The following is a 55,315-nucleotide window of genomic DNA, read 5'->3' as shown; positions in this document are numbered from 1 at the left end:
CGGAACGGCTCCAACGCTTCGGCCGTCACCACCCATGGCGAAATACTGGTGATGAAACTCTTGGACAGGAACGGCCCCAGCGGCTGGTATTCCCAAGCCTGGATGTCCCGCGCCGACCAGTCGTTGAGCAGGCAGAAACCGGCAATGTGATTGGCGGCGTCACCGATGGCGATGGAATCGCCCATCTCATTGCCCTGACCGATCCAGATACCCAGTTCCAATTCGTAGTCCAGTCGTGCGCACGGACCAAACGTCGGCTCGGTCTGGCCGGCCGGCAGGGTCTGGCCTTTCGGACGGCGAACGTCAGTGCCGGACGGGCGAATAGTCGAGGCACGGCCGTGGTAACCAATCGGCACGTACTTGTAGTTCGGCAGCAACGGGTTGTCCGGGCGGAACAGTTTGCCGACATTCTGCGCGTGCTCGATGCCGACGTAGAAGTCGGTGTAGTCGTTGATCTTCGCCGGCAGGTGCATTTCGCAATCCGCCGCCAGCGGCAGCAGTTTCGCGCCTTGAGCCTCGATCTTGCCGTGCAGGGTGCTGCCTTCGGCAAACAGTTCCAGCAGACGTTCGCGCAAAGCGATACGAGCCTCGCGGCCCAATTCGAAGAACGCATTCAACTGGCCGCCACGGGTGGCTTCGACTGCTTTCTTCGCAATGCCATCGAACAGGCCGGCATCCAGTGCCGCTTCCAGATCAAAAATTTGATCGCCGATCGCCACGCCACTGCGCGGCGCGGAGCCCTTCACGCTGAACACGCCCAACGGCAGGTTTTGCAGCGGAAAATCCGCGTGGCCGTTGGCAGAGGCAACCCAGCTACGAGTGATGGAAGTCTGAGTCATGGGTTATCTCCGGGTCGGGTCGAAAGTGGCGGGCAGCGTGGCCCAGCAGGCGTCGTAATTGTTTTGCAGTTGCGGGCAATCCAGGGCGAATCGGCTCGGGCGCAACACCTGGCTGGTCTCGAACATGAAGGCCATGGTGTTATCGATTTTAGTCGGCGCCAGTTCAGCGTTGATCGCCTTGGTGCAGGTTTCGCCGTCAGGGCCGTGAGCGCTCATGCAGCTATGCAACGAGGCGCCGCCAGGCACGAAACCTTCGGCCTTGGCATCGTATTCGCCCTGGATCAGGCCCATGAATTCGTTCATCAGGTTGCGATGGAACCACGGTGGACGGAAGGTTTTCTCGGCGACCATCCAGCGTGGCGGGAAGATCACGAAGTCGAGGTTGGCCAGACCGTGCACGCTGGTTGGCGAGGTCAGGACGGTGAAAATCGATGGATCCGGATGATCGAAACTGACCGTGCCAATGGTGTTGAAACGGCGCAGGTCATATTTGTACGGCACGTTGTTGCCGTGCCAGGCGACCACGTTCAGCGGCGAATGATCAAGCTCACAACCCCACAACTGACCGAGGAATTTCTGCACCAGGGTGGTCGGTTGCTTGAGGTTTTCGTAATGGGCCACCGGCGTCAGGAAGTCTCGCGGGTTAGCCAAGCCGTTGCTGCCGATCGGCCCCAGATCCGGCAGGCGCAGAGGGGCGCCATGGTTTTCCGCGATGTAGCCGCGGGCTTGCGGATCGAGCAGTTCGACGCGGAATTTCAGCCCGCGCGGCAGAACGGCGATTTCCAGTGGTTCCAGCTCCAGCACGCCCAGTTCGGTGGCGATGCGCAGGCGGCCAAGTTCCGGCACCAGCAACAGTTCGCCGTCGGCGTTGAAGAACACGCGCTCCATGGAACGGTTGGCGCTGTAGTTATAGATGCTGATCCCGGCCGGTTTTTCCGCGCCCGAGTTGGCTGCCATGCTCACCAGCCCGTCGATGAAATCGGTCGGTTCGGTCGGAATGTCCAACGGATTCCAGCGCAGGCGATTGGGGGTTACTTCACCCAATGGGCCACCGGCCAGTTGACGATCCAGTTTGACGAATGCCGGGTGGTTGGCCGACGGCTGAATGCGGTACATCCAGGTCCGTCGTGCTTCGCTGCGAGCCATGGTAAAGGCCGTGCCGGAGAACAGTTCGGTGTACAGGCCGTAAGGGGCTTTTTGCGGGGAGTTCTGGCCGACGGGCAGTGCACCCGGCAACGCTTCACTGCTGAATTCGTTGCCGAAACCTGACTGATAAGCCAGCGCTGGCGCCGTTGAATCGAGGTTCATGGAGCCTCCTGAACGGGAGTAGGCAATGGCCTGTCACTCTGTTGAAGAGGGCTTGGCACGCCTGGGTTATTTTTGTCGTAATTCGATTACGCATAACGTAATTTGATTGGTATTGACCGTCAAGCTATAAAGACGCCCATTCGTCCCGGGATCACACCGCCTCATGACCAGCGAAAGCAACGGTAAACAGAAAGTCCGCTCGGCCGAAGTCGGTACCGACATCCTCAAGGCGCTTGCCGAGCTGTCGCCGTCGACCTCGCTGTCGCGCCTGGCCGAACACGTGCAGATGCCGGCGAGCAAGGTTCACCGCTATTTGCAGGCGCTGATCGCCAGCGGCTTTGCCGAGCAGAACCCCGCCACCAACCATTACGGCCTCGGCCGTGAAGCGCTTCGAGTCGGTCTGGCTGCTTTGAACAGTATGGATGTGCTGAAAGTCGCCGCCCTGCCGTTGGCCGAGTTGCGTGATGAGCTGAACGAAACCTGCTTTATAGCGGTGTGGGGTAATCAGGGCGCGACGGTGGTGCACATCGAACCGGCGGTGCGCGCGGTGACAGTGGTCACGCAATTAGGCTCGGTTTTACCGTTGCTCAGTTCGTCGACAGGGCTGGTGTTCAGTGCCTATTTGCCCCACCGCGAAACAGATGAATTGCGCGAGCAGGAAATCGCCGTCGATGCCCATCCGCTGGCGGACGAAAAGGTTTATGCGAGCTTATGCAAACAGATCCGCGAACGCGGCCTGCACCATGTTCACGGCTTGCTGATGCCCGGCGTGGATGCGTTGTCGGCGCCGGTGTTCAATGCGGTCGGACAGGTGGCGGCGGTGATGACCATCGTCGGCCCGACCTCATTGTTTCACGCCGATGAAAACGGCCCGGCGGCGCAGCGTTTGCTGGCGGCGACCCGGGCCGTGAGTTGGCGGATGGGGTTTGAGCCCGCCAGCAGCACTTGACGGGTTAATACACCCCACAATTTCCAACCCTTCAACAGAGCTTCAATGATTTGGCCTTGGCCACTGCCTGCGTTCTACGCTCAACACCTAACTTCCCATGAATACGACGCGCATGGGTTTTTACCGTATGAACGGATATATAAAGTTGCTCGGCAATCTGTTGATTGGAATTTCCCTGCGCAATCAGGGTGAGTACTTCAAGTTCCCGTCGACTCAGAGGGCCATCCACAACCACCGCCTCAGCCTTTTCCCCGGGATCGACCAGCCCCACACAACTGTACAAATCGGGCTGACGCAAACTCAATTCACGCAGCGCAAACTGTAAATGACCGCGCTCCGCCAACTCCTGGCCCCGCTGCAGCGCACTTTGCGCACGCGCACTATCGCCGGTGAGCCAGGCCACTTGAGCGATCATCAGCTGCAGTTCTGTTTCCAGGTTCAACATGCCGCGTTCGTGCGCAACGACCAGTGCCCCGTGAAGCTGCACCAAAGGTTCGATCGCCAAGTGCAATTGGGTATCGGCCAGGACCAGCAAGTATTCGATTCGCGCAATGAGCTCCAGGGTCGCCGGCGGCGCCTGCCGGGCATTCGGCCCGCGATAGTGGCGCAGCACACGGGTCAGGGCCTCGTGCGCCAGTTCCGGGCGGCCTTGTTGCAACCAGAGCTGGCTGCTGACTTGCAGCAGAACGCCGCGGTAGACGGTGTCTGGAATATGCCGTTGCTGCATCAGACGCTCAGCGTCGCGCAACCGGACAAACGCCTGGGCGTAATCCCCCTCCTTCGCAGCCAATTGGGCCTGACCCAGAAACCCATACAACACGCGCTTGTCGTGGTTGCGCAAGCAATCGTCCAGGCCTGCCTGAAAGAACTCGGCAGCGCGCTCGTCTGCACCCAGGCACAGAGCCAACCGCCCACGACGCAACGCAATTCGCCCAAGCAAGGGTGCAGGTCGATCCGAACGCTGGCGGAGCAATTCATCAATGTCGCAAAGCAGACTTTCGGCCCGCACCGCTGCGCCCCGTTGCTCCAGCAATTGCGCGTGATCGAGTTCCATCAAACCTTCGAACACCAGCGAACCTTGCGCCCGCGCCAGGCACAGCGCCTCGCGGTTATGAGCTTGGGCCACGTCAAGTTCGCCCCTTAGCAATGCCTGTTGCGTCAGACCGGACAAACACATCAGGCGAGCCGTCCAGCATTCGGGATCGAGCGCGCTCAACGCGTCAAGAAAGTGCGCACGCGAAGTTTCCATTCGCCCTTGCAAATGGAGTAACCAACCCTGCAGCGACTGCCAGCGCGCAATCAATTGACGCTGAAGCAGCGCCGAGGGTTGAGGCGTGAAATTCGCTAAATGAGCGATGCACAGGGTCGCTTGTTCAAAGCGGCCGGCGAACAGCAGAGCAGCGGTCACCAACCCGACCAGCTGCGGACTGCCCAACGTCAGTTCCTCGCCTTGCTGCTCATGCAAACGCAACAACAGCACCACCGTCTGCTCCTCGAACAAATGCTCGAAACTGAAATGCTGCAACAGGCTGACCGCCACTTCGTATTCCTCGGCGAGCAATGCCTGTTCGAAGGCCGACTTCCAGTCCTGTTCGGCACAGAACCATTGGCAGGCACGCCGATGCCAGGAGCGTCCAGCCGGCCATTGCTCATCACGCAACAACTGGGTGAACGGGGTGAAAATCTGCAGCCAGTCGGTGGAGTCCCGCCAAAGCTCGATAAAACAGCCCAGCGTTTGCAAGGTCCGCAAGTACTGAGCGCCCTCCCCGGCCCCAAACAGGTGATCGCACAGTCGGGCATTGAAGCGCGGCAAGTGGGCCAACACGCGCCAGACCTCGCTTAACTCTGGCGTCAGCGAGCTGAACAACTCGTGTTCCAGGTAATCGAGCAAGGTGTCCGCCCGTCCCAGGGGTTTGTCCTGACGCGACCATTCGCACTTTTGCAGCAATGCAATCCGCACACCGGCACACCAGCCGCCGGTGCGCTGGACGATTCGACTGGCCACCTTGCTGGCCTGCTCAGGTACCCAGGGCTGTAATATCTGCTCGACCTCACTTGACGTGAACGCCAGCGAAGCGTTTTCGCACTCGTACAACTCGTCATCGAGCAGCAATCGTGGCCAGTTGCAGGGCGGCCGCCGACGGGCGCCCAGCCACCACGTCAGCATCGGACTGCTGATCGCCAGCATGCGATCCAGCAGCGAGTCCAGCTCCGGGTTTGGCAGGCGGCAATAGTCATCGAGAAACAGCCAGGTCGGCGTTTGCAATCGCGCCAGATCGCCCAGCAACCCGTTTTCATCCGATGAGGCCAGCCCCAACGTCTCTGCCAGACGATGACGAAAATCTGCAGCGCTCGACGCCACGCCGGACATTGGCAACCAATGCACCCGACACTGGGTTGGCGCCTGCAACAGGCATTCGGTGAGCAGCGCGCTCTTGCCACTGCCGGCGGGTGCGCAGAGCAATTTCACCCGGGCCGTAGAAGCCAATAACGGCTCGCTCAAACGAGTCCGCGACAGGTGATGAGAAGACAGGCGGGGAAGGAATCCAGAACGGTCCAGACACGGAGTCATGGCGGTCATTGCGGCGTGCCTTTTTATAATTGTCCGGCCACCCTAGCCCTCTCCAACCCGCTTGTTGAGAAGTATTCAGGACGCTGATTGGCGCCCATAAAAAAGGCGACCCGCAGGTCGCCTCTCGTGATGCCAATATATCAAAACCCTTACCGAACACCCTCGGCGCGCAGGGCTGACGGGGTGTAGTCGGCAGCCTTGGCGTTGAAGCCGAATTCAAAGCTGTGCTTCTCTTCGTTCTTCATTCCCAAGGCAATGTATCGGCCGGCAATGATGTCGTAGAGGGCCTCCAGGGTGTAGGCCGGCGTCTGGTGATCGTAGTAATACTGGGCGTGACCTTCGGCCACTCGCCACAGTTGACCACGACCGTCATAGTGATCCACCAGCGCCACTTGCCAGCTGTCTTCGTCAAGATACATGTGGCGCTTGGCGTAGATGTGCCGCTCGCTCGACTTGACCGTGCCGGCCACTTCCCAGACCCGGTGCAGCTCATAACGGGTCAGGTCCTGGTTGATGTGCCCGGCTTTCACCACGTCATCGTACTTGAGGCTCGGCGAGTCGAGTTTGTAGCTGTTGTAGGGGATGTACATTTCCTTTTTGCCGATCAGTTTCCAGTCGTAGCGATCCGGCGCTCCGGAGAACATGTCGAAGTTATCCGAGGTGCGCAGACCATCGGCGGCGGTGCCCGGCCCGTCGTAAGCCACTTGCGGTGCGCGTCGTACTCGACGTTGACCGGCGTTGTAGATCCACGCCAGACGCGGCTCTTTCACCTGGTCGAGGGTTTCATGCACCAACAATACGTTACCCGCCAAGCGTGCCGGCGCAGTTACCGATTGTTTGAAGAAGGTCAGTACGTTGGCGCCTTTTTCCGGGTCCAGATCCTTCATCAATTGCGGTACGGCGATCTCTTCCTCAAAACGAATCGGCGTGTAGCTGCCGTTGGTCTGTGGGGTCACCTGGGTGATGATGCGTCGAAGGTTGCCGCCGTGATAACGGGTGATGTGGTTCCACAGCACCTCGACGCCGTTCTTCGGAATCGGGAACGCGTAATAGCGATTGCCGGTGAAATTGGCCAGGCCGTTACCGTCGTTGATGCTGTTCACATTCAGCGCGCTGCGCTTGGCCGACTCATAGATTTCCGGCGGCAGGCCCACGGTGCGATGGGTCGGGTAGACCGGGATTCTGTAGGTTTCCGGGTAGCGCTTGAACATCGCCACCTGGCCATCCGAAAGCTTGTCCTTGTACTTTTCGACCGTTGCGGCGGTGATGGTGAACAGCGGTTTTTCACTGGCGAACGGGTCAGCCAGGAAGCCTTTGCTGTCGACCGCGCCAGCGTTTTTCGGGATGCCACCGGTCCAGGCCGGGATCGACCCGTCGGCGTTGCCGGCCTTCTCGGCGCCCAGCGGCGTGAGCGTGGTGCCGAGCTTGTTGGCTTCTTCCGGCGAGACCGCCGCCATCACGTTGGCGGCCAGCAGGCTCAGGGCCAGGGCGCCGCATTGCAGAATCATCTTGCGCATTTAAATCATCCTTCTCAGCCAGATCAGAAGTTCACACCGAAGCTCAGCGCCAGGAAGTCACGGTCTTCCAGGACGTTGTAGTCACCGCCGAAGAAATCGGTGTAACTGAGGCTCGCGGTATAGGTGTTGCGGTAATCGGCATCGACACCGACGCTGACTGCCTTGGCGCCTTCATTGAACAGCCCGTTGGGGCCGTAACCGGCGACGTCATGGGACCAGGACAGGTTGGGTTTGAGGTTGATCCCGCCAATCACGTTGGCGTAATCGAGGATCGCCCGGGCGCGGTAGCCCCAGGAAGTGGAGGTGACGAAGCCGTCGGTATCGCCGCCGAAACCGTACTGGCCGTAGACCGAATCACGGCCATAACGCAGCTTGCTCCGCGACTCCAGACCACCGACTCGTACCACCGCCGCTTCACCGACCAGGGTCAGGCGTTGGGCGCCCAGCACTTGGTCGAAGAAGTGCGTCAGGGTGCTTTGGACCTGGGTGATTTCTTTGCGGCGATAACCAGTGTTGTCGGCCCCTGGCCGTGTCGCGACAGGCGATGCGGCGCCGCCGGCGATCGGGTTAAGCAACGCTAGGGTCAAGTCGTTGGTGTTGACCTGCACAGGAGCGTTGGGCCGGTAGCTGATTTCGCCGGTCCAGGCAGTGCCGGTGGGCAAAGTGGTGGAGAAGCTCGCGCCGTACAGACGAATATCTTCCGGGTATTCGAGGTAATACTGGCCGCGCCCGAGCATCACGCTTTGCGCCAGGCCCGAGCCGCTGCCCGGGGCCAGACGGTTGGCAGTGCTGACCATGCCCGGCAGGCTGGCCAGTGTCGACAGCCCGGCGGTGCTGGTGCCGACGGTTGGTGTACGGCTGTGGTAGTTCATGAAGTAGAGGCCGTATTCGGTGTCGTCACCGAGCCAGCGCAAGGCTGTGCCCCACTGCCCTGAATCCCGGGCATCGCGGTCGCCGCCACGGGGCACGATCACACCTTCACGGCTGACTTGGATAGGTTGGCCAAAGGCTGCCGCGAGCGGCGCCAGCGGCGCAATCGCCGGGCTGCCGACGGTGTAACCGTTGTTGCAGCCGTCCGCCGCCACGTCGACGCCAAAGAAGGTACCGCAGTTGTCGAGAACGGTCTGATCCCACTCCAGTTGGTAGAAGCCTTCCACCGTGAGCTGATCGGTCAGGCCCTGGGAGGCGAACAGCATGTTCACCGGAATCAGTCCTTCCTTGATCTCAGCACCAGGACGACGGAACGCTGAAACGTCGACCGGGTTGATGCTGTTGATCGAGTTGCCAATGAAGGTACTTTCACCCCAGCTGACCACCTGCTTACCGGCTCGCACGGTGCCTGGCAGATCGGCAATGGAGTAATTGTGATAGACGAACGCATCAAGGATCTGCGCGCCCGAAGACTTGGCGCCCTCTTTGCGACCGCTGTCGCTGATCTGCTTGAACTCGCGGTCTTCGTCCTTCAACTCGAAGTCGTACCAGTACTTGCCACGGACGAACACACCCGTGTCGCCGTACTTCAATTCGAGGTCGTGGATACCTTTGAAGATCTTGGAGAAGGTCTCGCCTTTCTTGAAGTTCAGACGTCCGTCATCACCGGTCGAAGACTGGCCGGTACCGCCGTTGACGGTGCCCACCAGCGACTTGTCGGCATCGCGCATGCCCCAGCTCGCGCCGACCGACAACGAGGAATCGAACTGTCCCTCGATTTCGCCGATGTTGAATGAAACAGCCTGCGCCTGGGCACAGCAGCCCAAGGCCACCGCAGCGGCCAGCGCTTGCGGTTTGAAGATGGCGCGCATTGTTGTTTTTGTCATGCGTCTTCCCCGGTGAGTGACAGAAGGCCCCACCCTACTGCCGCACGCCGGGAGCGATAAGCGCACCAAGGAGGTATTCGCGCTGTACCTCCAAAGGATGAATGCCCGCATGGGACGCGGGTTTGCGCGGGGTATGGATGGGCTGGATGGAGGGTTATCAGCGCAACGCATGGGACGCGGGTTGAATCGGGCATGTGGCAGATGCCGAAGGCTGCTACAGGGTTCAGCCAAAGACTGTTGCTCAGACTGCAACAGTGCATGTCTGGAATCGCTATTTTTCCTTTGCGCTCAAGCCCTTATTCTTACCGGGCTTTCACGGCAAACGGCCTGTAAAGCACGAAGCGACGGGGATGATAGACCCACCCCGTTGGCGACAGATTCCAGATGATTTGAAGCGTATTTTTTCGACTCGTCGTCCCCTGTTCACTGACGTTGATTTGTTGCTCCTTGATCCAACGTCTTACTTTGGCCGCTGCGTTTGCAGCGGCCTTTTTTATGTGGGTTTATTTCCGAGATAAAACTTCTTGTTTCCTACATCACTGTCGGAAACGCTCACCTGCCCGGCTATTACGTTGGAATATAGTCTTTCTCGGCGCCCTGGATGGCGCTGATACACAGGACCATGAACGGCCGTCATCATTGGATGCCGGCATGGCAATTCCAGTATTGGAATCGAAAGGAATTCGATATGCCGCAAGAAAAAAACATCCTTGTTAATAGAGGTATACCTCGTAAGCCTTCGTCGTCTTCTGGTTTCGGATTTGGCGCCGGGGGCGTGTCAAACCCCGACCACTCCGATCGTGCATATGACTTAATGGATTCCGCCACTGATTGGCTGATTGACAACAATGCTTATACCGAAGAACTCTTCAACGAAAACATCAAGAACATCATTCACATAACCGATGCTGAACTTGCAAAAACAAGAGCGGCCGTTGCTGCTGTGGTACCTGGAGCCGACGCTCTTGATATTGAGTTACGGACGCTTAAGCTGCAACTTTCCAAAGCCAGGACAGATCATCAAAAACAAATAGAAACAGCCAATCTTTATTATGGCCATGACCCACTGACCCACAAAGGTGAAAATCCTGACTACAAGGGTTTCGATGTACCCCCGGGTCGTCGCGGAGGGCAAAGGGGCTATTACAGAGCAGTAGAAAAATGGAATGTCTCTTACGCCGCGGCTTACGAGGCGAAGTTCCTGGCTGAGCAGATAAAGCTGTTGGACGCCCGCTTAGCCACACAGAACAACGCCATTGCCGAGGCCAATGCAGAAGCGGCGGCAGCGGCTCAGGCAAGAGCCCAGGCTGAAGCCAAACGCGTGGCTGAGGAACAGGCGCGTAAGGCAGCTGAAGCCGAAGCCCGACGCGTAGCCGAGGAACGTGCACGGCTTGCTCGGATTGCAGCGACGGTCGCCGCCGAACAGGCCCGCAAGGAAGCCGAAGCCCTACGGGAGGCCGAAAGGCGGGCATGGATTGCAGCAGAGGATGCGGCTGAGACCCAACGTCAGGCAGAAGTGCAAAAGGCACGTAAACCAGCCTTGGCTACACGCACATTTCCCGTATCGGGCTCCGCTGCAGCCGCCGGCCCGGTGTTTACCATTGCAGGAGGAACCCTCGCCCCCAATCGGGGGACCGCCTTGGCAATCACGGCAACGCTACGCGTCGCGGTCTCGGCGATCACCGAAACAATTGCTGCAACAGCGATACCCGCTGTCGCAGGGGTTGCGGCACTGATTTATCCATCGGAACTAGGCAACGGTGAACGTTATGCCCTGAGTGTCCCGCTGTCGGAACTTGCACCGGCCAACCCCGATGACTTGCTGGCTGTCGCAGCATCGGGAGGAGAAATCGATCTCCCGGTTGTTTTGGGCTCCATGACCACTGACGACGAAATGGAGTTCGTCGTAGCGAGCACCGACGGAATGTTGGTGCCCTCCAACGTGCCGATCCGGCTTGCCACGCTTGATCCGCATAGTAACGTCTACAGATCCTACAGTCCGGATGCTTCCTCCATCGGGATGACCTGGACACCTATCGTAAAACCGGGTGACGCGTCCACGGCGCTACCGGCGAGCGTGCCAAACATTGTCCTCTACAACGGCGGGAGCCCGTGGGGCCAAACCCCATGGATCGATACGCATCCGGAGCTGGAACTCTACGATTTTGGTGGTGGATTCATCACAGTGTTCCCGATTGAGTCGGGTATTCCGCCGATCTATACCGTCTTCAACAACCCTTATGAGGGCGCGACTACCGAAGGTGAGCACAGTGGGCGTGACTTCAATCCAGAACAAATAGGCGGGCCTACTTTGGACTTGAAATGGACGCCTGCAGTTGCTTCACAAGAAGGAGTCAATATCGTGGAACTGCATACCTCTAAATTTCCTCCATCCGATGCCAACAAAGTGATGATTGATCGACTGCACAGAATTCTCCGTGGAGAACTCGAGATGACCGATACCGATAAACGTTTCTACACTCATGAGATCAGGGAGTTTGAAAGATTTAAAGCTTTGGGATATGGCGATACAGAAATGCCGGATGCAGGCTCTTCCGTGTGGAACAATGTGCATACTGCGACGCTGGAAGACTTCAAGCTGAAAGATGATCCCTCCTTGCTTTACACGCCAGAAGCGTTGGCCGCCGCAGCTGAACAGGACGAGCGCGAGTACAAACAATTTCTGAAGGAGATGTGGTAATGAACACCATAGAGCAAATCGTTAAAAATGAATCTCTGGATGATATCGTCGCCGTATTTGCACTGCTCAAACCAACCCCGCATCTGGACATGATGATCAGACGCTATAACCGTGAAATTCTCAAAGAATATGGCGCGCTTGAAAGCGCCTATACACGGCTCTTTGCCGCGGGTGTATTGGCCAACGGAGATAAAGGGCTGGCAATAAAAGGTCCAAACTGGAAAGCGCCCCAGTTCGTCATAGAAAAAAGATACGTTTGAAATCCGAAAACCACCAAGCCGCCCATTTGCGGCTTGGTGGCCCCACATCCTTAAATCGAATACTTCTGCAAGTTCTCCATCATTTCCTTCAACGCCTCAATATTGTCCGTCGGGTGCGCCGCACCCTCAAAATCACAAATCTGCTCCCAATGCGCCGCCACATCTACCGGTGAAAACCCCACCCGCGGATCAAACCCGGCGCCCAGGCTGCGCTCCCAGCGCACCTTGCCCATCCAGCCGCCACCCACTTCGAATAACCCCGAAGTTTCCTGGCAATGTTCGCTGGCCAGATACACCACCAGCGGGCTGACCAGTTCCGGTTTGAGTTGTTCGAACACTTGTGGCGGGATCAGGCCTTCGGTCATGCGGGTGCCGCCGGTCGGGGCGATGGCGTTGACCAGGATGTTGTTCTTGCGGCCTTCGATGGCCAATGTGCGGGTCAGGCCATAGAGGCCGAGTTTGGCCATGCCATAGTTGGACTGACCGAAGTTGCCATAGATGCCAGAAGTCGACGCGGTGAAGATCACGCGGCCATAGTTTTGCTCGCGCATGTGTGGCCAGGCAGCACGGGTGACCTTGTAAGCGCCTTCGACATGGACGCGGTAAACCAGGTCCCAGTCGCTGTCGTCCATTTTGTGAAAGGTCTTGTCTCGCAGGATGCCGGCGTTGTTCACCACGACATCGACACGGCCGAATGTATCGAGGGCATTCTGGACAATTTTGTCACCGTCGGTGACGGAATCGTGGTTGGCCTCGGCGGTTCCGCCCGCTTCGCGAATTTCCGCGACCACACGATCGGCTGCCGATGCATTGGCGCCTTCGCCTTGAGCCGAACCGCCGAGATCATTGACCAGCACTTTGGCGCCCTGTTTTGCGAACAGCAGCGCGTGCGCCCGCCCCAAGCCACCGCCCGCACCGGTGACGATCACCACTTTATCTTCGAAGCGCACAGACTCATTCATGGGGAACTCCAGCAGGCCAGGGGACAATGAGTGCGAGTGTCAGCCACGAGGCTGCCGGTCACAATGAACACGGGGGCGGCTGAATGGTGCGCAATAAGGCATCGGGATAGTCAGGAACACGCCACTTTGCGCGGCGGTGAAACCAGTCGATCGCGAAATTCCAGGTAGTGCTTGAGCACCTGCGCCGGCGCTTCGATCTGCGGGTAATGGCCGATCTCAGGCAGCAGGACCGTGTCCGGGTCGGGAATCAGTTGCCGATAACGCGCCACCATGTGTGCGCCGGAAACCGGATCGACCTCGCCATCTATGACCCGTAGCGGCACCTCGCCACGCTGCATGGCGCTGACCCAACGTTCACGCTGGACACGGCGCTGCGGGATGTAACTGATCAATTTGTGCATGATCCGTTGCCCGTGATTGCTGTCGACCAGGCTCCAGAAATCATCCAGTTCGCTTTCGGTGGGTCGGGTCTGCGGACCGAAGATCTGCTGGAAACTCTTTACCAGCGCATCACGGGAAAAGGCTCGCCCGATCATCCAGCCAAAGGGGCTGAGCAGGAGTTTTTGCATCAACACCGGACGATGGGTTTCGGGAAACAGCCCGCCATTGAGAAACACGCAACTGGCGATATCAGCGCGCGTTTCATAGTGCCGGGCCAGCAGTTCCTGGGCCACGCTGTCGCCATAATCGTGTGCCAACACGTGAACGGGTTGTTCAACGTTCAGATGCGCCAGTAAGGCCTGTTGCAGATCGGCCTGTTCCAGCAGACTGTAGTCGTGGTTCACCGGTTTGGCCGAATCGCCGAAGCCGAGCATGTCGCAGGCAATCACCCGATAGCGCTGCGCCAGCGGCTGCCACAGGTAATGCCAGTCCCAACTGGCGGTGGGGAAGCCATGGATCAGCAACAGCGGCTCGCCCTGCCCAGCGGTCCAATAGCGCAGGGTTTGACCGCGGAACATGAACGTCTGGCTGCGCTTGCGCCAGACACACAGTGGAATCTCGGCGAGGGCCATTTAGAGTTTATAACCCGGGTCTTGTTTATCGAGTTTGCGCAGCAGCGCCGGCCAGGCCAGCGCGCCGCCCATCCCTTGAGCACTTTTGGTGACACCGGCGATCATCGCCTTGGCGCCCGCCAGAATCTGCGGTTCGATGGCGATCAGCTCCGCACCACCGTTCTGTGCCAGCACCTGAATTTCGCAGGCGCGTTGAAAGGTAAACATCATCAGGAACGTGTCGGCGATGGTGCCGCCACAGGTCAGCAGACCGTGGTTGTGCAGCATCAGGAAATTGTTTTCGCCAAGGTCGGCTTGCAGTCGCGCCTTTTCTTCATGGTTCAACGCAACGCCTTCGTAGGCGTGATAAGCCAGGCTGGAAAGGACGAACAAGGACTGCTGACTGATCGGCAAGATGCCCTGCTTCTGTGCCGATACCGCCACCCCCGCCGCGGTGTGGGTGTGCAGTACACACGCGACGTCATGACGGACTTCATGCACGGCGCTGTGGATGGTGTATCCCGCCGGGTTGATCTCGTAAGGGCTGTCCATCAACTTGTTGCCGGCCTGATCGACTTTGACCAGGCTCGACGCGGTCAGTTCATGGAACATCAGGCCGAACGGGTTGATCAGGAAGTCTTCAGTGCCCGGCACCTTGGCGGAGATATGCGTGAAAATCAGGTCATCCCAGCCATGCAGGGCGACCAGACGATAACAGGCAGCCAGATCGATGCGGGTCTGCCACTCGGCGGCACTGACTTTGTCTTTGATGCTGTGTGGCGATTGGACGGGGGCTACGCTCACGGCAAGAATTCCCTTTTTTATTTTTCTGGTTTTTATTATTTTTTGCTGCGTTACAGCAGTCTAGTCAGCCCCCGGACTTCGTGTAGTTGCATTGGCAGCCAGCTTGATGGCCGAACGAGTCAGTGCGCGGGTGAGTCTGGATCCATGTCAAAGCACTGCCGCCAATAAAGGCTCGCTCCCACAAGTCAGCCCCGCAAAACGTTGACCAGTTCCGCCAACCAAGGCTCGGCGTCGGTTTCCGGCGTCACGGTTTCGCTGGCGTCCAGACGCAGCATCGGCAGGACTTCACGCACACCCAGTTCGCCGAACAATTCACGCATTTGCTCACCGCCACCGCAGAACGTATCGCCATAACTGGCGTCGCCCAAACCGATCACCGCGCCCGGCAAGCCACGCCAGGCGGCGGGCAATTGATCACGGATGGCGAAATACAGCGGTTGCAGATTGTCCGGCAACTCGCCCATGCCGGTGGTCGAGGTCACCGCCAGAAACGCTTCGGGACCAAAGGCCTGAACATCGGCGAGTGTCGCGCGGGGGTTGTGCCAGGTTTCAAAACCGGCGGCGTTCAAAATGCTTGCAGCGTGACGGGCGACTTCTTCAGCCGTGCCGTACACCGAGCCGGAAAGGATGGCGACTTTCATCAATCTGATCCTGAATCTAAATAAAAGTACGAGATATTAACAGCACGGCCTTCATTGATCTTTTAGAATGCAGCGTATCAATCCATACGCAAAGGACTCTGCGATGATCAACGCCTCTCTGCTACAAATGGTGATCGACGCTTCCAACGACGGCATCGTGATTGCTGAAAAGGAAGGTGAGCAGGACAACATCCTGATTTACGTAAATCCGGCATTCGAGCGCCTGACGGGTTATACCAGCGAAGAAATCCTCTATCAGGATTGCCGTTTTTTGCAGGCAGGAGACAGGGATCAGCCAGCCCTCGCCTTGATTCGGCAGGCATTGGGCAGTGGCGGCTCTTGCCGGGAAATTCTTAGAAATTACCGCAAGGACGGCACTCCGTTCTGGAACGAACTGTCGCTTTCCACGGTAAAAAACCCGCACGACGGACAGACCTATTTTGTCGGGGTGCAGAAAGACGTCACGGCTCAGGTCAAGGCCCAGCAGCGAGTCGCGCAGCTGGAAGCGCAATTGGCCGAGGCTCAGGCAGAAATTGTTGCACTCAAAACGACGAACGGCTCAAACCAATCTGCGAATTAGTGGTCATTTACTACAATCACCGATGACTTTGTAATTATTTCTTTCGAGCAAATCATGCAGCGCGACGCACTCCTGACCCAGGATGAGCTGGATTTTATCCAGAACATGCAACACAACCCGCAACTCAATGTTCGGGATGCGACGTCGAGCCTGCTCGTCAACGGTGGTTCGCAGATTCGTGATTTGCTCACCCGCCTGGCTGCTCATGAACAAGTCACCATCCAGGCCAATTTTGAAAATCAGCAAATGACCTTCCCCCTGCACTTGGTGGAAGATGAATTTCACGCAATGCATCTACGCCTCGGCGTCCCCAGCATCTATGAAGACGGGCCGATGATTCGGCCATGGCGTCTGACGCTCGAAGAGCCGGTGGCGCTGGAAAATGCCAAGGGGCAACCCGGCACGATGTGGGTGCACGAAATATCGTTCAAAGGGGTCTTGCTGGAGGTTTCCAACAAGACCAAGGCGCCAAAGCACTTCGCGTTGTGGTTCAGCCCGTCAGGTTATGAGCGGATTGCGTTGCGCGGCACCTTCGAGCGTGAAACCGAGCAGGGTTTCTACGCCTATGAGTTGAGCCAGAGCGACACGGACGAAACCGAACGTCTGCGTCAGTACATCCTTCAGCAGCATCGTCTGACTCATCCTGCCCTGCATCTCTGACTCTGCGTCTACCTGCCTCAGGTATCCAGGTTCCCCACCAGGAACTGCTTCAGACGCTGGCGCATTAACACTCCCTCGTTTCCCAGGCAACCGATCGAGGATCCGGCCAGGCTCTCCTGTGCCAGGTCCGATGCATCCCCGGCCAGCAACACCTGACAATCCAGGCTCATGGCCAAGCGTTTCAAACGTCGAGGCAATTCGCCGGCCGGCGCGTGGCTGGAAACCAGCACCAGTGCCTGGGGCTTGATCTTCTCACAAACCAGGATCAACTCGTCGAAGGGCTGGCCGATCGCCAACAACTGTATAGCCGAATCGACACTGCTCAGATACAGCGCAGTGAGCAGCACTTCGAGTTCACGACATTGGTCAGCCAAGGCGCAGACAATCACTCGTCGCGGTTGCATGACACGCACCAGCAGCAGGCGTTGCAACACACGAGAACGCAGAAAACCATCCAGAAAAAGCCACTCGCTAGTCTGACCGAATGCTTCATGGCGTTGGACCAATAGCTTCCAGACCGGAATCAGAATGTCCTGAAACACCAGCGTCAGCGGGTAACTGGAAAAAATCTGACCGTAGACTTGCTCCAGTTGAACTTCGTCAAAAGCACTCACCGCTGCCTTGACCTGCTGCTGCCATTGGCCGTAGTCGGCTTGAACGAGTTCGTTGGGAATGACCTGCGCCAGCACCTTGAACGGTTCGGTCTTGGCCAGTATCTTGCCGACCTTGCTGACCGCGACACCGCGCTCCATCCAGCCAAGGATGCTGCGAACACGCTCGATATCGGTCATCGAATACAAACGGTGACCGCTTTCGGTGCGCGTGGGTTGTATCAAACCGTACCGTCGCTCCCATGCGCGTAGCGTGACCGGGTTGACCCCTGTCAGGCGCGCGACCTCACGAATCGGAAACAGCTCTTCTCGAATCAGCGAGGTAATGGAGGGGAAGCCAGGCGTAACGTCGGTCAGCACAGGCATCTACGTCCATGTATAAATTTGGATCCATTCTAACGCTCTTGCCCCAGTAGTACTCAACACGTTGTTGAACTAATTGGAACAGACGCCCCAGGTACAATCAGGAATAATCCTTGCTTGTCTTGAGACGCAGCCCACCACCCCGGCGCTGTGTCTGGCGAAGCTCTTATCCGGAGCGACGCGTTTGTAATATGGAGATACACAATGTCTACTTCACCCGTCACGCTGATGGTGGCGCGTCGCGTCGCCGATGGGCGTTATCAGGACCTCATGACCTGGTTGCGCGAAGGCGAACAACTGGCCACCGACTTCCCCGGTTACCTCGGTTCTGGCGTGCTCGCTCCGCCGCCCGACGATGACGAATTCCAGATTATCTTCCGCTTCGCCGACGAGCAGACCATGCACGCCTGGGAGCATTCCGCATCGCGCACTGCCTGGCTGGGACGCGGCAGTGATCTGTTTGCCAACCCTTCGGAACATCGGGTCAGTGGCATCGATGGCTGGTTCGGTGCGGCCGGTCAACGCCCGCCACGCTGGAAGCAGGCCGTGGCTATCTGGCTGGCGTTCTTTCCGGTGTCCCTGCTGTTCAACTTTGTATTAGGGCCGCTATTGGCTGAAACGGGTTTGCTGACCCGCGTGTTTGTCAGCACCCTGTGCCTGACGCCATTGATGGTGTATTTCTTCATTCCGTTGTCGACTCATCTGCTGGCCGGCTGGCTGCACCCCCCATCTGCGCGTCCGTTGCCCGCCGAACCCACCCCCCAAAATCAGTAACCCCTGTAGGAGCGAGGCTTGCCCGCGAAGAACGATGACGCGGTTTGACAGATAGACCGAGTCGTCTCATTCGCGGGCAAGTCGGATCGCCGCACCGCTCGCTCCTACAAAGGTGACGCCATCGCAGGACGTAGGTGAACAACTCCCGTCGCTGGTATAGTTTTGCTCTTATCGCGACGCGAGCCATTCATGACCTCTTCCGCAGCCCCAATCCTCATCACCGGTGCCGGCCAGCGTGTCGGCCTGCACTGTGCGCAGCGTTTGCTCGAAGACGGCCATCCGGTCATTTTCAGCTACCGCAGCGAACGGCCTGGTGTGCAAGCCCTGCGCGATCTCGGGGCGACCGCGGTGTTTGCGGACTTTTCCAGCGAGGCCGGAATCCTTGCGTTCATCGGCGAACTGAAAAACCACACCGACAGTTTGCGGGCGATTGTCCATAACGCTTCTGAATGGCTGGCCGAAACCCCGGGCACCGAAGCCGCAGCCTTCACCCAAATGTTCAGCGTGCATATGCTGGCGCCTTACCTGATCAACCAGCACTGTGCCGATTTGCTCAAACGCTCGAGCCCCGCCGACATCGTGCACATCAGCGATGATGTGACCCGCAGGGGCAGCAGCAAACACATCGGCTACTGCGCCAGCAAAGCCGGGCTCGACAGCCTGACCCTGTCCTTTGCCGCGAAATACGCGCCCAGCATCAAGGTCAACGGTATCGCCCCAGCCCTGCTACTGTTCAATCCCGACGACGACGCGGCGTACCGCGCCAGGGTTCTGGCCAAATCAGCGCTGGGTATCGAACCCGGCAGCGAAGTGATCTACCAGAGCCTGCGCTATTTGCTCGACAACCCTTATGTCACCGGCACGACCCTGACCGTCAATGGCGGACGGCACGTCAAATAAGCCGCTCCCGCGAGGATGTCCCATGACGTTATTCCTGCCTCAGAACACCCTGTCCCAAAGCTATCGCGAGATCCTGATCGGCCTCGGTGAAAACCCCGACCGCGAAGGACTGCAAGACACCCCGGTGCGCGCCGCCAAGGCGATGCAATACCTGTGTCATGGTTACGAACAAAGTGTCGAAGAAATCGTCAACGGCGCGCTGTTTGCTTCAGACAACGATGAAATGATCATCGTCGACAACATCGAGCTGTACTCGCTCTGTGAACATCACATGCTGCCCTTCATCGGCAAGGCTCATGTGGCTTATATTCCAACGGGCAAGGTGCTGGGCCTGTCGAAGATTGCGCGGCTTGTGGATATGTTCGCCCGCCGCCTGCAAATCCAGGAAAACCTCACCCGGCAAATCGCCGACGCCGTGCAGCAAGTGACCGACGCCGCCGGTGTCGCGGTGGTCATCGAAGCCCAGCACATGTGCATGATGATGCGCGGCGTCGAAAAACAGAATTCGACCATGAACACCTCGGTGATGCTCGGCGCTTTTCGCGAGTCGAGCAACACCCGCCAGGAGTTCCTGCAATTGATTGGACGGAGCAAGTAGCAATGCCACAACTTCAACCAGGAATGGCACGCATCCGGGTCAAGGACCTGTGTTTGCGAACTTTTATCGGGATCAACGAGGACGAAATCCTCAACAAGCAGGATGTGCTGATCAACCTGACCATCCTGTACGCCGCCCAGGACGCCGTGCGCGACAACGATATCGATCATGCCCTGAACTACCGCACCATCACCAAGGCGATCATTGCTCATGTGGAGGGCAATCGCTTTGCCCTGCTCGAACGCTTGACCCAGGAGGTGCTGGATCTGGTCATGGTCAACGAGTCGGTGCTGTACGCCGAAGTCGAAGTCGACAAACCCCACGCCTTGCGCTTCGCCGAATCGGTATCGATTACCCTGGCCGCGAGCCGCTGACCGCGTCTGGCGCATCGGTCGCCAGGCTTTTATTATCCGCGCCACGATTTGATTGCACAGAGCCCATCATGAACGATCAACAACGCCTGGAACTTGAAGCCGCCGCCTTTCGCCGGCTGGTTGCCCACCTGGACAGCCGCAAGGACGTGCAGAACATCGACCTGATGAACCTCTCGGGTTTCTGCCGCAACTGCCTGTCCAAGTGGTACAAGGCCGCTGCCGACGAACGCCAGATCGACGTCAGCCTCGATGAAGCCCGCGAAGTGGTTTACGGCATGCCGTACGCCGAGTGGAAAGCCCAATACCAGAAAGAAGCCAGCGCCGACCAGCAAGCGGCGTTCGCCAAAGGAAAACCCAATGAATGATCTGAACACCCTGCGCGCCAGCCTCAAGAGCGGCGAACACGCTTTCGCCGATACCTTGGCGTTCATCGCCGCCGGTTACGCCTATCAGCCCCAGGCGTTCAATAACGGTGGTGTGGAAAACGCCGCCGGGCAGAACGAAGGTTCGTGCAAGACCCTGGGTCTGGCATTGCTGGAAGGCTTGAGTGATGAAGAAGCGCTGTTGGCGTTTGGCGAACATTACCGTTCGGTAGTGGCCACGCCTGAAGGCAGTGACCATGGCAATATCCGCGCGCTGATTGCCCATGGCCTGGCGGGTGTGAAGTTCACTCAGCAGCCGCTGACTCGCCGCTGACTGAAGCCCGCAAAACACTCATGAGTGACACTGAACCTGTGGCGAGGGAGCTTGCTCCCGCTGGACTGCGCAGCGGCCCCCTTCTTTTTTAAGATAGGCAGGGTCGCTTCGCGACCCAACGGGAGCAAGCTCCCTCGCCACAGATTATGCGTCGTCATTGATCGGTATCAGGGCACATCCCGACTTTTAATATTGACCCGGCGACTTTATTTCGTTTGCCGGGCACCTCTGCTCGCGGCTTAGATAAAAAGAAGCATCCCTTCTTCTGAGTCCGGTATCCATGAGCAGCGAAAACATCAGTCGGTCAATCAACATCGTTCATCCCGTCACGCTCAGCCACGGCAGAAATGCCGAGGTCTGGGATACCGATGGCAAACGCTACATCGATTTTGTCGGTGGTATCGGCGTGCTGAACCTCGGTCATTGCCACCCACGCATCGTCGAGGCCATTTGCGAACAGGCTACCCGGCTGACCCACTACGCGTTCAACGCCGCCCCGCATGTGCCTTACCTCGAACTGATGGATCGCCTGACGGCGTTTATTCCGGTGGATTATTCGGTCAGCGGCATGCTCACCAACAGCGGTGCGGAGGCGGCGGAAAACGCCCTGAAAATCGTCCGTGGCGCCACCGGTCGCACGGCAGTCATCGCCTTCGACGGCGCCTTCCACGGACGCACACTCGCCACCCTCAACCTCAACGGCAAAGTCGCGCCGTACAAGCAGAAAGTCGGTGTGCTACCGGGGCCGGTGTTCCACCTGCCCTTCCCCAGCAAAGACAATGACGTGACCTGCTTTGATGCCCTGAAGGCCATGGAGCGGCTGTTCAGCGTCGAGATCGATGTTGATGACGTGGCCTGTTTTATCGTCGAACCGGTGCAGGGCGAAGCGGGTTTCCTGGCGATGGATGTGGAGTTCGCCCAGGCGCTGCGACGTTTCTGTGATGACAAAGGCATTCTGCTGATCGCCGATGAAATCCAGTCCGGCTTCGGTCGTACCGGCCAGCGGTTTGCGTTCTCGCGATTGGGCATTGAGCCGGACCTGATTCTGTTGGGCAAAAGCATTGCCGGCGGCGTGCCGCTGGGGGCGGTTGTCGGGCGCAAGTCGCTACTCGATAACTTGCCCAAGGGCGGATTGGGCGGTACCTATTCGGGCAACCCCATCGCCTGCGCCGCCGCGTTGGCGACTTTGGACGAAATGACTGACGCGCACCTGCACGCCTGGGGTGCGCAACAGGAAGAAGCGATTGTCAGCCGCTACGAATCCTGGCGAGCCCGCGAACTGTCACCGTATCTGGGCCGCTTGACCGGCGTCGGTGCAATGCGCGGCATCGAGCTGATCAATGCCGACGGCACACCGGCCTCGGCGCAGTTGACGCAGTTACTGGCTCTCGCGCGCGATTCAGGCTTGTTGCTGATGCCCAGCGGCAAGTCGCGCCACATCATTCGTCTGCTGGCGCCTTTGACTACAGAGGCGGCCGTGCTGGAGGAAGGGCTGGATATTCTTGAAGCGTGCTTGAAGAAATTGGCCTGATTCCAGAGTCCACACAGTCCATGTGGGAGCGAACCTGCTCGCGATAGCGGTGTATCAGTCGACGTCAATGTGGAAGGATAAATTGCTATCGCGGGCAAGCCACGCTCCCACAGGTTTTCTGATTGGCCTCTAAATCGTGGGCACAAAAAAACCGGCCAAGGCCGGTTTTTTCATTTCTACGGAATCAGAACGAAGCGTTCTGCAGGCCGTCGAGGTAACGCTCGGTGTCCAGCGCCGCCATGCAGCCGGCGCCGGCCGAGGTGATGGCTTGGCGGTAAACGTGGTCAGCCACGTCACCGGCGGCGAAGATGCCTTCGAGGTTGGTCGCAGTGGCGTTGCCGTCACGGCCGCCCTGCACAACCAGATAGCCGTCTTTCAACGTCAGCTGCCCTTCGAACAACGAAGTGTTCGGGGTGTGGCCGATGGCGATGAACACGCCATCGACTTTCAGCTCGTCGAAGCTGCCGTCGTTGTTCTTCAGGCGAGCACCGGTCACGCCCATGTTGTCGCCCAGCACTTCGTCCAGGGTCGAGTTCAATTTCAGGATGATCTTGCCTTCGGCAACCCGGGCATTCAGCTTGTCGATCAGGATCTTCTCGGCGCGGAACGTTTCGCGACGGTGGATCAAGGTTACGGTGCTGGCAATGTTGGCCAGGTACAGGGCTTCTTCCACAGCCGTATTACCGCCACCGACCACAGCCACTGGCTTGTTGCGATAGAAGAAACCGTCGCAGGTCGCGCAGGCCGAAACGCCTTTGCCCATGAACGTTTCTTCCGATGGCAGGCCCAGGTAGCGAGCGCTGGCGCCGGTGGCGATGATCAGTGCGTCGCAGGTGTAAGTCGCGCTGTCGCCAATCAAGGTGTATGGCTTGGCGGCGAAGTCCACGGCATTGATGTGATCGAACACGATCTCGGTTTCAAAGCGCTCGGCGTGCTCTTTCATCCGCTCCATCAGCGCCGGGCCGGTCAGGCCGTGAACGTCGCCCGGCCAGTTGTCGACTTCGGTGGTGGTGGTCAATTGACCGCCAGCCTGCATGCCAGTGATCAGCAGTGGCTTGAGGTTGGCACGAGCCGCATAGACCGCGGCGCTGTAACCGGCAGGGCCGGAACCGAGAATAATCACTCGCGAATGACGAACTTCAGACATGACCTGCTCCTGTTGACCGGCCCGAAACACTGGGCGCGGAACGCCGGATTGCCGGCGGGAATAAAAAAGGACCGTTGAAAGCACTTGGGGAAGGCTTGAACTCGACAGTCCTGTAAAAAGAATGGGTGCAGCGTATCGAGGGGGCGAAGATTAAGGAAATACGGTTTAACAATCCAGCTCATAGGCGGTCTCTATGTCGTTGCCGCGAATATATAGACGCCTTTGTTACAGTTAATGTCGATGCCGCTACCGCGCTTTCGCCTGTCAGGCAAAGCCGGTAAGGTCGGCGCGTTTACCCTTTGCTCGGAGCACGTTATGCCCGCCCCCGTTCTGTCTGGCCCGCAATACCTGCGCGAGGGCCTCAAGCTGGTCCTGAGCCCAAGCCTGCGCTTGTTCGTGTTGTTGCCGCTGGCGATCAACCTGGTGCTGTTCGTCGGATTGATCTATCTGGCCGGCCATCAGTTCAGTATGTGGGTCGATACGCTGATGCCGTCCCTGCCCGATTGGCTGAGTTTCCTCAGCTACATTCTCTGGCCGATTTTTGTCGTGTTGGTGGTGTTTATGGTGTTCTTCACCTTCACCATGCTCGCCAACATCATTGCCGCGCCGTTTAACGGCTTCCTCGCAGAGAAAGTCGAAGTGGTGGTGCGTGGCACCGACGACTTCCCGGCATTCAGCTGGGGCGAACTGATCGCCATGATCCCACGCACCCTGTCCCGGGAAATGCGCAAACTCGGCTACTTCCTGCCCAGGGCCATCGGGCTGTTCATCCTGTCGTTCATCCCGGTGGTCAACATCATCGCCGCGCCGCTGTGGCTGTTGTTCGGGGTGTGGATGATGGCGATCCAGTACATCGACTACCCGGCGGATAACCACAAACTCGGCTGGAACGAAATGCTCGCCTGGCTGCGGCAGAAACGCTGGCAGAGCATGAGCTTTGGCGGGATGGTTTATCTGGTGTTGCTGATTCCGGTGGTCAACATTCTGATGATGCCGGCGGCCGTGGCCGGCGCAACGCTGTTCTGGGTGCGTGAGCGTGGCGCGGAAAATCTGGTGCCGGAACGCCGTTAATCGCGTCACAAATCCATCATCCCACCGTCACAATGACGACATGGCCTCAGCCGACACTGAGGTCATGACGACAACTCTGCATATCACCCTGATCACCGAAACCTTCCCTCCGGAAATCAACGGCGTGGCCAATACCCTTGGCCGCTTGTTCGATGGTTTGCGCGCGCGCGGGCATCAGGTCGAGTTGGTGCGACCACGCCAGGGTGGCGACCCGCTTATGGGCAGCAACGATGAGTTGCTGTTGTGTCGAGGCTGGCCGCTGCCGGGATATCCCGGCCTGCAATGGGGTCAGTCGTCGATGCACAAGTTGCTGCGGCGCTGGAAACGCCATCGCCCGGACGTGTTGTACATCGCCACCGAAGGACCGCTGGGGTTGTCGGCATTGCGCGCGGCGCGGCGCTTGGGGATTTCGGTGGTCAGCGGCTTTCATACCAATTTTCAGCAGTACTCCAGCCAATACGGCCTCGGGCTGCTGACGCGCTTGCTGACTCACTACCTGCGCTGGTTTCACAATCGCTCGACGCTGACCCTGGTGCCCAGCGCCAGCCAGCGACTGGAACTGGAACGCCGTAGTTTCGAGCGCCTGGCGTTGCTCTCTCGAGGCGTCGACAGCCAGTTGTTTCATCCGGCCAAACGGCTGAAATCGCTGCGCGAGCAATGGGGACTGGCCGAGGATGATATTGCCTTCATCCACGTAGGACGTTTGGCTCAGGAGAAGAATCTTGGCTTGCTCAAGCGGTGCTTCGACACGCTGAAAATGACTTATCCACAGCGAAAAATGAAATTGATTGTGGTCGGTGACGGGCCGCAACGATCGATGCTGGAGAAGGAATTACCCGAGGCGATTTTCTGCGGCTCACAACGCGGCGAAGCCTTGGCCAGTCACTATGCGTCGGGGGATGTGTTTCTGTTTCCGAGCCTGACCGAAACCTTCGGCAACGTGGTGCTTGAGGCATTGGCCTCGGGGCTGGGGGTGGTGGCGTACGATCAGGCTGCGGCAGCCCAGCATATTCGCCATGGCTACAACGGCGTACTGGCTATGCCTGGGGATGAAGAGGCGTTCTGCGATGCGGCGTGTTGGCTGCTGGAGGAGCGCGAAACCTTGCGTTGCGTGCGGCTCAATGCGCGCCAGCATGCGAGTCGTCAGGGGTGGGCGGCGATTATCGAGCAGTTCGAGGGGCAGTTGCGCGGGGCTTGTGTGGGGGAGTTGGTGGTTCCTAATGCTCAGACATTACCCTGAATCTTTGCTGACTTTGAGGCCATCATCGCGGGCAAGCCCGCTCCCACAGGATTTGTGTGTGATGCAGAACACTGTGGGGCGGGCTTGCTCGTGAAGGCGTCAGTCCTGTCGCCGCTTAAACCAGCGTCATCAACGCCTCACGGCTAAACGGCAGGATCTCTTCCTCACGACCGTCCCGCACTTTCTGCGCCCAGTCCGGGTCCACCAACAATGCACGCCCCACTGCCACCAGATCGAACTCATCGTTGTTCAAACGCTCCAGCAGTTTTTCCAGGCTGGCCGGTTGGGCGATTTTATCGGTGTTGACCATGAACTGCAGGAATTCGCCGTCCAGGCCGACGCTGCCGACGGTGATGGTTGGCTTGCCGGTGAGCTTGCGAGTCCAGCCGGCCAGGTTCAGCTCGGAACCGTCGAACTCCGGCTCCCAGAAACGTCGCGTCGAGCAGTGGAAAATGTCCACGCCGGCGTCAGACAACGGCTTGAGGAACTCACCCAAGGCTTCCGGGGTTTGCACCAAGCGCGCGGTGTAGTCCTGCTGCTTCCATTGGGAGAAACGGAAGATGATCGGGAAACCTTCCCCGACCGCTGCACGCACCGCCTGGATCAGTTCAATGGCAAAACGCGAACGGTTAGCCAGGCTGCCGCCGTATTCGTCAGTGCGCTGGTTGCTGCCTTCCCAGAAGAACTGGTCCACGAGGTAGCCGTGGGCACCGTGAATTTCCACGCCGTCCATGCCGATGCTCTGGGCATCTTTGGCGGCTTGGGCAAACGCGGCGATCACGTCCTGGATATCTTGCTTGCTCATGCCGTGAACCACGACCTGACCGTCCTTCAATTTCTCCGACGGACCGTAACCCGGCACGCTGGCGTCCGGCTCGGTGCCGATACGGCGCACGCTGCCCACATGCCACAGTTGCGGAACAATTTTGCCGCCTTCGGCATGCACCGCATCGACGACTTTCTTCCAGCCGGCCAATGCCGCTTCACCATAGAAGTGCGGCACGTTCGGATAGCCGTTGGAGGCCTTGTGACCGACAGTGGTGCCTTCGGTGATGATCAGCCCAACCCCGGCGGCGGCGCGACGACGGTAGTACTCGATCACTTTGGAATTAGGCACGCCGCCCGGCGAAAACGAGCGGGTCATCGGCGCCATGACAACGCGGGTCGGCAACTCGAGGGCGCCTAGGTGAAAAGGCTTGAACAGGGCTTTGACGGGCATGGGACGCTCCACGGGATATAGACTTTATGACGACGATAATATGGAGAGCACCAAGCCTTGAACAGCACTATTGATTGCGGTGATTAAGGTCTAAAAGATAGGAAACATTGTAGGAGCGAGCGGTGCGGCGATCCGACTTGCCCGCGAAAGCGTCATGTCAGTCGATATCAATGTTGAATGACATGACGCCTTCGCGGGCAAGCCTCGCTCCTACACAGAGGAATATCAGCTCAGCGCTTTTTCGATCGCATGAACGACAGACGGATCATCCGGCGCCGTTCGAGGCGAGAACCGCGCCAGTACGCGACCGTCCTTGCCCAGCAGGAATTTCTCGAAGTTCCAGGTGATGTCGCCCGGGAATTCCGCGCCTTCACCCGCCAGCAGACGGTACAACTGATGACGCTCATGACCGTTGACTTCCAGCTTGCTGGACAACGGAAAAGTCACGCCATAGTTGAGGCTGCAGAACGCCTGGATCTCCTGCTCGGTGCCCGGTTCCTGCCCGGCAAACTGGTTGCACGGCAAGCCCAGCACACTGAAACCCTTGTCCTTGTATTGCTGGTAGAGGTTTTCCAGCGCCGCGTACTGTGGGGTCAAACCACATTTGGAGGCGACGTTGACCACCAGCACGACACGCCCCTTGAAGGGCGCCAGAGGTAGCTCCTGACCATCCAGGGCTGTCAGTTTAAGGTCGTGAAAAGCACTCATGACGAACTCCAAATTCCCGTGTTCTTCTCGAAACAGCCACTTGGCGGTGCCATCAAGGACAGCCGCGGACTAAAAAGGCGCCCTCAGGCGCCTCTCCAGCTATCTGAGCTTAGCGCAGAAAATCAGTGGTGATGGCCACCTTCGCCATGGACGTGACCATGAGCGATTTCTTCCTGGCTGGCGTCACGGATGTCGATGATCTTGACCTGGAAATTCAGGCGCTGACCGGCCAACGGGTGGTTGCCGTCGACGGTGACATCGTCGCCGTCCAGATCGCGAATGGTGACGATCTGCATCTGACCATCCGGAGCGGAAGCGTGGAACTGCATGCCCACTTCCAGCTCGTCAACGCCTTCGAACATGCTGCGGCTCAAAGTGCTGACCAGTTCGGCAGCGTATTCGCCGTAGGCATCTTCAGGTTCTACGGCGACAGTCAGTTCGTCACCGACTGCTTTTCCTTCCAGTGCCTTTTCCAGGCCCGGGATGATGTTACCTGCGCCTTGCAGGTAGACCAGCGGCGCGCCGCCGGCGGAACTGTCGATGACCTCACCAGCGTCGTTGGTCAGGGTATAGTCGATGGAGACAGCCTTATTGGCGGCGATCAGCATGGGGCGAGACCTTTTGCATAAGAATATAGAAAGACCAAGTTTAGCGAAGCAATCGCCCGAAAGCGAACACAACCCGGACAGACGGGGTGCGACGAAAGCCTCGACCGTCACAGGCTTTCATCAGGACGAGGAAGGGCACTGGGTAGCCGAGCTTTCCTGCGGCCATACCCAACACCTGCGGCACCAGCCCCCATGGCAATCCCGGGCCTGGGTGCTGGACCCTTCGCTGCGCAATGAAAAAATAGGCCAGCCCTTTGATTGCGGATGGTGCGCACAAGGCTCGGTTAGCGATAACCTTGACGACTGAATTTTGGTAGATCGTCAGATATAGATGATCACCTGGCGGCCACGGCTGCCCACATGCACTTCCAGAGAATCCGCATGCAAACTTTTTTTATCGCACCCACCGATTTTGGTGTGGGTCTGACCTCCATCAGCCTCGGGCTGGTGCGTACGCTTGAGCGGGCCGGTCTCAAAGTCGGCTTTTTCAAACCGATTGCCCAGCCGCACCCGGGCGACACGGGCCCAGAACGCTCCACCGAACTGGTGGCCCGCACCCATGGTTTGAAACCGCCTCAGCCACTGGGCCTGGCCCACGTCGAGCGGATGCTCGGCGACGGCCAGCTGGACGAACTGCTCGAAGAAATCATCACCCTTTATCAGCAAGCCGCTGTCGGCAAAGACGTGCTGATCGTCGAAGGCATGGTCCCGACCCGCAGCGCCAGTTACGCGGCGCGGGTGAACCTGCATTTGGCCAAGAGTCTCGATGCCGACGTGATTCTGGTCTCGGCACCGGAAAACGAAGTGCTGACCGAATTGTCCGGCCGGGTGGAGTTGCAGGCGCAATTGTTCGGCGGGCCGAAAGACCCGAAAGTCCTGGGCGTGATCCTCAATAAGGTCAAGACCGACGAAAGCATGGAGGCCTTCGCCTCGCGCCTGAAGGAGCACTCGCCATTGCTGCGCAGTGGCGACTTCCGGCTGCTCGGCTGCATCCCGTATCAACCGGAACTGAACGCACCGCGCACCCGCGACGTGGCCGATCTGATGGGCGCTCAGGTGCTCAACGCCGGTGATTACGAAACCCGGCGCATGACCAACATCATCATCTGCGCCCGCACCATGCGCAACACCGTGGAGCTGCTCAAGCCCGGCGTGCTGGTGGTGACTCCCGGCGATCGCGACGACATCATCCTCGCAGTCAGTCTCGCAGCGATGAACGGCGTGCCCCTGGCCGGTCTGTTGCTGACCAGCGATACCCTGCCCGATCCGCGCATCATGGATCTGTGCCGTGGCGCCTTGCAGGCCGGCTTGCCGGTGTTATCGGTCAGTACTGGTTCTTACGACACCGCCAACCAGTTGAACGGTTTGAACAAGGAAATTCCGATCGACGACCGCGAACGTGCGGAGATCATCACCGATTTCGTCGCCGGTCACCTCGACGCCAACTGGCTGCACCAGCGTTGTGGCACGCCACGGGAAATGCGCCTGTCGCCAGCGGTGTTCCGCTACCAACTGATCCAGCGTGCCCAGGCCGCCAACAAGCGCATCGTGTTGCCCGAAGGCAGCGAACCGCTGACGGTGCAAGCCGCGGCGATCTGTCAGGCGCGCGGCATTGCCCGTTGCGTATTGCTGGCAAAACCGGCGGATGTCGAAGCCGTCGCCCGCGCCCAAGGCATCGAGTTGCCGCCGGGGCTGGAAATCCTCGACCCGGACCTGATCCGCGAGCGTTACGTCGAGCCGATGGTCGCCCTGCGTAAAAGCAAAAGCCTCAACGCCCCCATGGCCGAGCAACAACTGGAAGACACCGTGGTGATCGGTACCGTGATGCTGGCGCTGGATGAAGTCGACGGGCTGGTGTCCGGAGTCATTCACTCCACCGCCAACACCATCCGCCCGGCCCTGCAGCTGATCAAGACCGCGCCGGGCTGCACGCTGGTGTCTTCGGTGTTCTTCATGCTGTTTCCGGAAGAAGTGCTGGTCTACGGCGACTGCGTGATGAACCCGCACCCGAGTGCCAGCGAACTGGCCGAGATTGCGTTGCAAAGCGCCGACTCGGCGGCGGCATTCGGGATAACCCCGCGCGTGGCGATGATCAGTTACTCCAGCGGTGAGTCGGCCAGCGGTGAAGAAGTCGAGAAGGTCCGCGAAGCGACGTTACTCGCCCACGAACAGCAAAACTCGCTGTTGATCGACGGCCCGTTGCAGTACGACGCCGCTGCCAACGAAACCGTGGCCAAGCAACTGGCACCGAACAGTCAGGTGGCTGGCCGCGCTACGGTGTTCGTGTTCCCCGACTTGAACACCGGCAACACCACCCACAAAGCCGTGCAGCGCAGCGCCGACTGCGTCAGCCTCGGGCCGATGCTGCAAGGCCTGCGCAAACCGGTGAATGACCTGCCGCGCGGCGCGCAGGTCGACGACATCGTCTACACCATCGCGTTGACCGCGATCCAGGCTGCCAACCGACCTATGGATGTTTAAATGCTGGATTTTCTACCTGCCCCCCTGCGCGGCGTGATCGCCTCGCTGTTGTTGGCGCTGAACACGATTGTCTGCTGCACGCCGCTGTTCGTAGTGGCGATCTTCAAACTGCTGCTGCCCTTCCCCGCCGCCCAGCGTTTCACCGACTGGCTGATGGGTCATATCCACGAAACCTGGATCAGCAACAACAAGGCCTGGATGGACCTGCTCGGGCATACGCGCTGGCAGCTCAGCGGGCTGGAAGGCCTGGACTATCAACACTCATACCTGATCACCAGCAACCACCAGAGCTGGGTCGACATCATGGTGTTGCAGTACGTGCTCAACCGTCGCATCCGTCCGCTGAAGTTCTTCCTCAAACAGCAACTGATCTGGGTGCCGGTGATTGGCCTGGCGTGGTGGGCACTCGGTTTTCCGTTCATGAAGCGTTACTCCAAGGCCTATCTGGAAAAGCATCCAGAGAAGAAAGGCAAAGATCTGGAGACCACTCGGAAGACCTGCGACAAGTTCCGCAATAACCCGGTGGGGATTTTCAACTTCGTCGAAGGCACGCGCTTCACCGAGGGCAAGCACGTACAGCAGAGCTCACCGTTCCGCTACCTGCTCAAGCCGAAAGCGGGCGGTATTGCCTTCGTGCTGGATGCCATGGGCGACCAGCTGGAAGCCATCGTCAACGTGACCATCCACTATCCGGCGGGGCGTCCGGGTTACTGGGATTTGCTCTGTGGGAATGTGAAGGATGTAGTGGTGCACTTTCAGGAGCTGAAGATTCCACCGCAATTCGTCGGCAAGAACTACGACCAGGACGGCGTGTATCGCCTGGAGTTTCAGGGTTGGATCAATCAGCTGTGGAATGACAAGGATGCGCTGCTGGGGCAGATGCATCGCGAGTACACCGCCAAGGTTTGAGGTGTTTGTACAGACGCTATCGCGGGCAAGCCCGCTCCCACAGTGGTTTCTGTGGAATGCAAATTTTGTGTTCACTAGAAATCCCTGTGGGAGCGGGCTTGCCCGCGATGGCGATCTCAAGAACACAAAAAAACCCGCAGACGATCACTCATCTGCGGGTTTTTTATTGGCGGCTAACGCTTAGATCGCGCCACGCTTACGCAGCAGATCCAGCACTTGCTTGACGCTTTCTTCCAGCGACAGCGACTGGGTGTCGATCACCAGATCGGCATTCAGCGGCACGTCGTACGGGAAGGATTCGCCCGGGATGTTGTCGCCACCCGCAGCGTACAGACCTTGCGGATCACGCTCGGCACAGACCGTCGGCGAGGCCTGGACGTAGACCGTCAGCAGACGCTCCTTGCCGATCAGTTCCCTGGCCTGCTCACGACCTTCAGCACTCGGCGCAACGAAGGCTGCCAAGGTCAACAGACCCGCTTCGTTGAACTGACGCGCAACGTGCGCCGCACGACGCCAGTTTTCGGTACGCCCGGCGCGATCATTTGGCAGACCTTTGTTGAGGTCGTGACGCAGGTTCTGGCCATCGAGTACAAACACCGCACGGCCCAGGTCGAACAGCTTGCGTTCAACCGCGTAGGCCAGGGTGCTTTTACCAGCGCCCGACAGGCCGCTGAACAACACGGTGGCCGGTTGCTGACCAAAACGCTGGGCACGCTCTTCGGTAGCCACGTGAGCCAGTTTGCCGTGATGGGTGCTGGTGCCATGACTCAACGGCTGGGCGATGATCATGCCGGCCGCGACCGTGCCGTTGGTCAGTCGATCGATGACGATGAACGAACCGGTGGTGCGGTTGCTGTCGTAACCATCCAGCGCGATAGCCGCGTCGAGGCTGATCTTGACCCGACCGATCTCGTTCAACTGCAGCGAGCTCGCCGGCCCTTCGGCCAACGTGTTCACGTCCACGCGATTGACGATGCTGGTGATCGAACCCGGCACGTAAGTCGTGGCGCGCTTGATGTCGTATTTCTTGCCCGGCAGCATCGGCTCTTCGGCCATCCACACCAGCATGGCGTCGAAGGCGTCAGTCACTTGCGGCTGGTTGTCGGCATGCACCAGCAAGTCGCCACGGGAGATATCGATTTCGTCTTCCATGGTCAGCGTCACGGCTTGACCAGGACCTGCATGCTCCAGCTCACCTTCGAAGGTGACAATGGATTTCACGCGGCTGCTCTTGCCCGATGGCAGCACAACGACTTCGTCGCCCTTGTGCACGATGCCGCTGGCCAAGGTGCCGGCAAAACCACGGAAGTTCAGGTTCGGACGGTTGACGTACTGCACCGGGAAACGCAAATCGGTGTAGTTACGGTCATTGGCGATTTCGACGGTTTCAAGAATTTCCATCAGCGACTGGCCGGTGTACCACGGCGAGCGCTCGGACTTGTTCACCACGTTGTCGCCCTTGAGAGCGGACATCGGTACGAACGCCATGGTGGTCGGCTTGAACGCGATGCCTTCGGCGAACTTCAGGTAATCGGCCTTGATCGACTCGAACACGCTTTCGTCGAAGCCGTTGAGGTCCATCTTGTTGATGGCGACAACGATGTGCTTGATGCCCAGCAACGAGGCGATAAAGCTGTGGCGACGGGTCTGGGTCTGCACGCCGTAACGGGCGTCGACCAGGATGATCGCCAGGTCACAGGTGGATGCACCGGTGGCCATGTTGCGGGTGTACTGCTCATGGCCGGGGGTATCGGCGATGATGAATTTGCGCTTGGCGGTGGAGAAATAGCGGTAGGCGACATCAATGGTGATGCCCTGCTCACGCTCGGCCTGCAAGCCGTCGACCAGCAACGCCAGGTCGATGTCTTCGCCGGTGGTGCCGACTTTTTTCGAGTCGCGGGTGATGGCTTCCAGATGATCTTCGTAGATCATTTTGGAGTCGTGCAGCAGGCGCCCGATCAGGGTACTCTTGCCGTCGTCGACGTTGCCACAGGTAAGAAAGCGCAGCATTTCCTTGCGTTCGTGCTGGCCCAGATAGGCGAGGATGTCCTCGCTGATCAAATCAGATGCGTGCGACATGACAACCCCTTAGAAATAACCCTGACGTTTCTTTTCTTCCATCGAACCTGCGCCATCGTGATCGATGACTCGGCCCTGGCGTTCGGAAGTTCGCGTCAGGAGCATTTCCTGAATGATGTCGGTCAGGCTGGTGGCCTCGGACTCGACCGCACCGGTCAACGGGTAGTCGCCCAGCGTACGGAAACGGACCTTCTTCTTGACGATGCGCGCCTTGTCTTCGTCGCTCAAGTGATTGAGCAGGCGCTCGTCGTCGATCATGATCCAGGTGCCATTCATCTCGATGACATCGCGCTCGGCTGCGAAATACAGCGGCACGATCGGGATGCCTTCGAGGTAGATGTACTGCCAGATATCCAGCTCGGTCCAGTTCGACAACGGGAATACGCGGATCGATTCGCCCTTGTTGACCTTGCCGTTGTAGACGTTCCACAACTCGGGACGCTGGTTTTTCGGGTCCCAACGGTGCTTGGTGTCACGGAAGGAATACACGCGCTCTTTGGCCCGGGATTTCTCTTCGTCGCGACGAGCGCCACCGAATGCCGCATCGAAGCCGTACTTGTCGAGAGCCTGTTTGAGGCCTTCGGTCTTCATGATGTCGGTGTGCTTGGCACTGCCGTGGGTGAGCGGGTTAATACCCTGCGCAACACCCTCGGGATTCACGTGCACCAGCAGGTCCAGGCCGAGTTCTTCGACCATGCGGTCGCGGAACGCGTACATTTCCTTGAACTTCCACTGCGTGTCGACGTGCATCACCGGAAACGGAAGTTTGCCCGGGAAGAATGCCTTGCGCGCGAGGTGCAGCATCACGGCGGAGTCTTTACCGACGGAGTACAGCATCACCGGGTTATCGAACTCGGCGGCGACCTCGCGGATGATGTGGATGCTTTCGGCCTCCAGCTGTTTCAGATGCGTCAGTTTGTCGACCATGGCTACTCACGAAAACGATCTTATGGACGGCCTGCGGGCCGTGTTCGAGCGGGGAATCCTAGCACAGCGCTCCCTTCTAATCAGGACGCTGGCTAGATCGAAAGGGTATATGAATATACCCCCTCGTTTGGGCTATTCCCTTGTAGGAGCGAGGCTTGCCCGCGAAGAACGATTACTCGGTGCATCAGGCATACCGCGTTATCGTTCTTCGCGGGCAAGCCTCGCTCCTACAGGGGCAACCTCATTCAGTTTTGAAATCAAATGGGGTTCGGGCAATCGATGAAGATGTGCTCGAGGGCGAAACGTCGCGCCAGGTAATCGCCCAAGGCCTGCACACCATAACGCTCGGTGGCGTGGTGGCCGGCGGCGATGAAGCTGATGTCATTTTCCCGGGCGCTGTGGAACGTCTGCTCGGAGGCTTCGCCGCTGAGGTACAGATCAACGCCAGCCAACACCGCCTGATCAATGTAACCCTGGCCGCCACCGGTGCACCAGCCGACCCGACGAATCATCTCGCTGCCTTCGATCAGCAATGGCTCACGCCCCATGACTTCCTGCACGCGACGGGCGAAATCACGAGGGGTCATCGGTTCGCTCAACGAGCCGACCAGGCCAACGACTTTCAGATTGTCCGGATCCAGCGGGCCTTCGACGGTGATGTCCAGTTGCCGGGCAAGCTGCACGTTGTTCCCGACTTCCGGGTGCAGATCCAGCGGCAAGTGATAGGACAGCAGGCTGATATCGTGCTTGAGCAAGGTTTTCAACCGGCGCTGCTTCATGCCGGTAATGCACGGGTTCTCGCCTTTCCAGAAATAGCCGTGATGCACCAGCACCAGATCGGCCTGGGCCTCTACCGCGGCGTCCAGCAACGCTTGGCTTGCAGTAACACCGCTGACGATGCGCATCACTTGCGGCCGGCCTTCGACCTGCAAACCGTTGGGGCAGTAATCGGCGATCTTCGAACTGGCCAGGTAGCGGTCGGCTTCTTCGACCAGGGTGCTCAGGGCGACGGCCATAAAAGACTCCTAAATATCCCGTTCAGAGGCGCGCTCGGCCTCGTATAATGCGCGACATTATGGGCGGTCTCACACCGCCTGCAACCTCTGTAGGACGTGCTTAATGCTCAAGGCGCTGCGTTTTTCCGGCTGGCCGCTGTTGGCCGGCGTGCTTATCGCTCTATTGATTATGCAGCGTTACCCGCAATGGGTCGGGCTACCGAGCCTGGACGTGAATCTGCAGCAAGCCCCGCAAACTCTCGGTCTGCAGCAAGGCCCGGTGTCCTATGCCGACGCGGTGACCACGGCCGCGCCGTCGGTGGTCAACCTGTACACCACCAAAGTGGTCAACAAGCCCAGCCATCCGCTGTTCGAAGATCCGCAGTTCCGCCGTTTCTTCGGCGACAACTCGCCCAAGCAGAAGCGCATGGAGTCGAGCCTCGGTTCGGGCGTGATCATGAGCCCGGAAGGTTACCTGCTGACCAACAACCACGTGACCAGCGGTGCCGACCAGATCGTGGTGGCGCTCAAGGATGGTCGTGAAACCCTGGCCCGGGTCATCGGCAGCGACCCGGAAACCGACCTCGCGGTGTTGAAGATCGACCTGAAAAACCTGCCGTCGATCACCGTCGGCCGTTCCGACAATATCCGTATCGGCGATGTGGCCCTGGCCATCGGCAACCCGTTCGGCGTCGGCCAGACCGTGACCATGGGCATCATCAGCGCCACCGGGCGCAATCAGCTCGGACTGAACAACTACGAAGATTTCATCCAGACCGACGCCGCGATCAACCCCGGCAACTCCGGCGGTGCGCTGGTGGACGCCAACGGCAACCTGACCGGCATCAACACCGCGATCTTCTCCAAGTCCGGCGGTTCCCAGGGCATCGGCTTCGCGATCCCGGTCAAATTGGCGATGGAGGTGATGAAGTCGATCATCGAACACGGCCAGGTGATTCGCGGCTGGCTCGGCATCGAAGTACAACCGTTGAGCCAGGAACTGGCGGAATCGTTTGGTCTGTCCGGACGTCCGGGGATTGTGGTCGCGGGGATTTTCCGTGACGGCCCGGCGCAGAAGGCCGGCCTGCAACTGGGCGACGTGATCCTCAGCATCGACGGTGAACCCGCCGGCGACGGTCGCCGCTCGATGAACCAGGTGGCGCGGATCAAACCGACCGACAAGGTCACCATTCAGGTGATGCGCAACGGTAAAGAGCTCAAGCTCACGGCAGAAATCGGTCTGCGTCCGCCACCCGCGCCGATCAAGGAAAAGGAAGAAGAGTAAGCAGTAGGAGCTGCCGAAGATTCGGGCCACGTTCGGACGATCTTTTACGCCCTCGGTAGCTCCGTAACTCCACAACTGTTAACAGCAGACATTCTCATTGGGCATGTTATATTGTTCCAACATCACTGTTGGAGCAACCTGACATGTCGCCTCGAACAATCGCCTCCCCCGCAGGCCTGGCCCTCGGTTTGCTGGCGGGTCCGGTCTTCGCCGAAGAGTCGCATACCGTTGAACCGGACGCCATCAGCGTCACCTCCGACTACGAATCCCCCACCGGCCCGATCAAGGGTTATCGCGCAACCCGCTCCTCCAGCGCGACCAAAACCGACACGCCCCTTCGCAATATCCCGCAATCGATCAGTGTGATTCCCGTCAGTGACCTCAAGGACCTGGGCTGCACCAGCGTCGAGCGCGCACTGGATTTTGGACGAGAAATACTTCGAGCGCTCTTACAGCAATTACTGGGTCAATCCCGGTGAGCCGCGCAATTTCACTGTCAGCCTGACACTCAATCTGTAAAAGGAAAACTCACCATGCAACAAGCTAAATCACTGATTCTGCTGGGTCTGCTCGGCGCGATGCTCACCACTCACGCCTCAGCCCATGGGCTGTGGACCGAACAACGTCGCGGCAATATCGAAGCCATCTACGGTGATGGCGCTGAGGACAATGCTTTCAAGGCGCAGAAAATCAGCGGCGCCTGGGCCTACGACACCGAAGGAAAAATGATCCCGGTTACCGTGGAACGCCTGGCCGACCATGCTCGCCTGCAACCACTCAAACCGCCCGCGGCGCTAGCAGTCGCACTGGACAATGGCATGTGGTCGCTGACCGCCGACAAAAAGTGGATCAACGAAGGACGCAGCAAGGTGCCAGGAGCGATCGAGTCGACCGAGACGTTCAAATACAGCCTGGCGATTTACCAGCCGGGGGTGAAGTTGCCGAAGCTCGATCAGATGAAATTGGTGATTTTGCCGGAAGTCGATCCGCTGACGGTTGGGCCTGGCAAGTCGTTGCCGGTTCGAGTGCTATTGGACGGCAAGCCGGCGGCGGGCGTGAAGTTGGTAGGCGACTATCGCAGCGCGCCGAGTACCACGAGCACCGAAACCGACGCAGAGGGTCGGGCGCAAGTATTGGTGCGTAATGAAGGGTTGAATGTGATTGCGGCGCAGGTGGAAGTACCGGTGAAGAATAGCCCGGATGTGGCGACACGCGGGCTGTTCACGTCACTGACCTTCCTTGGCGAACCGCATCACGAGTAACCCACAAAACCTTGTGGGAGCGTGGCTTGCCCGCGATGGGGACACCGCGGTGCAATAGGTAGACCGCGTTATCGTTTATCGCGGGCAAGCCACGCTCCCACAGGATTGGGGATGCCTTACAGGTCGCCGAGGCCGTCGATCAGCGCCTGATTCTGCTCCGGCGCGCCGATGGAAATCCGCAGGAACTGGGCAATCCGCTCTTGCTTGAAGTGCCGAACAATCACGCCCTGTTCGCGCAACTTCGCCGCCAGCCCTGCCGCATCGTGCTTCGGGTGACGGGCGAAAATGAAGTTTGCTGCCGACGGCAACACCTCAAACCCCTTCGCTTCCAGCTGCGCGACCACCTTCTCGCGACTCTCGATGACCAACCGACACGTCTTGTCGAAGTACTCGCGATCCTCAAACGCCGCCGCAGCTCCCACAATCGCCAGACGATCCAGCGGATAGGAGTTGAAGCTGTTCTTGATCCGCTCCAGCGCCTCGATCAGGTCCGGATGCCCCACCGCCAGGCCAACCCGCAGGCCCGCCAGCGAACGAGACTTGGACAGGGTCTGAGTCACCAACAGGTTCGGATAACGGTCCACCAGCGTGATCGCCGTTTCACCGCCGAAATCAATGTAAGCCTCATCCACCACGACCACCGAATCCGGGCTGGCCTTGAGGATTTGCTCAACCGCGTCCAGCGCCAACAGGCAACCGGTTGGCGCGTTCGGGTTAGGGAAAATGATCCCTCCGTTCGGCTTGGCGTAGTCCGCCGGGTTGATCTGGAATTGTTCATCCAGCGGCACCGCGTCGAACTTAATGCCATACAACCCGCAGTAAACCGGGTAGAAGCTGTAGCTGATATCCGGGAATAGCAGCGGCTGATCGTGTTGCAGCAAACCGTGGAAAATGTGCGCCAGGACTTCATCGGAACCGTTGCCGAGGAACACCTGATTGCCCTGCACGCCGTAGTACTTGGCAACAGCCTGCTTGAGCAGGTCGCTGTTCGGGTCCGGGTACAGACGCAGGTTGTCGTTCAGTTCGGTCTGCATCGCGGCCAACGCTTTGGGCGATGGACCGTACGGGTTTTCGTTGGTGTTGAGCTTCACCAGTTTCGCCAGCTTCGGCTGTTCGCCCGGCACGTAAGGCACCAGGCTCTTGACGAAGGGACTCCAGAATTTACTCATGCTTAGTTGCCCTTCTTATCGTCAACGATGCGGTATTCGGCGCTCCGCGCGTGGGCGGTCAGCGACTCGCCACGGGCCAGCACGGAAGCGGTTTTGCCCAGTTCGGAGGCACCCTGCTCGGAGCAGAAGATGATCGACGAGCGTTTCTGGAAATCGTAAACACCCAGCGGCGAAGAGAAGCGCGCGGTGCCGGACGTCGGCAGCACATGGTTTGGGCCGGCGCAGTAGTCGCCCAAGGCTTCGGACGTGTGACGCCCCATGAAGATCGCACCAGCGTGACGAATCTGCGGCAACCAGGCCTGCGGATCGGCAACCGACAACTCCAGGTGTTCTGGCGCAATACGGTTGGCCACTTCGATGGCTTGTTCCATGTCGCGAACCTTGATCAGCGCACCGCGACCATTGATCGAGGTTTCGATAATCTCGGCGCGTTCCATGGTCGGCAGCAGTTTGGCGATGCTCGCTGCGACCTTGTCGAGGAACTCGGCGTCCGGGCTGACCAGAATCGCCTGAGCGTCTTCGTCGTGCTCGGCCTGGGAGAACAGGTCCATGGCAATCCAGTCCGGATCGGTCTGGCCGTCACACACCACGAGGATCTCCGACGGGCCGGCGATCATGTCGATCCCGACCTGGCCGAACACGTGGCGCTTGGCAGTGGCGACATAGATGTTGCCAGGGCCAACAACCTTATCGACCTTCGGCACGCTTTCGGTGCCGTAAGCCAGCGCCGCAACGGCTTGGGCGCCGCCGATGGTGAACACCCGGTCAACCCCGGCAATGCAGGCCGCGGCCAGCACCAGCTCGTTGATTTCGCCGCGCGGAGTCGGCACGACCATGACCACTTCGGTCACGCCGGCAACCTTGGCCGGAATTGCGTTCATCAGCACCGAGGACGGGTACGACGCCTTGCCGCCCGGCACATACAGACCGGCGCGATCCAGCGGCGTGACCTTCTGGCCCAGCACCGTACCGTCGTCTTCGGTGTAGCTCCAGGAATCCTGTTTCTGTTTTTCGTGGTAGCTGCGCACCCGGGTCGCGGCTTTTTCCAGGGCTTCGCGCTGAGGCACGGTAATCCGGGTCAATGCAAGTTCCAGGCGTTCGCGCGGCAAGATCAGGTCTGCCATGGAGGCGACTTGCAGGCCGTCGAACTTCTGGGTGAACTCCACCAGCGCCGCGTCGCCACGCTCGCGCACAGCCCTGATGATGTCCAGCACCCGCTGATTGACCGAGTCGTCAGACACACTTTCCCAGCTCAGCAGATGATCCAGATGATGTGCGAAATCCGGGTCAGCAGCGTTGAGTCGGCGAATTGCAGTCGGTGCGGTCATAGCGAGAGCCTCATAGGATTGGCAAAAACTCAGGCGCCCGAAGCTACCATCGATCCGCTTGGGCACCTGAGAATTCTGGCTATGAGGCGGATAGACGGGCGCGACTTAACGTCGCGCAGGTGAATCAGCCGCGGTGTCGAGACTCCACTGCCTTGCGCAGGGTGTCGATCAACGCCTGGATACGGGCGTGTTGCATTTTCATCGAAGCTTTGTTGACGATCAGCCGCGAGCTGATGTCGGCAATGAAATCCTGGGGTTCCAGGCCATTGGCACGCAGAGTGTTACCGGTGTCGACCACGTCAATGATCTTGTCCGCCAGACCGATCAGCGGCGCCAGCTCCATCGAGCCGTAGAGCTTGATGATGTCGACCTGACGGCCCTGCTCGGCGTAATAACGCTTGGCGACGTTGACGAATTTGGTCGCCACCCGCAGACGGCCCTTGGGCTCGACATCGCCAACACGGCCGGCGGTCATCAGCTTGCAGAGGGCAATTCGCAGATCCAGAGGCTCGTACAGACCCTGGCCGCCATATTCCATCAGCACATCTTTACCGGCGACGCCCAGGTCCGCGGCACCATGCTCGACATAAGTCGGCACATCGGTGGCGCGCACGATCAGCAAGCGCACATCGGCCTGGGTCGTGGGGATGATCAGCTTGCGGCTCTTGTCCGGATTCTCGGTCGGCACGATGCCCGCTTCAGCCAGAAGCGGCAGGGTGTCGTCAAGGATGCGGCCCTTGGACAGTGCGATGGTCAACATGGGAAACGTCAGTCCTTATCAAGGTACTCATGCCCGGTCGCAAATGGCGCCGGACACACATCGAGGGTGTCACCACCCTCGATTCATAACAAACTCAGTAGGCGCGTCCTTGCGCCCATACGGCAACTACTAGCCCGGAACGCGACGGATCTTGGCGCCCAGCATCTGCAGTTTCTCTTCGATGCACTCGTAACCACGGTCGATGTGGTAGATGCGGTCGATCAGGGTATCGCCTTCGGCGATCAGCGCCGAGATCACCAGGCTGGCCGAAGCACGCAGGTCGGTGGCCATTACTGGCGCGCCCTTGAGCTTTTCGATGCCGGTGACGATGGCGGTGTTGCCTTCGACCTGGATATGAGCGCCCATGCGGTGCAGTTCGTAAACGTGCATGAAGCGGTTTTCGAAGATCGTCTCGATCACCGCACCCGTGCCTTCGGCAATGGCGTTGAGGGAGATGAACTGCGCCTGCATGTCGGTCGGGAACGCCGGGTATGGAGCGGTCCGCACGTTGACGGCTTTCGGCCGCTTGCCGTGCATGTTCAGCTCGATCCAGTCTTCGCCGCAGGTGATTTCAGCACCGGACTCGCGGAGCTTTTCCAGAACGGCTTCGAGGATGGTCGGATCAGTATCCTTGACCTTCACACGACCGCCAGTTACCGCTGCCGCCACCAGGTAGGTGCCGGTCTCGATACGGTCAGGCATCACCTTGTAAGTGGTCGGGTGCAGACGCTCGACGCCATCGATGGTGATGGTGTCGGTGCCGGCGCCAGTGATCTTGGCGCCCATGGCGTTCAGGAAGTTCGCCAGGTCGATGACCTCAGGCTCGCGAGCGGCGTTCGCCAGCACGCTACGGCCCTTGGCCAGAGCAGCTGCCATCATGATGTTCTCGGTACCGGTCACGCTGACGGTGTCGAAGAAGAAGTGCGCACCGCGCAGGCCACCCTCAGGGGCCTTGGCCTTGATGTAGCCACCTTCAACGTCGATGACCGCGCCCATGGCTTCGAGGCCACGGATGTGCAGGTCGACCGGACGCGAACCGATGGCGCAACCGCCAGGCAGTGCGACTTCGGCATAACCGAAACGGGCAACCATCGGGCCCAATACCAGGATCGAGGCACGCATGGTTTTCACCAGTTCGTACGGCGCGATCAGGGTCTTGATGGTACGCGGGTCAATTTCGACGCTGAGCTTCTCGTCGATCACCGGCTCGATGCCCATGCGACCGAACAACTCGATCATGGTGGTGATGTCATGCAGGTGCGGCAGGTTGGCAACCGTCACCGGGCCATCGCACAGCAGGGTTGCAGCCAGGATCGGCAGGGCAGAGTTTTTTGCCCCGGAGATGCGGATCTCGCCATCAAGACGAGCGCCACCGGTAATAATCAATTTATCCATAAGAATCTCGACGCCCTTGGGCTCAGGTGCGCTCGGCCCAGGCCGCGCTGCTGAAAAATTTCATAGTGACCGCATGGATGCTGCCATCGGCGATCCATGGGTTCAAATGGGCATAGATGCTCTGCTGACGCTTGACCGGGCTTAACGCCGCCAGTTCATCGCTAATCACGTTCAGCTGAAAGTTGCAGCCTTCACCCTCAACTTCAATTTGAGTTCCTGGCAGCTTTCCTTCAAGGAAGCTCTTCACTTCTACGGCCTGCATGCTCAACCTCAATCGGCGCCCTGTGCGCGCGGGTCGGACATCATACAAAAAAGCCCCGCGCCTGCGAACCCCGCGAAGCAGGACTCTGACGGGGGGCTTCTTTATAGATGCGGTTCAGGGATGCGCCAACAGCTCGGTCAATTCGCTGACCTGAGCGATTTCACGCATGTCTTCGGGCATCGCACGAATGCTCAGGGCCTTGCCGGCCGCCTGGGCATCGCGCATGAAGCACAGCAGCAGCGACAAGCCGACGCTGCTGGACTTCTCCACCGAGGAGCAATCAACCACCAGCGCAGCTGCGTTACTGGATTTGATCAGCGCCTGCCCCTGCTTGCGCAGGTTCGGGCCTGTCCGGTAATCCAGCACGCCACTGAGCAGCAGTTCGCCGGATTCGCTCATGCGAATGGCCGACTCACTCATTGGGTTTGGTTCTCGGTAGATTTTTCGGTGGCTTCCTTGGCTTTGGCGACTTCCCCGGCCCAACCGTTGATGGTTTTGTCCAGGTCGTTGCCATTGCGCTGCATCGCATCAGCGAACTGATCGCGGAACAGCTTGCCGATATTGATGCCATTGATGATCACGTTGCGCAGCTTCCACTCGCCATTGATCTTTTCGAGTGTGTAAGACACGGGATAGATCGCGCCGCTGCTGCCTTTGACCGTCATGCCAACGCTGGTACGGTCTCCCGACTCATCCTTGGCAGGTTCAACGGTGATGCCCTGGTTGTTGTACTCGAGCAAGGCGTTACCGTAGAACTGGAACAGGCCTTTCTTGAAATTTTCCTGAAAGGTCTGCATCTGCTCAGGCGTGGCTTTGCGCGAATACTTGACCGTCATGATGCTTTTGGAGATGCCCTCGGCATCCACCACAGGCCCGACGATGGTGTTCAGCGCCGCATAAAAGTCTTGCGGATCCTGCTTGTACTTCTCTTTGTTGGCCGCCAGATCGGCGAGCATCCGATTGGTGGTGTCCTGTACCAGATCGTGCGCGGAAGGCCCCGCCACGGCGTTAGCCATCAACGGCAAGGCCGCGAGTATTACCAACAGGCCACGTCGCAAGATAGAGATCATTCAAAAGCTCCTCATTTAGCTTCTTTGCTAACGGTATTGAGCAGGAATTTACCGATCAGGTCCTCGAGTACCAATGACGACTGCGTGTCGTGGATGGTTCCACCCTCCTTGAGCAGGGTTTCCTCCCCGCCCACACTGATACCGATGTATTTCTCACCCAACAGGCCAGCGGTCAGGATAGAGGCAGTGGAGTCGGCCGGCAGGTTATCTACGCGCTTTTCCAGTTGCATGGTCACCCGACCGGTGAAGCTGTCGCGGTCCAGATCGATCGCCGTGACCTTACCGATGGTCACACCGGCCATGGTCACTTTAGCTCTGACCGTCAAACCGGCGATATTATCGAAATATGCATAAAGTTTATAAGTATCGGTGGTTGCGCTCGGGGACAGACCACTGACCCGCAACGCAAGCAACAGCAAAGCCAGGATGCCAGCCAGCAAGAAAAGGCCGACACCGATTTCCAGGGTGCGGTTTTGCATCAGAAATCTCCAAACATCAAGGCGGTCAGAATAAAGTCCAGGCCGAGTACAGCCAAAGAGGCATACACCACGGTCTTGGTAGTGGCACGACTGATCCCCTCGGAAGTGGGCTCGCAGTCATAGCCTTGGAATACGGCGATCCAGGTCACGACGAAGGCAAAAACGATGCTTTTGATAATGCCGTTGAGCACATCGTCGACAAACGTCACGCTGTTTTGCATGTTCGACCAGTAAGAGCCTTCATAGACACCCAGCCAGTCGACAGCCACCCACGAACCGCCCCAGATGCCCACCACGCTGAAAATCATTGCCAGCACCGGCAGGGAAATGAAGCCGGCCCACAGGCGCGGGGCAATGATGTACTTGAGCGGGTCAACCCCGATCATTTCCAGACTGGACAGCTGTTCGGTGGATTTCATGTTGCCGATTTCGGCGGTCAGTGCCGAACCTGCGCGCCCGGCGAACAGCAAGGCCGTAACCACCGGACCGAGTTCACGCAACAGCGTCAGTGCAACCATCTGCCCGACTGCCTGCTCCGAACCGTAGCTGGACAGAATGTTAAAGCCCTGCAACGCCAGCACCATGCCGATGAATACCCCGGAGACCACAATGATCACCAGGGACATCACGCCCACCGAATGCAGCTGCTTGACCAGCAGGCCAAAACCGCCACCGATGCCGCCACGACCGAGCAAGGCATGGAACAGGAACAACGCCGAACGCCCGAACACCTCCAGTACATCGATGCCGGCGCGGCCGAACCGGCGCACTCTTTCTATCAGTGAAATCTTGCGCATCAGCGCTTCCCCAGAAGATCTGCGCGGTAATCCGGCGCTGGAAAGTGGTATGCGACCGGACCGTCGGGTTCGCCTGTCAAGAATTGACGAATACGTGGCTCATCCGACTTCATCAAATCCTTGGGTGCGCCCTGGCCCAACACTTGCCCGTCGCCCACCACAATAAGGTGGTCGGCAATGCTCGCGGTCTCGGCCAGATCGTGGGAGACCACGATGCTGGTGATGCCCAGCGCATCATTGAGCAGGCGGATCAGGCGTACCAGCACGCCCATGGCGATCGGGTCCTGGCCAACAAAAGGCTCGTCATACATGAGGATTTGCGGATCGAGAGCAATGGCCCGGGCCAGCGCGACGCGACGCTTCATGCCGCCGGACAATTCGTCAGGCATCAGGTCAATGGCGCCACGCAAGCCCACGGCCTGCAATTTGAGCAGGACAATGTCTCGGATCATTTCTTCCGGCAGCTCGGTATGAACACGCAGCGGAAAGGCGACGTTCTCGAAAACATCAAGGTCGGTAAACAGTGCGCCGCTCTGAAACAGCACACCCATTTGCTTGCGCGCATCGAACAGATCGCTGCGCGACAACGTCGGCAGGTTCTGGCCATTGACCCAGACTTCGCCGCTGGTAGGGCGCAATTGTGCACCTATCAGCCGCAGCAGCGTGGTCTTGCCACACCCGGAAGGCCCCATGATGCCGGTGACCTTGCCGCGCGGTATGCGGATATCGACGTTATTGAAAATGCTGCGCGCACCGCGCTTGAAGGTCAGTCCCTTCAGCTCGACCGCGTAGGCGTTATCGGCACTCATCTAAACTCCTTGCGATGCAGCCTCTCACTCGGACGCCTGGCTTTCTGGCGAAAGCACATACCTCCCCGGGCAGGCCGAACTGGCGGCGAACTATATCACTGCAAAGGCCAAGCGCCCAAGGCCCAAGCCGGGCACGTTCAGCATCATGCCCCCCTGAAATCATCTATTTAGAGAGATTCGGTAACAAGTAATGACAAACCGCGACGAACTTGCGTGAGGGTTTTGATCATTACCGTTATAATCGCCGCCTTTTCATCAGGCTATTCGATTTCCGACATGAACCAATCCAGCGACCTGATTCAATCAGCACAACGTACCATCCGCCTCGAACTGGAAGCCGTACAAGGTTTGCTGCCCCATATCGATGCAGATTTCGTACGTGCTTGCGAGATGATTCTGGCCAGCAAAGGCCGCGTAGTCGTGGTCGGCATGGGCAAATCGGGGCACATCGGCAACAAGATTGCCGCCACCCTGGCCAGCACCGGCACCACGGCCTTTTTCGTGCACCCGGCCGAGGCCAGCCATGGCGACATGGGCATGATCACCCGTGATGACATCATTCTGGCGCTGTCGAACTCCGGTTCCACCAACGAAATCGTCACCTTGCTGCCGCTGATCAAGCGCCAGGGCATTCAAATGATCAGCCTGACCGGTAATCCCGAGTCGCCGCTGGCCAAGGCAGCGGAAGTCAACCTCAATGTAAGCGTCGAACACGAAGCCTGTCCGCTGAACCTGGCACCCACCTCGTCGACCACCGCAGCGCTGGTCATGGGTGATGCTCTCGCCGTTGCCTTGCTTGAAGCTCGAGGCTTTACCGCTGAAGATTTCGCTTTTTCCCACCCGGGCGGAGCCCTTGGCCGCCGCTTGTTGCTGAAAGTGGAAAATGTCATGCATGCCGGCACCGAATTGCCGCAAGTGACGTGCGGTACGCTGCTCAAGGATGCCTTGATGGAAATGACCCGCAAGGGGTTGGGCATGACCGTCGTACTAAGCACAGATGGAAAACTTGCCGGGATCTTCACCGACGGCGACCTGCGCCGCACTCTGGACCGCACCATTGATATCCACAGCACGACCATTGATGAAGTGATGACTGCCCACGGCAAGACCGCTCGTGCCGAGATGCTCGCCGCCGAGGCGCTGAAAATCATGGAAGACCATAAAATCAACGCGCTGGTAGTAGTCGACAGCGAAGACCGCCCGGTCGGCGCCTTGAACATGCACGACTTGCTGCGTGCGGGAGTAATGTAATGGGCACGGACCTGCTGCAACGCGGCAAACAGATCAAACTGGCGGTGTTCGACGTTGATGGCGTGCTGACCGACGGGCGCCTGTACTTCCTCGAAGACGGTAGCGAGTTCAAGACGTTCAACACCCTCGACGGCCAGGGCATCAAGATGCTGATGGCCGCCGGCGTGCAGACCGCTATCATCAGCGGCCGCAAGACCCCGGTGGTTGAACGACGCGCGAAGAACCTCGGTATTCCACACCTTTATCAGGGTCGCGAAGACAAACTGGTGGTGCTAGACGAACTTCTTGCCCAGCTCAACCTGAGTTATGAACAAGTGGCCTACCTTGGCGACGACCTGCCGGACCTCCCAGTGATTCGCCGCGTAGGCCTGGGCATGGCGGTGGCCAGCGCTGCCAGTTTCGTGCGCGAACATGCCCACGGCATCACCCAGGCCCGCGGTGGCGAGGGTGCTGCTCGCGAATTCTGCGAATTGATCCTGCGCGCCCAGGGCCGTCTCGATGCGGCCAACGCCGCGTACCTGTGAGCCCATCATGCTGAGCAAAAAAATTCGCAACATCCTGGTGTTCGGTTGCATAGCAGCGATTTTTGCGGCGGTCGGCTACTGGAACATCAGCCCTGAACGCTTCCTCGACAAGCCGGTGGCGAAGGTCGATGAAAGCGCGATCGACTATTACGCCGTCAATGCCCATAGCGTGCAGTACCTGCCCGACGGCAAACTGCAATACGAGATGACGTCGGACAAGGTCGAACACCTGAAAGCGACCGAAGTGACGTTGCTGACCAATCCTGACCTGAACATGTTCCGCGGCACCGAGTTCCCGTGGCATGTCCAGAGCGAGAAGGGTGAAGTCAATCCGGACGGCACTCAGGTCGAGCTGATTGATTCGGTACGTATCACCCGTTTCGACGAAAAAAACCGCAAAACCCTGATTACCACCACCCGTATGACAGTGTTCCCGCAGCAGCAATATGCGCAGACCGATCAACCCGTTAGAATCGACGGCGCTGGCGGTGTATCGACAGGCAACGGAATGAAAGCGTACTTGAAAGAAAGCAGGATACACCTGCTATCGAACGTAAGAGGACAGTATGAGGCTCGTTAAAACTCTCCCTATTTTGCTCAGTCTGGGCGCAGCACTGGGAAGCGTGAGCGCCTGGGCTCTGCCGAACGATCAAGAGCAGCCTATCCGCATTCAGGCCGACGATGCCCAACTGGACGACAAGAATGGCGTTGCCACCTATAAAGGCGACGTGATCATCACTCAGGGTTCGATGATCGTTAAGGGCAACACCGTAACCATCACTCGCACCCCGGCCGGCGATATCGACGTGGTGACTTCGGTGGGCAACCTCGCCTACTTCGAGCAACTGCAAACGGCGGGCGATACCAAGCCGGTTCAGGGCTACGGCGTAACTATTCAGTACCACGCCTCGCAAAACCGCGTCGTGCTGATCGATCGCGCTAAAGTCATCGATAAAGACAACAACGTCACCCAAGGCGAGAAAATTGTCTACGACACGGTCAAAAAGCTTGCGAGCGCCGGTCGCGCCACGGGTAACAAGGTCACTGAGGCACGTCCTCGCATCGACATGGTGATCCAGCCGAAGAAGAAAACCGACGAGCAAAAGGCCCAGTAATGGCAACTCTGAAAGCTCAGCATCTGGCCAAGAGCTACAAGAGCCGTCAGGTCGTGCGCGACGTCAGCCTGTCCATCGACAGCGGTCAGATCGTCGGCCTGCTTGGTCCTAACGGTGCCGGTAAAACCACTTGCTTCTACATGATTGTCGGCTTGGTGCAGGCCGATCAGGGCCGCGTCCTGATCGATGACCTGGACGTCAGCCACCAGCCAATGCACGGTCGCGCGAAGGCGGGTATCGGCTATCTTCCGCAAGAAGCATCGATCTTCCGCAAACTGTCGGTGGCCGACAACATCATGGCCATCCTCGAGACCCGCAAGGAACTCGACAAGGCCGGTCGTCGCCAGGAGCTGGAAAGCCTGCTGCAGGAATTTCACATCCACCACATCCGCGACAACCTCGGCATGAGCCTGTCCGGTGGTGAACGCCGCCGTGTGGAAATCGCCCGAGCCCTGGCTACTAACCCGAAATTCATCCTCCTCGACGAACCCTTCGCCGGCGTAGACCCGATTTCGGTGGGCGACATCAAGCAGATCATCCACCACCTCAAGGCCAAAGGCATTGGTGTGCTGATCACGGACCACAACGTCCGCGAAACCCTGGATATCTGCGAAACGGCCTACATCGTCAACGACGGCCAGTTGATCGCCGAAGGTGACTCCGCCACCATCCTGGCCAACGAACTGGTCAAGGAAGTGTATCTGGGCCATGAGTTCCGCCTGTAAGCACTGAGGTGCCCCAGTCGCCGAGAGAGCGCTCGCTTCAATAAAAAATCAATAAGTTTTTATTGTTACAGCGCTCTAGGCAAACACTTCAGTTTCGGGCATATAATTTGCTTATGTTTGGCGCTTCGGCGCTCTGTAGTGGATGGCGCATGTGCGCCGGCGAATAAGGTGTTAAGCCCCTGCCATGAAACCATCGCTAGTCTTGAGAATGGGCCAGCAGCTGACGATGACACCGCAGCTGCAACAGGCCATCCGCCTGCTCCAATTGTCGACCCTGGACCTGCAACAGGAAATCCAGGAGGCCCTGGAGTCCAATCCGATGCTCGAACGCCAGGAAGAAGGCGACGACTTCGATAACGCTGACCCCTTGGCCGATAGCGCCGAACAAAAACCCAACGCCGACATTCAGGAACCCTCTTACCAGGAAACCGCCCCAACGGTGGATAACCTTGAGGAAGGCGACTGGAACGAGCGCATCCCCAACGAATTGCCCGTCGACACGGCCTGGGAAGACGTCTACCAGACCAGCGCCAGCAGCCTGCCGAGCAACGATGACGACGAGTGGGATTTCACCACCCGCACATCGGTCGGTGAAAGCCTGCAAAGCCATTTGCTCTGGCAACTGAACCTGGCACCTATGTCCGACACCGATCGCCTGATCGCCGTGACCCTGATCGACTGCATCAACAATCAGGGCTACCTGGACGAAACCCTCGAGGAAATCCTCGAAGCTTTCGACCCGGAACTGGACATCGAACTGGACGAAATCGAAGCCGTCCTGCACCGCATCCAGCAATTCGAACCCGCTGGCATCGGCGCCCGCAACCTCGGTGAGTGCCTGCTGCTGCAACTGCGTCAACTGCCAGCCAAGACCCCTTGGCTGGCCGAGGCCAAGCGCCTGGTCACCGACTACATCGACCTGCTCGGCAGCCGCGACTACAGCCAGCTGATGCGTCGCATGAAGCTCAAGGAAGATGAACTGCGTCAGGTCATCGAACTGGTCCAGAGCCTCAACCCGCGCCCGGGTTCACAAATCGAGTCCGCCGAAGCCGAATACGTCGTTCCCGACGTGATTGTGCGCAAGGACAACGAGCGCTGGCTGGTGGAGCTGAATCAGGAATCGGTGCCACGCCTGCGTGTCAACGCCCAGTACGCCGGTTTCGTGCGCCGCGCCGATACCAGCGCTGATAACACCTTCATGCGTAATCAGCTGCAGGAGGCTCGTTGGTTCATCAAGAGCCTGCAAAGCCGCAATGAAACCCTGATGAAAGTCGCCACCCAGATCGTCGAGCATCAACGCGGCTTTCTTGAATACGGTGACGAAGCCATGAAGCCGTTGGTGCTGCATGACATCGCCGAAGCGGTGGGCATGCATGAATCGACGATTTCACGGGTGACCACGCAAAAATTCATGCATACCCCACGGGGCATCTATGAACTGAAATACTTTTTTTCCAGCCACGTCAGTACCTCCGAAGGCGGTGAATGCTCGTCCACGGCGATCCGCGCGATCATCAAAAAACTGGTTGCCGCGGAAAATCAGAAAAAGCCGTTGAGTGACAGCAAGATCGCTGGTTTACTGGAGGCACAAGGCATTCAGGTAGCCCGTCGCACCGTCGCCAAGTACCGCGAATCCCTGGGGATCGCGCCTTCCAGCGAACGGAAGCGGTTGATGTAGCCGCCGGGCTCGCCACAGCGTTCCAGTGGCAGGCATTTCTGCCTGCCGCTTTATGCACTGGCAACGAAGGAGAAGCTGTATGCAAGTCAACATCAGTGGACACCAACTGGAAGTGACCGAACCCCTGCGCACCTACATCGGCGAAAAACTCGACCGATTAGAGAGGCATTTCGACAAGATCACCAATGTTCAAGTCACGATGAACGTCGAAAAACTGCTGCAGAAGATCGAAGCCACGCTGCATATTCCCGGCGGAGAGGTGGTCGCCAATGCCGAGCATACGGACATGTATGCCGCCATCGACCTGCTGACCGACAAGCTGGATCGCCAACTTAAAAAGCATAAGGAAAAGACCCAGAGCCTCCTCCAGGGCGCGACCGGTCGTTAACACTCCCAATCCATGATCCGACTAGAAACCATCCTGACCCCCGGCCGTTCCCAAGTGAACGCGCCGGGTGGCAGTAAAAAGAAAGCCCTCGAGCAAATTGCCAACCTTATCCACCGCGAAGTACCGGATCTGGAAATGCAGGACGTCTTCGAGGCCCTGATTGCCCGTGAGAAACTCGGCTCTACCGGTTTCGGCAACGGCATCGCCATCCCCCACTGCCGGCTTAAAGGCTGCACCTCGCCAATCAGTGCGCTGCTGCACCTGGAAGCCCCTATCGATTTCGACGCCATTGATGGCGCCCCGGTTGACCTGCTGTTTGTCCTGCTGGTCCCGGAAGCCGCCACCGATGCGCACCTGGAACTGCTGCGCCAGATTGCCAGCATGCTTGATCGCAAGGAAGTGCGTGAAAAGCTGCGCAGCGCCCCGAGCAACGAAGCCTTGTATCAGGTTGTCCTGGACGAGCAAACCGGTCACTAATCATGCGCCTGATCATCGTCAGCGGCCGCTCCGGCTCAGGTAAAAGTACCGCCCTCGATGTGCTCGAGGACAACGGTTATTACTGCATCGACAACCTGCCTGCCGGCTTGCTGCCGGAACTGGCCGAGCGCGCATTGATTCACACCGAACTGGCACAACCGCTGGTGGCCGTGTCCATCGATGCGCGTAACTTGCCGAGTCACTTGTCACGGTTTCCCGAATTGCTGGAAGAAGTCCGCAGCCGGCATATCCAGTGCGATGTGCTGTACCTGGACGCCGACGAAGAAACCTTGCTCAAACGCTTTTCGGAAACTCGCCGTCGTCACCCACTGAGCAGCGCCAACCGCTCATTGGCGGAGGCGATTCAGGACGAAACCAATCTGCTGGGGCCTATCGCCGATCTGGCCGACCTCAAGGTCAACACCACCAATCTGAACCTGTATCAGCTACGCGATACCATCAAGTTGCGCCTGCTGAATCAGCCGGAACCGGGCACCGCGTTCCTGGTGGAATCTTTCGGCTTCAAGCGTGGCATGCCGGTGGACGCTGATCTGGTGTTCGACGTGCGCTGTCTGCCCAACCCTTACTGGAAGCCGGAGCTACGGGCACAGTCCGGGCTCGATCAACCGGTGGCCGAGTACCTGGCGGCACAGCCTGACGTCGAAGAGATGTTCCAGGACATTTCCTCCTACTTGCTCAAGTGGCTGCCCCGCTTTGCCGCCAGCAACCGCGCTTATGTCACCATTGCCATTGGCTGCACCGGCGGGCATCACCGCTCTGTCTACCTGACCGAACGCCTGGGTCAGGTCCTGCAAAAAACCCTGAAGAACGTCCAGGTCCGCCACCGCGACCTCAGCTAAAGGATTCACATCGCGATGCCTGCTCTGGAAATCGAAATCATCAACAAGCTGGGCCTGCATGCCCGTGCGTCTGCCAAGTTCGTCGGGGTTGCCGGTCAGTTTCCGGATTGCACGATCAGGGTAGGACGCACGCCAGAATCCGTGGTAGATGGCAAAAGCATCATGGCCATGATGATGCTGGCCGCTGGCAAGGGTACCAAAATCCACCTGAGTACCGAAGGCGAACAGGAACAGGAAGCGCTTGAGGCGTTGGTGGCGTTGATCAACAACTTCTTCGACGAAGGCGAATAAACAGCGCAGTCTCTTGTGGCGAGGGAGCTTGCTCCCGCTGGGCTGCGAAGCGGCCCCAAAATTGCCACCCTTGTACACAAACATAACCGCATTCGCTGATTTTACGACTGCTCCGCAGCCGAGCGGGAGCAAGCTCCCTCGCCACAAAAGCACCTCTTCGCTAAATCTGCGCACCTCAAGCCAACGCGGTATCCATCACCATCATCAGACAAAACCCGATCAGCAGCCCAAGGCTGGCCAGTTTGTCGTGACCATGACGGCGCGATTCGGGGATGACTTCGTGAGTCACCACCAGTAACATCGCACCGGCCGCCAGTGCCAGCCCCAAAGGCAGCAGCAGTTCGGCCAGGCTCACCAGCCAGGCGCACAACAATGCGAAGACCGGCTCGACCAACCCTGACGCAGCACCGATCAGGAACGCCTTGACCCGCGACATCCCTGCTCCGGCCAACACCAATGCAATCACCAGCCCTTCCGGCACATCCTGCAAAGCGATGCCCATGGCCAGGCTGTCGGCGTCGGGCATGCCACCACCGGCCGAGACGCCGACCGCCATGCCTTCGGGGATGTTGTGGGCAATGATGGCAAACACAAACAACCAGATCCGCGGTGGAATCACTGGTCGCTCCAACGTTCCCACGAGCATTTCAGGCGTAGCGCCAGACACCTTGCGATCCACCAGAAACAAGCCGAATGCGCCCAGCATGATGCCGAAGCTGATCAGGCCGCTAGCCGCCCAAGGCGTCAGCCCGAGGTTTTCGGCTGCGGCAATGCCCGGCACAATCAGCGAAAACGCCGTCGCCGCGAGCATCACTCCGGCCCCAAAACCCAACAGTGTGTCACTGACTGCTTGAGGCATCCGTCGAATCACCAGCACCGGCACGGCGCCCAAGGCTGTGCCCAAGGCGCAGATCGCCCCGCCCTGCAGGGCGCGCTGCAGTTTCGGTTCGAGGTCCAGCCAGCTCAGCCCTTGAGCAACCAATAACGTCACGCCCGCCAGCAGTAACAGCGATCCCAGTGCGTAACGAAACATTCGTCCACTTCCAATCGCCAGTGTTTCAGTGCCCATAGTCAGCCCTGGATTGTTTTATAGAGACTTAGGGGGCGTTCTCAACCAGCGCAGCCTGATAACGCGCGGCGACTTCGGGCCAATTGATCACGTTGTAGAACGCATTGATGTATTCCGGACGGCGGTTCTGATAGCGCAGGTAATAAGCGTGCTCCCAAACGTCCAGGCCGAGAATCGGCGTATTGCCGTTCATCAATGGGCTGTCCTGGTTGCCGCTGCTTTCAACGATCAAGGTCTTTTGCGGCGTCACACTCAACCAGGCCCAACCGCTGCCAAAACGGGTCAGCGCAGCTTTGGTGAAGGCCTCCTTGAAGTTGTCGAGACCACCCAGCTGTTCGTCGATCGCCTTGGCCAGCGCGTCTTCGGGCTGGCCACCGCCGTTGGGGGCCATGACTTCCCAGAACAACGAATGGTTGGCATGCCCTCCGCCCTGATTGATCACCGCCGCGCGAAGTTTTTCCGGCAATTGCTGCACAGCCGCCACCAGT

58 protein-coding genes and 1 pseudogene (2 of these 59 only partly in view) are annotated in these 55,315 nt (G+C 58.8%); 30 read left to right on the top strand and 29 right to left on the bottom strand.

Annotated features, from left to right (window positions below; genetic code table 11):
- Positions 1–839, bottom strand: partial view of a fumarylacetoacetase gene (fahA, locus tag AB3226_RS19360; RefSeq protein WP_367374219.1) — the 5' portion only. The gene continues 466 nt to the left of window position 1, outside the view; 839 of the gene's 1,305 nt are visible here — the first part of the coding sequence; the start codon lies at positions 837–839; the stop codon falls past the left edge of the window.
- A 3-nt stretch (positions 840–842) separates the two neighbouring features.
- Complete coding sequence (gene hmgA, locus AB3226_RS19355) at positions 843–2,147, bottom strand: homogentisate 1,2-dioxygenase (RefSeq protein ID WP_367374218.1); 1,305 nt, start codon at positions 2,145–2,147, stop codon at positions 843–845.
- Positions 2,148–2,310: 163 nt separating this feature from the next.
- On the opposite strand from hmgA, the gene AB3226_RS19350 reads away from it, so the two are divergent.
- Positions 2,311–3,096 carry an IclR family transcriptional regulator gene (locus AB3226_RS19350; RefSeq protein ID WP_367374217.1) on the top strand — a complete coding sequence of 262 codons (786 nt, stop codon included), beginning with the start codon at positions 2,311–2,313 and terminating at the stop codon, positions 3,094–3,096.
- Between the two features lie 31 nt (positions 3,097–3,127).
- Here AB3226_RS19350 and AB3226_RS19345 read toward each other — a convergent pair whose 3' ends face one another.
- The 3 genes from AB3226_RS19345 to AB3226_RS19335 form a co-directional block, all read right to left on the bottom strand.
- Complete coding sequence (locus AB3226_RS19345) at positions 3,128–5,677, bottom strand: LuxR C-terminal-related transcriptional regulator (RefSeq protein WP_367374216.1); 2,550 nt, start codon at positions 5,675–5,677, stop codon at positions 3,128–3,130.
- 140 nt (positions 5,678–5,817) lie between these two features.
- Positions 5,818–7,185: a DUF1329 domain-containing protein gene (locus tag AB3226_RS19340; RefSeq protein ID WP_367374215.1), complete on the bottom strand. Its 1,368-nt coding sequence runs from the start codon at positions 7,183–7,185 to the stop codon at positions 5,818–5,820.
- Positions 7,186–7,208: 23 nt separating this feature from the next.
- Positions 7,209–9,002: a DUF1302 domain-containing protein gene (locus AB3226_RS19335; RefSeq protein ID WP_367374214.1), complete on the bottom strand. Its 1,794-nt coding sequence runs from the start codon at positions 9,000–9,002 to the stop codon at positions 7,209–7,211.
- A gap of 688 nt (positions 9,003–9,690) precedes the next feature.
- Here AB3226_RS19335 and AB3226_RS19330 point away from each other — a divergent pair.
- Positions 9,691–11,703 carry an S-type pyocin domain-containing protein gene (locus AB3226_RS19330; RefSeq protein WP_367374213.1) on the top strand — a complete coding sequence of 671 codons (2,013 nt, stop codon included), beginning with the start codon at positions 9,691–9,693 and terminating at the stop codon, positions 11,701–11,703.
- A complete protein-coding gene (locus AB3226_RS19325; RefSeq protein WP_367374212.1) occupies positions 11,703–11,963 on the top strand; it encodes a hypothetical protein in 261 nt (86 codons plus the stop codon). The genes AB3226_RS19330 and AB3226_RS19325 overlap by 1 nt, the downstream gene beginning before the upstream one ends.
- Positions 11,964–12,013: 50 nt before the next feature.
- On the opposite strand, the gene AB3226_RS19320 is transcribed toward AB3226_RS19325, so the two are convergent.
- The 4 genes from AB3226_RS19320 to AB3226_RS19305 all read right to left on the bottom strand — a co-directional run bounded on the left by AB3226_RS19320 (position 12,014) and on the right by AB3226_RS19305 (position 15,362).
- Positions 12,014–12,925: an SDR family oxidoreductase gene (locus tag AB3226_RS19320; protein ID WP_367374211.1), complete on the bottom strand. Its 912-nt coding sequence runs from the start codon at positions 12,923–12,925 to the stop codon at positions 12,014–12,016.
- A 110-nt stretch (positions 12,926–13,035) separates the two neighbouring features.
- Positions 13,036–13,938 carry an alpha/beta fold hydrolase gene (locus tag AB3226_RS19315; RefSeq protein WP_367374210.1) on the bottom strand — a complete coding sequence of 301 codons (903 nt, stop codon included), beginning with the start codon at positions 13,936–13,938 and terminating at the stop codon, positions 13,036–13,038.
- Positions 13,939–14,721, bottom strand: a complete 783-nt coding sequence (locus AB3226_RS19310; protein WP_367374209.1) for a class II aldolase/adducin family protein — start codon at positions 14,719–14,721, stop codon at positions 13,939–13,941.
- 185 nt (positions 14,722–14,906) lie between these two features.
- Positions 14,907–15,362 (bottom strand): flavodoxin, encoded by a 456-nt coding sequence (locus AB3226_RS19305; RefSeq protein WP_367374208.1) that lies wholly within the window; start codon positions 15,360–15,362, stop codon positions 14,907–14,909.
- Positions 15,363–15,465: 103 nt separating this feature from the next.
- Here AB3226_RS19305 and AB3226_RS19300 point away from each other — a divergent pair, with 103 nt between their 5' ends.
- Positions 15,466–15,942 (top strand): PAS domain-containing protein, encoded by a 477-nt coding sequence (locus AB3226_RS19300; protein ID WP_367374207.1) that lies wholly within the window; start codon positions 15,466–15,468, stop codon positions 15,940–15,942.
- 54 nt (positions 15,943–15,996) lie between these two features.
- On the top strand, positions 15,997–16,602 hold the full coding sequence (locus AB3226_RS19295) for a hypothetical protein (RefSeq protein WP_367374206.1): 606 nt from the start codon (positions 15,997–15,999) through the stop codon (positions 16,600–16,602).
- A gap of 17 nt (positions 16,603–16,619) precedes the next feature.
- Here AB3226_RS19295 and AB3226_RS19290 read toward each other — a convergent pair whose 3' ends face one another.
- Positions 16,620–17,579, bottom strand: coding sequence for a MerR family transcriptional regulator (locus AB3226_RS19290; protein WP_367374205.1), 960 nt, complete (start codon positions 17,577–17,579; stop codon positions 16,620–16,622).
- Between the two features lie 201 nt (positions 17,580–17,780).
- Between AB3226_RS19290 and AB3226_RS19285 the strand changes: the two genes are divergently transcribed.
- The 7 genes from AB3226_RS19285 to AB3226_RS19255 all read left to right on the top strand — a co-directional run bounded on the left by AB3226_RS19285 (position 17,781) and on the right by AB3226_RS19255 (position 22,449).
- Positions 17,781–18,350, top strand: coding sequence for an antibiotic biosynthesis monooxygenase (locus tag AB3226_RS19285; protein WP_367374204.1), 570 nt, complete (start codon positions 17,781–17,783; stop codon positions 18,348–18,350).
- Between the two features lie 189 nt (positions 18,351–18,539).
- Complete coding sequence (gene folM, locus AB3226_RS19280) at positions 18,540–19,250, top strand: dihydromonapterin reductase (protein WP_367374203.1); 711 nt, start codon at positions 18,540–18,542, stop codon at positions 19,248–19,250.
- Positions 19,251–19,272: 22 nt separating this feature from the next.
- Positions 19,273–19,848, top strand: a complete 576-nt coding sequence (gene folE, locus AB3226_RS19275) for a GTP cyclohydrolase I FolE (RefSeq protein ID WP_095055672.1) — start codon at positions 19,273–19,275, stop codon at positions 19,846–19,848.
- A 2-nt stretch (positions 19,849–19,850) separates the two neighbouring features.
- Entirely contained in the window at positions 19,851–20,222 is a 372-nt protein-coding gene (gene folX, locus AB3226_RS19270; RefSeq protein ID WP_367374202.1) for a dihydroneopterin triphosphate 2'-epimerase, read from the top strand.
- 68 nt (positions 20,223–20,290) lie between these two features.
- Positions 20,291–20,587, top strand: a complete 297-nt coding sequence (locus tag AB3226_RS19265; RefSeq protein WP_018927179.1) for a DUF1244 domain-containing protein — start codon at positions 20,291–20,293, stop codon at positions 20,585–20,587.
- Positions 20,580–20,918 (top strand): HopJ type III effector protein, encoded by a 339-nt coding sequence (locus AB3226_RS19260; protein WP_367374201.1) that lies wholly within the window; start codon positions 20,580–20,582, stop codon positions 20,916–20,918. The genes AB3226_RS19265 and AB3226_RS19260 overlap by 8 nt, the downstream gene beginning before the upstream one ends.
- A gap of 280 nt (positions 20,919–21,198) precedes the next feature.
- Positions 21,199–22,449, top strand: coding sequence for an aspartate aminotransferase family protein (locus tag AB3226_RS19255; protein WP_367374200.1), 1,251 nt, complete (start codon positions 21,199–21,201; stop codon positions 22,447–22,449).
- 184 nt (positions 22,450–22,633) lie between these two features.
- Here the strand turns inward: AB3226_RS19255 and trxB are convergent, their stop codons facing one another.
- Positions 22,634–23,596 carry a thioredoxin-disulfide reductase gene (gene trxB / locus AB3226_RS19250; RefSeq protein ID WP_367374199.1) on the bottom strand — a complete coding sequence of 321 codons (963 nt, stop codon included), beginning with the start codon at positions 23,594–23,596 and terminating at the stop codon, positions 22,634–22,636.
- 315 nt (positions 23,597–23,911) lie between these two features.
- Here trxB and cysZ point away from each other — a divergent pair, with 315 nt between their 5' ends.
- Complete coding sequence (cysZ, locus tag AB3226_RS19245; protein WP_367374198.1) at positions 23,912–24,667, top strand: sulfate transporter CysZ; 756 nt, start codon at positions 23,912–23,914, stop codon at positions 24,665–24,667.
- Between the two features lie 40 nt (positions 24,668–24,707).
- On the top strand, positions 24,708–25,907 hold the full coding sequence (locus AB3226_RS19240; protein WP_367374197.1) for a glycosyltransferase family 4 protein: 1,200 nt from the start codon (positions 24,708–24,710) through the stop codon (positions 25,905–25,907).
- Positions 25,908–26,022: 115 nt separating this feature from the next.
- Here AB3226_RS19240 and AB3226_RS19235 read toward each other — a convergent pair whose 3' ends face one another.
- From AB3226_RS19235 to AB3226_RS19225, 3 genes are all read right to left on the bottom strand, one after another.
- Positions 26,023–27,126, bottom strand: coding sequence for an NADH:flavin oxidoreductase (locus AB3226_RS19235; protein WP_367374196.1), 1,104 nt, complete (start codon positions 27,124–27,126; stop codon positions 26,023–26,025).
- Between the two features lie 225 nt (positions 27,127–27,351).
- Entirely contained in the window at positions 27,352–27,834 is a 483-nt protein-coding gene (locus tag AB3226_RS19230; protein WP_367374195.1) for a glutathione peroxidase, read from the bottom strand.
- Between the two features lie 122 nt (positions 27,835–27,956).
- Positions 27,957–28,442, bottom strand: coding sequence for a peptidylprolyl isomerase (locus AB3226_RS19225; RefSeq protein WP_007901600.1), 486 nt, complete (start codon positions 28,440–28,442; stop codon positions 27,957–27,959).
- Here AB3226_RS19225 and AB3226_RS19220 point away from each other — a divergent pair.
- From AB3226_RS19220 to AB3226_RS19210, 3 genes are all read left to right on the top strand, one after another.
- On the top strand, positions 28,411–28,749 hold the full coding sequence (locus AB3226_RS19220; protein ID WP_367374194.1) for a DUF3565 domain-containing protein: 339 nt from the start codon (positions 28,411–28,413) through the stop codon (positions 28,747–28,749). The genes AB3226_RS19225 and AB3226_RS19220 overlap by 32 nt on opposite strands.
- A gap of 74 nt (positions 28,750–28,823) precedes the next feature.
- Positions 28,824–30,923, top strand: coding sequence for a phosphate acetyltransferase (gene pta / locus AB3226_RS19215; RefSeq protein WP_367374193.1), 2,100 nt, complete (start codon positions 28,824–28,826; stop codon positions 30,921–30,923).
- On the top strand, positions 30,924–31,832 hold the full coding sequence (locus AB3226_RS19210) for an acyltransferase (protein WP_038978984.1): 909 nt from the start codon (positions 30,924–30,926) through the stop codon (positions 31,830–31,832). It abuts the gene before it with no gap.
- A 180-nt stretch (positions 31,833–32,012) separates the two neighbouring features.
- Here AB3226_RS19210 and cysN read toward each other — a convergent pair whose 3' ends face one another.
- From cysN to AB3226_RS19195, 3 genes are all read right to left on the bottom strand, one after another.
- Complete coding sequence (gene cysN, locus AB3226_RS19205) at positions 32,013–33,911, bottom strand: sulfate adenylyltransferase subunit CysN (RefSeq protein ID WP_258620097.1); 1,899 nt, start codon at positions 33,909–33,911, stop codon at positions 32,013–32,015.
- Positions 33,912–33,920: 9 nt separating this feature from the next.
- Positions 33,921–34,838 carry a sulfate adenylyltransferase subunit CysD gene (gene cysD / locus AB3226_RS19200; RefSeq protein ID WP_008008639.1) on the bottom strand — a complete coding sequence of 306 codons (918 nt, stop codon included), beginning with the start codon at positions 34,836–34,838 and terminating at the stop codon, positions 33,921–33,923.
- A 257-nt stretch (positions 34,839–35,095) separates the two neighbouring features.
- Positions 35,096–35,854, bottom strand: coding sequence for a Nif3-like dinuclear metal center hexameric protein (locus AB3226_RS19195; protein ID WP_367374192.1), 759 nt, complete (start codon positions 35,852–35,854; stop codon positions 35,096–35,098).
- A gap of 103 nt (positions 35,855–35,957) precedes the next feature.
- On the opposite strand from AB3226_RS19195, the gene algW reads away from it, so the two are divergent.
- The 3 genes and pseudogenes from algW (at position 35,958) to AB3226_RS19180 (ending at position 38,380) form a co-directional block, all read left to right on the top strand.
- Complete coding sequence (gene algW / locus AB3226_RS19190) at positions 35,958–37,118, top strand: Do family serine endopeptidase AlgW (RefSeq protein WP_192346210.1); 1,161 nt, start codon at positions 35,958–35,960, stop codon at positions 37,116–37,118.
- Positions 37,119–37,261: 143 nt separating this feature from the next.
- Positions 37,262–37,543: pseudogene (locus AB3226_RS19185) on the top strand (TonB-dependent siderophore receptor); the annotation flags it as partial.
- Positions 37,544–37,651: 108 nt separating this feature from the next.
- Positions 37,652–38,380, top strand: coding sequence for a DUF4198 domain-containing protein (locus AB3226_RS19180; protein ID WP_367374191.1), 729 nt, complete (start codon positions 37,652–37,654; stop codon positions 38,378–38,380).
- Between the two features lie 116 nt (positions 38,381–38,496).
- Here the strand turns inward: AB3226_RS19180 and hisC are convergent, their stop codons facing one another.
- The 10 genes from hisC to AB3226_RS19130 form a co-directional block, all read right to left on the bottom strand.
- The gene (hisC, locus tag AB3226_RS19175) at positions 38,497–39,549 is read right to left on the bottom strand and encodes a histidinol-phosphate transaminase (protein ID WP_367374190.1); all 1,053 of its coding nucleotides are present in this window, start codon (positions 39,547–39,549) and stop codon (positions 38,497–38,499) included.
- 2 nt (positions 39,550–39,551) lie between these two features.
- Complete coding sequence (hisD, locus tag AB3226_RS19170; RefSeq protein ID WP_367374189.1) at positions 39,552–40,877, bottom strand: histidinol dehydrogenase; 1,326 nt, start codon at positions 40,875–40,877, stop codon at positions 39,552–39,554.
- Positions 40,878–41,001: 124 nt separating this feature from the next.
- Positions 41,002–41,637: an ATP phosphoribosyltransferase gene (hisG, locus tag AB3226_RS19165; RefSeq protein ID WP_007901570.1), complete on the bottom strand. Its 636-nt coding sequence runs from the start codon at positions 41,635–41,637 to the stop codon at positions 41,002–41,004.
- Positions 41,638–41,766: 129 nt separating this feature from the next.
- Positions 41,767–43,032 (bottom strand): UDP-N-acetylglucosamine 1-carboxyvinyltransferase, encoded by a 1,266-nt coding sequence (gene murA / locus AB3226_RS19160; RefSeq protein ID WP_367374188.1) that lies wholly within the window; start codon positions 43,030–43,032, stop codon positions 41,767–41,769.
- 22 nt (positions 43,033–43,054) lie between these two features.
- Positions 43,055–43,294 carry a BolA family protein gene (locus tag AB3226_RS19155; RefSeq protein WP_105340088.1) on the bottom strand — a complete coding sequence of 80 codons (240 nt, stop codon included), beginning with the start codon at positions 43,292–43,294 and terminating at the stop codon, positions 43,055–43,057.
- Positions 43,295–43,408: 114 nt separating this feature from the next.
- Entirely contained in the window at positions 43,409–43,714 is a 306-nt protein-coding gene (locus tag AB3226_RS19150; protein WP_367374187.1) for a lipid asymmetry maintenance protein MlaB, read from the bottom strand.
- Positions 43,711–44,364, bottom strand: a complete 654-nt coding sequence (locus tag AB3226_RS19145) for a phospholipid-binding protein MlaC (protein ID WP_367374186.1) — start codon at positions 44,362–44,364, stop codon at positions 43,711–43,713. Before AB3226_RS19145 ends, AB3226_RS19150 begins: the two co-directional genes overlap by 4 nt.
- An 11-nt stretch (positions 44,365–44,375) precedes the next feature.
- On the bottom strand, positions 44,376–44,843 hold the full coding sequence (gene mlaD / locus AB3226_RS19140; RefSeq protein ID WP_367374185.1) for an outer membrane lipid asymmetry maintenance protein MlaD: 468 nt from the start codon (positions 44,841–44,843) through the stop codon (positions 44,376–44,378).
- A complete protein-coding gene (mlaE, locus tag AB3226_RS19135; RefSeq protein WP_367374184.1) occupies positions 44,843–45,640 on the bottom strand; it encodes a lipid asymmetry maintenance ABC transporter permease subunit MlaE in 798 nt (265 codons plus the stop codon). The genes mlaD and mlaE overlap by 1 nt, the downstream gene beginning before the upstream one ends.
- On the bottom strand, positions 45,640–46,449 hold the full coding sequence (locus AB3226_RS19130; protein ID WP_367374183.1) for an ATP-binding cassette domain-containing protein: 810 nt from the start codon (positions 46,447–46,449) through the stop codon (positions 45,640–45,642). Before AB3226_RS19130 ends, mlaE begins: the two co-directional genes overlap by 1 nt.
- Before the next feature lie 276 nt (positions 46,450–46,725).
- Between AB3226_RS19130 and AB3226_RS19125 the strand changes: the two genes are divergently transcribed.
- From AB3226_RS19125 to AB3226_RS19080, 10 genes are all read left to right on the top strand, one after another.
- Complete coding sequence (locus AB3226_RS19125) at positions 46,726–47,700, top strand: KpsF/GutQ family sugar-phosphate isomerase (RefSeq protein WP_123720006.1); 975 nt, start codon at positions 46,726–46,728, stop codon at positions 47,698–47,700.
- On the top strand, positions 47,700–48,224 hold the full coding sequence (locus tag AB3226_RS19120) for a KdsC family phosphatase (RefSeq protein WP_367374182.1): 525 nt from the start codon (positions 47,700–47,702) through the stop codon (positions 48,222–48,224). Before AB3226_RS19125 ends, AB3226_RS19120 begins: the two co-directional genes overlap by 1 nt.
- Before the next feature lie 7 nt (positions 48,225–48,231).
- Positions 48,232–48,804, top strand: a complete 573-nt coding sequence (gene lptC, locus AB3226_RS19115; RefSeq protein ID WP_367374181.1) for an LPS export ABC transporter periplasmic protein LptC — start codon at positions 48,232–48,234, stop codon at positions 48,802–48,804.
- The gene (gene lptA / locus AB3226_RS19110) at positions 48,791–49,339 is read left to right on the top strand and encodes a lipopolysaccharide transport periplasmic protein LptA (protein ID WP_367374180.1); all 549 of its coding nucleotides are present in this window, start codon (positions 48,791–48,793) and stop codon (positions 49,337–49,339) included. The genes lptC and lptA overlap by 14 nt, the downstream gene beginning before the upstream one ends.
- Positions 49,339–50,064 (top strand): LPS export ABC transporter ATP-binding protein, encoded by a 726-nt coding sequence (gene lptB, locus AB3226_RS19105; RefSeq protein ID WP_030128011.1) that lies wholly within the window; start codon positions 49,339–49,341, stop codon positions 50,062–50,064. Before lptA ends, lptB begins: the two co-directional genes overlap by 1 nt.
- 184 nt (positions 50,065–50,248) lie before the next feature.
- Complete coding sequence (locus tag AB3226_RS19100; protein WP_038978967.1) at positions 50,249–51,742, top strand: RNA polymerase factor sigma-54; 1,494 nt, start codon at positions 50,249–50,251, stop codon at positions 51,740–51,742.
- Positions 51,743–51,821: 79 nt separating this feature from the next.
- Positions 51,822–52,130, top strand: coding sequence for a ribosome hibernation-promoting factor, HPF/YfiA family (gene raiA, locus AB3226_RS19095; protein ID WP_003178005.1), 309 nt, complete (start codon positions 51,822–51,824; stop codon positions 52,128–52,130).
- A 12-nt stretch (positions 52,131–52,142) separates the two neighbouring features.
- Positions 52,143–52,607 carry a PTS IIA-like nitrogen regulatory protein PtsN gene (ptsN, locus tag AB3226_RS19090; protein ID WP_367374179.1) on the top strand — a complete coding sequence of 155 codons (465 nt, stop codon included), beginning with the start codon at positions 52,143–52,145 and terminating at the stop codon, positions 52,605–52,607.
- Between the two features lie 2 nt (positions 52,608–52,609).
- Entirely contained in the window at positions 52,610–53,467 is an 858-nt protein-coding gene (gene rapZ / locus AB3226_RS19085) for an RNase adapter RapZ (RefSeq protein WP_123498993.1), read from the top strand.
- Positions 53,468–53,482: 15 nt separating this feature from the next.
- Entirely contained in the window at positions 53,483–53,758 is a 276-nt protein-coding gene (locus tag AB3226_RS19080; protein ID WP_367374178.1) for an HPr family phosphocarrier protein, read from the top strand.
- 175 nt (positions 53,759–53,933) lie between these two features.
- Here the strand turns inward: AB3226_RS19080 and AB3226_RS19075 are convergent, their stop codons facing one another.
- Complete coding sequence (locus tag AB3226_RS19075) at positions 53,934–54,827, bottom strand: ZIP family metal transporter (protein WP_367374177.1); 894 nt, start codon at positions 54,825–54,827, stop codon at positions 53,934–53,936.
- 28 nt (positions 54,828–54,855) lie between these two features.
- Positions 54,856–55,315: the 3' portion of a superoxide dismutase gene (locus AB3226_RS19070; RefSeq protein WP_367374176.1), read on the bottom strand. It continues 164 nt past the right edge of the window; 460 of the gene's 624 nt are visible here — the last part of the coding sequence; the start codon falls outside the window, past its right edge — the gene reads right to left on this strand; the stop codon is at positions 54,856–54,858.

Origin of the sequence: Pseudomonas lini (assembly GCF_964063345.1) — a bacterium.
Taxonomy (GTDB): Bacteria; Pseudomonadota; Gammaproteobacteria; order Pseudomonadales; family Pseudomonadaceae; genus Aquipseudomonas; species Aquipseudomonas lini_B.
This window is presented reverse-complemented; position numbering and strand designations above follow the sequence as displayed.

Coding starts and splice junctions, on each gene's coding strand:
- hmgA (WP_367374218.1), bottom strand. CDS start 2,147: ATGAACCTCGATTCAACGGCGCCAGCGCTGGCTTATCAGTCAGGTTTC.
- AB3226_RS19350 (WP_367374217.1), top strand. CDS start 2,311: ATGACCAGCGAAAGCAACGGTAAACAGAAAGTCCGCTCGGCCGAAGTC.
- AB3226_RS19345 (WP_367374216.1), bottom strand. CDS start 5,677: ATGACCGCCATGACTCCGTGTCTGGACCGTTCTGGATTCCTTCCCCGC.
- AB3226_RS19340 (WP_367374215.1), bottom strand. CDS start 7,185: ATGCGCAAGATGATTCTGCAATGCGGCGCCCTGGCCCTGAGCCTGCTG.
- AB3226_RS19335 (WP_367374214.1), bottom strand. CDS start 9,002: ATGACAAAAACAACAATGCGCGCCATCTTCAAACCGCAAGCGCTGGCC.
- AB3226_RS19330 (WP_367374213.1), top strand. CDS start 9,691: ATGCCGCAAGAAAAAAACATCCTTGTTAATAGAGGTATACCTCGTAAG.
- AB3226_RS19325 (WP_367374212.1), top strand. CDS start 11,703: ATGAACACCATAGAGCAAATCGTTAAAAATGAATCTCTGGATGATATC.
- AB3226_RS19320 (WP_367374211.1), bottom strand. CDS start 12,925: ATGAATGAGTCTGTGCGCTTCGAAGATAAAGTGGTGATCGTCACCGGT.
- AB3226_RS19315 (WP_367374210.1), bottom strand. CDS start 13,938: ATGGCCCTCGCCGAGATTCCACTGTGTGTCTGGCGCAAGCGCAGCCAG.
- AB3226_RS19305 (WP_367374208.1), bottom strand. CDS start 15,362: ATGAAAGTCGCCATCCTTTCCGGCTCGGTGTACGGCACGGCTGAAGAA.
- AB3226_RS19300 (WP_367374207.1), top strand. CDS start 15,466: ATGATCAACGCCTCTCTGCTACAAATGGTGATCGACGCTTCCAACGAC.
- AB3226_RS19295 (WP_367374206.1), top strand. CDS start 15,997: ATGCAGCGCGACGCACTCCTGACCCAGGATGAGCTGGATTTTATCCAG.
- AB3226_RS19290 (WP_367374205.1), bottom strand. CDS start 17,579: ATGCCTGTGCTGACCGACGTTACGCCTGGCTTCCCCTCCATTACCTCG.
- AB3226_RS19285 (WP_367374204.1), top strand. CDS start 17,781: ATGTCTACTTCACCCGTCACGCTGATGGTGGCGCGTCGCGTCGCCGAT.
- folM (WP_367374203.1), top strand. CDS start 18,540: ATGACCTCTTCCGCAGCCCCAATCCTCATCACCGGTGCCGGCCAGCGT.
- folE (WP_095055672.1), top strand. CDS start 19,273: ATGACGTTATTCCTGCCTCAGAACACCCTGTCCCAAAGCTATCGCGAG.
- folX (WP_367374202.1), top strand. CDS start 19,851: ATGCCACAACTTCAACCAGGAATGGCACGCATCCGGGTCAAGGACCTG.
- AB3226_RS19265 (WP_018927179.1), top strand. CDS start 20,291: ATGAACGATCAACAACGCCTGGAACTTGAAGCCGCCGCCTTTCGCCGG.
- AB3226_RS19260 (WP_367374201.1), top strand. CDS start 20,580: ATGAATGATCTGAACACCCTGCGCGCCAGCCTCAAGAGCGGCGAACAC.
- AB3226_RS19255 (WP_367374200.1), top strand. CDS start 21,199: ATGAGCAGCGAAAACATCAGTCGGTCAATCAACATCGTTCATCCCGTC.
- trxB (WP_367374199.1), bottom strand. CDS start 23,596: ATGTCTGAAGTTCGTCATTCGCGAGTGATTATTCTCGGTTCCGGCCCT.
- cysZ (WP_367374198.1), top strand. CDS start 23,912: ATGCCCGCCCCCGTTCTGTCTGGCCCGCAATACCTGCGCGAGGGCCTC.
- AB3226_RS19240 (WP_367374197.1), top strand. CDS start 24,708: ATGGCCTCAGCCGACACTGAGGTCATGACGACAACTCTGCATATCACC.
- AB3226_RS19235 (WP_367374196.1), bottom strand. CDS start 27,126: ATGCCCGTCAAAGCCCTGTTCAAGCCTTTTCACCTAGGCGCCCTCGAG.
- AB3226_RS19230 (WP_367374195.1), bottom strand. CDS start 27,834: ATGAGTGCTTTTCACGACCTTAAACTGACAGCCCTGGATGGTCAGGAG.
- AB3226_RS19220 (WP_367374194.1), top strand. CDS start 28,411: ATGGAGACAGCCTTATTGGCGGCGATCAGCATGGGGCGAGACCTTTTG.
- AB3226_RS19225 (WP_007901600.1), bottom strand. CDS start 28,442: ATGCTGATCGCCGCCAATAAGGCTGTCTCCATCGACTATACCCTGACC.
- pta (WP_367374193.1), top strand. CDS start 28,824: ATGCAAACTTTTTTTATCGCACCCACCGATTTTGGTGTGGGTCTGACC.
- AB3226_RS19210 (WP_038978984.1), top strand. CDS start 30,924: ATGCTGGATTTTCTACCTGCCCCCCTGCGCGGCGTGATCGCCTCGCTG.
- cysN (WP_258620097.1), bottom strand. CDS start 33,911: ATGTCGCACGCATCTGATTTGATCAGCGAGGACATCCTCGCCTATCTG.
- cysD (WP_008008639.1), bottom strand. CDS start 34,838: ATGGTCGACAAACTGACGCATCTGAAACAGCTGGAGGCCGAAAGCATC.
- AB3226_RS19195 (WP_367374192.1), bottom strand. CDS start 35,854: ATGGCCGTCGCCCTGAGCACCCTGGTCGAAGAAGCCGACCGCTACCTG.
- algW (WP_192346210.1), top strand. CDS start 35,958: ATGCTCAAGGCGCTGCGTTTTTCCGGCTGGCCGCTGTTGGCCGGCGTG.
- AB3226_RS19180 (WP_367374191.1), top strand. CDS start 37,652: ATGCAACAAGCTAAATCACTGATTCTGCTGGGTCTGCTCGGCGCGATG.
- hisC (WP_367374190.1), bottom strand. CDS start 39,549: ATGAGTAAATTCTGGAGTCCCTTCGTCAAGAGCCTGGTGCCTTACGTG.
- hisD (WP_367374189.1), bottom strand. CDS start 40,877: ATGACCGCACCGACTGCAATTCGCCGACTCAACGCTGCTGACCCGGAT.
- hisG (WP_007901570.1), bottom strand. CDS start 41,637: ATGTTGACCATCGCACTGTCCAAGGGCCGCATCCTTGACGACACCCTG.
- murA (WP_367374188.1), bottom strand. CDS start 43,032: ATGGATAAATTGATTATTACCGGTGGCGCTCGTCTTGATGGCGAGATC.
- AB3226_RS19155 (WP_105340088.1), bottom strand. CDS start 43,294: ATGCAGGCCGTAGAAGTGAAGAGCTTCCTTGAAGGAAAGCTGCCAGGA.
- AB3226_RS19150 (WP_367374187.1), bottom strand. CDS start 43,714: ATGAGTGAGTCGGCCATTCGCATGAGCGAATCCGGCGAACTGCTGCTC.
- AB3226_RS19145 (WP_367374186.1), bottom strand. CDS start 44,364: ATGATCTCTATCTTGCGACGTGGCCTGTTGGTAATACTCGCGGCCTTG.
- mlaD (WP_367374185.1), bottom strand. CDS start 44,843: ATGCAAAACCGCACCCTGGAAATCGGTGTCGGCCTTTTCTTGCTGGCT.
- mlaE (WP_367374184.1), bottom strand. CDS start 45,640: ATGCGCAAGATTTCACTGATAGAAAGAGTGCGCCGGTTCGGCCGCGCC.
- AB3226_RS19130 (WP_367374183.1), bottom strand. CDS start 46,449: ATGAGTGCCGATAACGCCTACGCGGTCGAGCTGAAGGGACTGACCTTC.
- AB3226_RS19125 (WP_123720006.1), top strand. CDS start 46,726: ATGAACCAATCCAGCGACCTGATTCAATCAGCACAACGTACCATCCGC.
- AB3226_RS19120 (WP_367374182.1), top strand. CDS start 47,700: ATGGGCACGGACCTGCTGCAACGCGGCAAACAGATCAAACTGGCGGTG.
- lptC (WP_367374181.1), top strand. CDS start 48,232: ATGCTGAGCAAAAAAATTCGCAACATCCTGGTGTTCGGTTGCATAGCA.
- lptA (WP_367374180.1), top strand. CDS start 48,791: ATGAGGCTCGTTAAAACTCTCCCTATTTTGCTCAGTCTGGGCGCAGCA.
- lptB (WP_030128011.1), top strand. CDS start 49,339: ATGGCAACTCTGAAAGCTCAGCATCTGGCCAAGAGCTACAAGAGCCGT.
- AB3226_RS19100 (WP_038978967.1), top strand. CDS start 50,249: ATGAAACCATCGCTAGTCTTGAGAATGGGCCAGCAGCTGACGATGACA.
- raiA (WP_003178005.1), top strand. CDS start 51,822: ATGCAAGTCAACATCAGTGGACACCAACTGGAAGTGACCGAACCCCTG.
- ptsN (WP_367374179.1), top strand. CDS start 52,143: ATGATCCGACTAGAAACCATCCTGACCCCCGGCCGTTCCCAAGTGAAC.
- rapZ (WP_123498993.1), top strand. CDS start 52,610: ATGCGCCTGATCATCGTCAGCGGCCGCTCCGGCTCAGGTAAAAGTACC.
- AB3226_RS19080 (WP_367374178.1), top strand. CDS start 53,483: ATGCCTGCTCTGGAAATCGAAATCATCAACAAGCTGGGCCTGCATGCC.
- AB3226_RS19075 (WP_367374177.1), bottom strand. CDS start 54,827: ATGGGCACTGAAACACTGGCGATTGGAAGTGGACGAATGTTTCGTTAC.